The organism is Francisella sciaenopsi (assembly GCF_045862875.1).
GTDB classification, from domain to species: Bacteria; Pseudomonadota; Gammaproteobacteria; order Francisellales; family Francisellaceae; genus Francisella; species Francisella sciaenopsi.
The window spans coordinates 1-42577 of the sequence record NZ_BTHG01000008.1 but is presented as its reverse complement, the minus strand read 5'-3'; the positions used below and the strand labels follow the sequence as shown (position 1 = coordinate 42577).

Genomic DNA, 42577 nt, shown 5'->3' with positions numbered 1-42577 from the left:
TTATAAATAATTAATTATCAAAAACTAATAGCTGACAGTAAAAACTAATAGCTGGGATATACATAATGGAGCTGACTATAGATAGTTTTAAAATGCTATAATTTTGTTTATATATAGCTATTTGATTTTTAGATGCACAAAAAAATATTTTTATTATCTTTACCTCTTATATTATCTAATTTGGTTTTACCAATGGTTGGTATTGTTAATACTGCATTAATTGGTCATCTCAGTGATAGCAACTATCTTGCAGCTATAGGATTAGGAGTTTCAATAATAAATGTTATTTGCTTCATGTTTTCATTTTTTAGAATGAGTTTGACAGGGTTGATAGCCCAGTCACTAAATAATCTCGAAAAGATAATGGAAATAGTTATAAAGGCGGTATTAATCGCATTATTAATATCAATAATTGTTTTTAGTTTTAAAAGTGTAATTCTGATTGCTGTATTAAAGGTATTAAATATCTCATTGGATATAAAAATTTTATTAGCAAATTTTTATAATGCTGCTATTTATATTTTGTTATTTTCATTACTAAATTATATTTTTATTGGTTTCTTTATTGGTGTTGGAAATCCTAGAGTAGTACTTTATAGTTCTATTATCTATATGATTGTAGCAATAGTGTTGAGCACAATATTTGTTGTTATTCTCAATTATAATGTTGTTGGTGTAGCAATTTCTTTAGTTATAGCCTCTGCTAGTTGTAGCACTTATCTGAGTATAAAAATATTTAGATATTTCTATAAATCAAGTAGTTTTAATATTAAAAAGTTAGCAGATTATAAGCTCTTAAGTTTGGATAGCTATATGCCTTTTCTTCAACTTAATATAAATATTTTTGTACGTTCTTTATGTTTATTATTAGCATTTAATTCTTTTTATATATTTTCTTCGAATTACGGAAAAACTATTTTAGCTGCAAATACTATACTTGTAGAAATAGGTATGTTTTTTGCGATGTTTTTGGATGCTCTTGCTAATACAACTGAATCGTTAGTTGCTCAAGCTTATGTTGATAAAAATACAAGCTTATTAAGGGAGACTATCTACAAGACATTTGTTCAAAGTATGATACTAACTCTAGTTCTATCTTTAATTTATTTTACTTTTAGTGGTTATATCGTATCAATCTTTACCGATATTGTAGACGTTAAGATTCAGATAAATAAATATATTATTTTTTCGTTTCTTATGCCTTTATTCGCAAGTATTAGCTTTTGGGTAGATGGTGTGTTTGTAGGTCTCCTAAAGACTGTAGCAATGAGAAATGCGATGATTTTATCAGCAGGAGTGTATATTGCTTTTGTTTTTTTATTACACCCCTATGAAAATTATGGTTTATGGATTGCACTAATATTATTCTATATAGCTAGAATAGTGTTTTTGATGCTTCCATTAAATCAATATATTAAAAAAGGAATTTAAATGCCGCATATAATCTTAGAAGTACCTCACCAATTTGATACAGAATTAGCAAAGAAGGTGATAAATTTAGCACAACAATTTTTGGTAGAGAAGTTACCAACTAAGTTAGAAACCTTTAAAAGTAGAGTCTATAGATACAGTTTTAGTAGTGTAGCTGGAGATGATAGATTAGATGTAATCCATGTGCAGATAAAAGTTCTAAAAGGAAGAAAGCTTGAGCATCTAGAAGAAATCTCACAACAATTGAAAGCTAAAATTTGCGAATTATTGAATCCAGAAGTTAATCTAGACAGTTATAGTATAACTTTAGAATTGATGGAGCTATCTATTGCTTATGCTAATTAATATTTGATTATCATTATTATTTCACTAGTATATACTAAAATCTTCATCAAACTTAGATATTAGAAAATTAATGAAAAACTATAATAGATTACTATTTTCATCATTAGGAGCTGCTTTTGAGTTCTATGATTTTGCCATATACTCAGTGTTTGCTGTAGCAATTGGTAGTAAGTTTTTTGATAAAAGTAGTTCTATAAGTAATACTTTATTAGTTTTTTTAGTTTATATCGTTGGGTATCTTGTGCGTCCTATTGGCGCTTGGGGGTTTGGATATCTTGCTGATAAGAAGGGTAGAGCATTTGTCTTAAGGCTTAATATGTTTTTACTATTCTTTGCGACTTTAGCATTAGCTTTTTTACCTACCATAGAAAGTATTGGTGTTTTAGCTACTATTTTGTTTGTTGGTTTACGTTGTATACAATCATTAGCAGTAGGAGCTGAAATACCAGTATCAGTAGTATATATTGTTGAGAACTATCCTAAAAGACAAGGTTTCATGACAAGTATAGTGTTTTGTTGTTTGAGTATTGGGATTATGATGACATCACTAGTACTATTTGTCTTGAACCACTTTACTAGCCAAAGCTTTATAGAAAATTATGGTTGGCGGATTGGATTTTTCATAGGTGCTTGTTTTACATTTATATTATTTTTCCTCAGAAAAAATATTGTTGATGTTCCTAGAGTTGTTGAAGCGCTAGATAAACCTCGCTCCGAAAACTCTTTGTTTATTGTGAAAGTAATTGTTGGTATAGCCTTAGTTGCTTGTATTGCTATGTTAACTACCCAGCTATATATGTTTTTACCCGCGTATAAACAGATGTATATTATTTCAGATTTTGATGTTTCTAATATATTGTTAACAGGATCTATAGTTTCAGCTATTAGTTGCTTGGTTGGGGGATTTATTAGTGATTATGTTTCTAAAACAAAAATGATGTCTCTATTGATAATATTGAGTATAGCTTTAACACCAGTTTTTTATAAGAACATAATAGCTGGAGAGAGTATATACAGTTATTTCATATTGTTATCTATAATCTATGGTTTTTTTGCTCCAACATATAATGTAATTATTACAAACTTCTTTAGATTAGAGTATAGATGTCGTGGTTATGGTATTGCTTATAATCTAGGATATTTGATATTTTCCGCAGGTATTCCAGCCTTGACAATATCACTTATAGCTACAACTAATGACCTTCTGGTACCAGTATATTTAATTGTATTTGCTGGAGCGGTATCATTTTTTGGGATTGCAGCAGCTAGCTGGTTTATGAGAAAGGCTTAAAAATCATAGCTGAAGGGTCTGATTTGAATTGATTGTAAAGCTCTATTATATATCTATCAGTCATAGAAGATATGTAATCGCTTATTATTCTAGCTTTTCCGTGAGAGCTATGGGTATTATAGAATATAGCGCCGATATCATCAGGTAGTAGACTTTCATCAGGAGTTGAATTAATTAAAATATCAAAAATCTCTGAAATTATTTCTCGACCACGATATCTTAAGACATTGAGTTTAGGTGATTTTATTATTTTAAATAAAATATATTTTTTAAGTACTTCTACTTGTTTTCTAATTTCATTATTCAGATATACCTTTGAAATAATAGGAACTTCTATGTTTAAGTCTAGTTCAATATTTTGAATACAACTATTAACTAATTTTGAGGTTAGTTTTGTACGTAATAAGCTGTTGTTAGCAATATTTTTTGATATCTTGTATATAGCTGTGCTATCTGTACTGAAGTCAATATAATCTGAAAATATATCTTTGAGGATATTTTGAATTTCGCTCTTAGTAATTTCTAAATCACTGGGCATTGCATTGTAGATTTTATCTAGAAGCTTATTATCAATACTTGCCATAGATAGTGGATCTATAAATCCTCCTTTAAGAGCATCTTCGACATCATAAGTTGAGTAGGCAATATCATCAGCTACATCCATTATATAACATTCTATAGTTTTGAAGTTTTCTACAGTTGCTCTGCCATAAGGCTCGAGGAGTTTTTGTTTGATATCTTCAACTAGTCTTGACTCTTCATTATAGTAACCTTTCGTAAGCTTACCTAGATCACTAATTGGAGGAATGAGTTGATCATATTTTATAGTTGCTGCAAGAGTTCTATATGTTAGATTTAAACCAAAAGTTTGCTTTTGATCAATATCTTTTTTGGCTGTATGTGATATTAGTCGTAGCGTTTGAGCATTACTTTCAAAGCCGCCAAAATTACGCATTTTTTTATTTAAAGCAACCTCACCGTTATGACCAAAAGGAGGGTGGCCAATATCATGACAGAGTGCTGCTGTTTCAATTAGATCATAATCTAAATTTAGTCCATGTTCTGCGTTAAGTTTAACAGCTATAGATTTGGCTATTTGCGCTACCTCTAGAGAGTGAGTAAGCCTATTTCTAAAAAAGTCATTTTCAAAACTAGGGAAAATTTGAGTTTTTGCTTGAAGCCTTCTAAATGATGAAGAGTGGACAACACGAGCATAATCCCTTCTAAAAGGAGAAAAATTATCCTTTTTTGAGATATCATTATTTTGTCTTAGATAATCATTTTCATGATAAAGATTTATTGCCATATACACTCTAATATAATTTGTGATTATATTTTAAATATTAGAGTAAATGATTAGATATGCAATATTTTAGTAGTAAGAAAGATAAAGAGATTAGTGTTAATTATTCTTGAACATCAAATCTGCCGAGCATCATAACTTTATGCCAAGCTTTTGCAAAGTCATTTACAAATTTCTGCTCATTACCATTTTCAGCATAAACTTGAGCCACAGCTTTAAGTTCAGAGTTTGAACCAAAGATTAGATCAACAGAAGAAGCAGTCCACTTTTGAGCACCAGTTTTTCTATCTATACCAATGTATTCACCACTATTTGTGTCAGATTTTTCCCATTTTGTAGACATGTCAAGTAAGTTTACAAAGAAGTTGTTATTAAGTTGACCTGGAGTTTTAGTAAATACACCTTCTTGAGAATCATCATAGTTCACATTTAGTGCACGTAAACCACCAACTAATACCGTCATCTCAGGAATGTTCAGTTTAAGCATACTAGCTTTTTCAACTAGTGCTTGAGGTAATTGATTAGATGTTACGCTACCATCAGTATAGTTTATGAATCCATCAGACTTAGTTTTTAGGTAATTAAAAGACTCTATGTCAGTTTGGGCTTGCGTAGCATCTGTTCTACCTGGTACAAATGGTATCTCTATACTATAGCCAGCTTCTTTAGCTGCTTGCTCAACACCCACATTACCACCTAGGACTATTAAGTCAGCTAATGATACTTTAGTACCATCAGTTTTGCTATTGTTAAAGTTGGTTTGAATCTCTTTAAGCTTAGCAAGAACAACCTCAAGTTTAGCAGGTTCATTCATTTGCCAATCTTTTTCAGGAGCTAAAGCAATTCTTGCGCCATTTGCTCCACCCCTATAGTCAGTTTTACGATATGTAGAAGCTGAATCCCAAGCTGTTTTTATAAGCTGTTGATTAGTTAATCCTGAATTTATAATATCTTGCTTAAGTTGAGATATATCTTGAGCTGATACTTGCTTGTAGTTAGCTACAGGTACAGGATCTTGCCATATAAAGTTTTGCTTAGGAATCCACGGACCTATATATCTAGATTTTGGACCCATATCTCTATGAGTTAATTTAAACCATGCTTTAGCAAACTCTTCTTTAAATTCTTCAGGATTTTTATAGAATTCTTCAGCATATTTATTAAATATTGGATCTTCTTTCAGTGCTAAGTCTGTTGTAAACATTATAGGTTTATGTTTTACACCTGGCTTATGAGCATCAGGAACCATATTTTCTGGCTTAGCATTTGTAGGAGTCCATTGATGAGCACCAGCAGGGCTAAGAGTTTTTTTCCAATCTAAATTGTATAGATTATGTAAGAAGTCATGATTCCAATATGTAGGTGTGGAAGTCCAAGAGCCTTCAAGGCCACTGCCCATAGTATCATCACCATTACCTGTACCATAACTGTTATGCCAGCCAAGACCCTGTTGCTCGATAGGTGCTTTATCTGGAGCTGGTCCAATATCTTTTTTGATATCTTTCTCAGGAACTGCTCCGTGAGTCTTACCGAATGAATGTCCGCCTGCAATTAACGCAACAGTTTCTTTATCTGTCATACCCATGCCACCAAATGCTTGGCGAATGTCGCTAGCAGCACCTTTGATATTTGGTTTACCATCAGGACCTTCTGGGTTTACATATATTAATCCCATTTGCGTAGCAGCATAAGCTGGGGCAAGTTTGCCATTTTTTACATTGCTAGACATTAACTCTTCAGGAGACACTCCCCAATTTGTATCATCACCTTGCCAATCATCTTCTCTACCAAAAGCAAAACCAATTGGTTTCATTCCCATTGATTCCAAAGAGACTGTACCTGCTAAAACAATCAAATCTGACCAAGATACAGCATCACCATATTTCTGTTTGATTGGCCATAAAAGCTGTCTTGCTTTATCAAGGTTAACATTGTCAGGCCAACTATTTAATGGAGAGAATCTTTGTTGTCCGCGATTAGCACCACCACGACCATCTGCTATTCTATAAGTACCAGCATCATGCCAAGATAATCTAATAAAGAAAGGACCGTAATTACCAAAATCAGCCGGCCACCAATCTTGAGATTTAGTTAAAAGATCTTGCATATCTTTTTTTAGTTCTTCAGTATTTAATTTTTTGAAGGATTGGTGATAGTCATAGCTTTTACCCATTGGGCTATCAAGCTTATTTAGATTACGTAATGGTGATAAATCTACACTTTGAGGTGTAGCCATTTCGGTATTTTTGTCATCAGCTATAGCACTATTGGTTGCCAGTAGCATTCCAGACATTCCTAATGCTGTTACAATTTTCTTTAGCATGGTGATTTCCTCACTATAAAGTTAACTTATAATATAAGATTGCTCTTATACTTTCTAAACTGAACCAAATCTTATTTTTAAAATAAAATTAAGGTCTACAAGTGATTGTATGTAAATGAAAAAGTCTAGTCAAATAGTATATGGTTATAAGTTCTATAACAAATTCTTATAGATTGTATGAATATCAGTTTATATTTGAGATTCTTCGTATTTCTCTAAGTTTAAGATATTATTGTATATTTATCGTAAAATGTTAATAGTTTATGAAGTTTGAGAAGATTAGTCATATTTTTAATGATATTGAATTGTTTTTATTAGATATAAGCAAAAATTCTTTAGAATATGATTTTGATATTATTCCCAAAAAGCAAAAAATTGAGATACAAACCTATAAATTTGAAAATGATAGATTTAAAAGGCTACTTGCTAGAAGTTTCTTATATCACCATCTTAACGATAGTTATAATATTAATAATTTTGATCTAAAGTATGGAGTATACAAAAAGCCAATGCTTAAAGATAATAATAATATAGATTTTAGTATTTCATATTCTAATAATTATATATTAGTTGGAATTAGTGACAAATATCAACTTGGTGTTGATATTGAGCATATTGATAGTGGTATTAATCATTCTGATTTAAAAAATATTATAATGCATGATGAAGAAATCAAATATTATAGTTCTCTTGAAAGTCATGAAGAGCAGTTACATTTTTTCTTTGATGTTTTTAATATTAAAGAGTCGATAATTAAATGTTTAGGAACTGGTTTGTATTATGATGTTCAAAAGATAAATATATTAGATATTAATATATTTTTGGATTATGAAATTGGTAATTTAAGTACTAATCTAATTTTAAATAGATTAACACCAAGATATAAAATATCTGTTTGTAAGACAAACAATAGTTTTATATAAAAGTTCTATCTAATATTGTAAATTCTAAATATACATTATGTATTTTGCTATAAAAATTTAATAAATTTTTTAAATAATATTAAAATGCTGTAAAAATATATTTAAAAAAATTTTTTTATAAGATAAATTAGTTTAATTATATTTAATAAAGGGTATGTATATAATGTTGGAAATAACATCTTCTAATGAAGAAAGTAATATATTGATTATTTGTTTGAATGGTGAATTAAATTCAGCATCATGTAATAAATTTAATGAGACTATAAAAGAATTATCCGTAGATAAAAAAAACAATCTCATATTAGATTTTTCAAAACTATCTTATTTAAGCAGTGCTGGCTTAAGATCTTTAATAATAATTTTTAAAGATATATCTATTGATAACAAAAAAATGTTGATACTAAAACCATCTAGTTTAGTTAGAGAAGTTTTAAGAGTATCTGGGTTTATAAAACTTATTCCTGTTTGCGAAAATTTTGAAGAAGCAAAAGATCAATTAAAATGAAATTAAATATCTCAAGAGAATGTTTCAATTTAGAGGACATAAATAATTTTATTTATGACCTTGATGTAATTTTGCGAGAAGAAAAAATCGATGATATTGAATTGTTCAAAATTAAATTAATCTATGAAGAGTTAATGCTTAACTGTTGGTATCATGGAAATAATCTAAATCATGCATCTCTAGAGTTTGAAATATTCATTGAAAATTGTGCTTCCTGTATAAAATTATCCTTGAAAGATAATGCATCTTACTTTGACTATAATAAATACTCTAAAGAACAAAATGAGCATAGTATTGGAGGTCATGGAATTAGTCTAATAGAAAATTTTTGTGATAGATGGGATTATGAGAGAGTTGGTAAATATAATATAAATTTTTTAGAAATATTGTTATGAAAACTGATAATAAGCATATTCGTAGAAACTTATCATGGTATTTTCATAGACCAGCTTATTGGTTTATTAATATACTTATATTTATAATATTTTTAGTATTAGTAGCATCATTGTTCTCTTTTTTTACATATAAAGAAACTGTTAAAGTTAATAGAATGTATACATCTATAGATCAAGTATCAGATAGAATTGAACGTGAAATAGCATCATCCTCAGCTGAGATTAAAACTTTATATTTACTTGATTCGGACACTGTTATATCCAATCCTTATATTAGTGACCAGCTTATCTCTTTTACAAAAGATATATTGATAGCTCATGAGGATATTTTTGGTATTGCTTATGCAATTATTCCTGAGTACGGAGCTAGAGGAGTTTATCTTTATAAATACAATAATATAGTGAAATTGAAAGAACTTTCAGAAGTATATGATAAATATGGAACTAGTTATTATGATAGAGAATGGTTTAAAAAACCATTGATTGAGAAAAAAGCATTTATTGATCTTCCTACGAGTAATTTATTTAGTCAAGAAGTTGGTGAATTTACAGCAACCTATTCATTTCCTGTAACTAATAGTAATCATGAGATATATGCAGTAGCTGCATTAGATATTGATATAAAAGATATAGTTAATTTAATAAAGTCAGAAATAGATTTTAGTGATACCAGCGTTTTTGTACGTGTTGAAGATAATTATGATAGACCTGCATATGCTAAGTTTGATAGTAATTTAACTCCTAAACTTTCATATAATAATTTTTTAATACAGCCAATCAATGGTGAGTGGTATGTCGATGGATTACGAATATATCGCAAAGAAAGTCTTGTTTTTGGAAGTATTGATATTATAACTGAGATCGATTTAACTAAATTAATATTGATGGTTTTATCTGTTTTTATCATTCTTATTTTTTTACTGATAATTCTAAATATTCTTTTATCAAAAATTTTGCGTAAGAAAATTGATAAATTAATTTTGCCATTAGTTGACTTATCGAATCATCTAGAAAATATTGTGGATAATAAAAATCTTGATAAAAAAATTGAATTATCAAATATACAGAGTGTAGAAATTCAAAAATTATTTGAATCTGTAGAAAAGATGAGAACTGATATTCTTAGATATATTGAAATACAGAAAAAATTTAATATTAAAAAGTCAGAATTACATTTGGCTAAGCAAATTCAAGAAATGTTTATGTCTGATTCTATTGATATGTCTCAAATTAAAAATTTAGATATAGCAACACATTATAGTTCGGCAGAGGATTTAAGTGGAGATATCTATGATATAAGAAAGGACAAAGAAAACAATCTGTGGATATTAATAGGGGATTCAATGGGAAAAAACTCTGCAGCAAGTATCTTTAGCTTATTTTTATTAGCTAGATTTAGGTTTCTTATTTCATCAGAAACTTCTTGTGCAAATATAATTACAAAATTAAATAGTTATATGTGTAAACACAATAAGAATAGCATGTTTATTAGTTGTATATGTATGAAAATTGATTTTGGAAGTAACAAAATATATATATCAAATGCAGGGCATGATAAACCTATTATTGTATTAAATGATAATCAATTAGCATCTTTGGATGATGGTTATATAGTTTTAGGTATAGATCCAGATGCTATATATAGTGAAGACATTGTTGATATGGTAAATTGCAAAAGTTTACTTTTATATACTGATGGATTATCAGAAACCAAATCATCACAAGGTTTTTATGGTATTGATAAAATAAAAAATATTTTGATAACAAGCTCGGAGCTTGCAGCTTCAAACCAGTTAGACAAATTACTTGAAGATATAAATTTATTTAAAGATGAATCTTTAGCCCAAGATGATAAAACAGCTATATTAATTAAATTTTTTGGAGATAAATGTGATCAGAAATAATCAGTACTATTCTTTATTATCAGAAGAAGATAAAAATCTAATATTAAATAAATTCAATAATACATATACAGACTATCCTAGAGATAAAACTATTATAGATATATTTGATGATGCGGTAAAAAAATATCCAGATAATATAGCTATAGTTGTGGATGGGAAAAGTTTAACATATAAACAATTTGATCAAATAATTAATAAAATTGCAAATTCATTACCTCCAAAAAAACAAAACTCACTAGATATTATTGCTATTTATATGACTCGTAGAGTAGAAATACTAGCAAGTATGCTTGCAGCGTGGAAGGCTGGGTATACATATGTTTGTATAGATGAGAAGTATCCTCTTGAACGTGTGCAATATATGCTTGATGATGCACAAGCTGTTGCATTAATTTCAGAAAAAATATTAATTGATAAAATAAAATTTGATGGTGAATTTAATGATATTGATCATATAGATAGTTTCGAATCAACCTTTCATAGAGATATTTATGTAGATACTAAAGATATTGCACTATTGATATATACTTCTGGTTCAACTGGGAACCCAAAAGGAGTTATGTTATCTCATCAAAACATTATGAATTTCTCTTATTGGTATAAAGATAAGCGAGAACTTAAATCTGGGGATCAAATTGCCGAATATGCTAGCTTTAGTTTTGATGCTTGTATAATGGGAACATACCCAGTTTTAATAGTTGGTGGGACAGTTCATATATTATCAGAGCATGTAAGAATGTCTCTTGAAGAATTAGATAAATATTTCTATAAAAATAAGGTTAAAGGATGTTTCCTAACAACTCAGCTAGGAGAACAGTACCTAAGAGCTTATAATAATGAGCAACTTGATTTTATAGAAGTTGGTGGTGAAAAACTTAAAGAATGGACTGAAAGATCCTATAACTTTATAAATGGTTATGGCCCTACAGAATCAACAGTTTATGTGACAGATTTTCAAGTTGATAAAAATTATCAAAACATACCGGTTGGTAAACCACTTTCAAATGTCCAAATTTATATTGTTGATAATGAGCTAAAGTTATGTCCTGTGGGTGTTCCAGGAGAATTATGTATTGCAGGAGAAAGCTTAGCTTTAGGCTATTTCAATAAACAAGATCAAACCAAAGAAAAGTTTATAGATAATCCATTTAAATATGATGGAGATCAAAGAATTATTAAAGATATTTTATATAAGACTGGTGATTTAGCTATTTGGAGAGAAGATGGTAATATTGAAATTCAAGGAAGGATTGATTTTCAAGTTAAGATTCGTGGATTTAGAATTGAGCTAGGTGAAATTGAAGCTAGATTAGCGAGTATTGAAAATATTGATGATGTAGCTGTAGTCGCTTTGGATGATAATAAAAATAATAAATATTTATGTGGATATTATATATCAGATAAAAACATAGATAATGAGTTTATTATAAAACAGTTAAATCAGTATTTACCTGATTATATGATTCCAGAGATTTATATTAAAATGGAAAAATTTCCATTAACACCTAATGGAAAAGTTGATAGAAAGAGCTTACCTAGTCCTGATATGTCGGCATTTCAATCTGAATATATCGCACCAAGAGATGAAGCAGAGCAAATTATAGTTAATGAAGTTGAAAGTGTTCTTAAAATCAGCAAAGTAAGCGTATTAGATAATTTTTTTAAACTTGGTGGAAGCTCTATACTAGCCATATCTTTAGTATCAGCAATTTCAAAAAAAGGTTATCAAATAAGTGTAGCAGATATTTTAGCGAATCCAATAATTCAGGATTTTGCAAAATGTTTGCAAGAAAAAAGTCCTGATCATGAGATTGTACATGCTCCTAAACTTGATAAGTATCCAGTTACAAGTTCTCAGAAAGGTATATACGTAACAGATTTGCTAGGAAATCAAGGGACTACTTATAATATACCTTTATGTTTGAAAATTTTTGGAGATATTGATAAAGAGCAAATTGGTTTAGCTTTGGATAAATTAATACAGAGACATGAATCTCTGAGAACTAGTTTTGAATATACTGATGATGCTGTAGTACAGAATATAAATACTAAATCTAATGTATCTAAACAATATAAGAAAATCTCTGCTGAAGAACTTGATATAACAATTAGAGATTTTATTAAGCCTTTTAAACTTTCAGAAACACCATTATTTAGAGTTTGTTTATTAGAAATAAGTAGAGATTATCATGTATTACTATTTGATTTTCATCATATTATATTTGATGGTACTTCAGTAGAGCCTTTTGTTCGAGAGTTATTTGATATATACGATGGTATAGATCTTGGAGAGCTTAGTATGCAATATAAAGATTATGCATACTGGTATAAAAATTTCTATATTAAGTCGGATTCATATAAGAACACTAGAGACTATTGGATTAAACAAATTGATGGCGCGAACGAGATTGAGTTTCCTTTTGACTACTTAAAGTCATCTAATATGAGTAGTAATGCAAGTTATTTGAGTAAAACCATAGATGATAACTTTAAAAAAGAAATATTTTCTTACTGTCAGAAACTTGATATTACACCCTATATGTTGATGATAGGGGTATATAGTCTATTACTTTCAAGATATTCAAGGCAAAGTGATATAACAGTTGGTACGGCAACTACAGGAAGAACAAATTCCTGTATATCTGAACATATTGGTATGTTTGTACACACTTTACCTTTTAGAGTTAAGATTGATGAAGTTGGAACTATTACTGAATATTTTAATAACATAAAGAACCTATCACTTAATTTATTAAAAAATCAGAATTATAATTTTGAACAGTTAGTTCAAGATGCTGATATCAAGAGTAACTCGGGAGGATTACCTCTTATAAACTTCTTTTTTAATTATCTAGAAAAAAATTTAAAACATAATGGTAGTAGCTTTACGGTAGATGTTGATTTACCAAAAGTTAAAGAGTCTATGTTTGACCTTACTCTTACACTACAAAGTACAAACAATGATTCTCTTGAAGCTACTATACAGTATAAAAAAGAGCTCTTTGAATCTACCACTATAGAAAACTTTTTAAATTATTATTTAAATTTACTTAAGCTGATAGTTAATAGTGAAAAAAGCAAACAGTTAAAAGATCTAGAGTTAATTGGACTTCAGGAAAAAAAGATTATACTAAGTGAGTTTAATGATACACATATTAACTATCCTAAACATAAAACAGTTATTGATATGTTTGATAAAGTTGTGGAGAAATATCCCGCGAACATAGCTTTAACTTATAAGGGACAAGTTTTAACATATCAAGAGTTAGATGAGCAGGCTAATGCGATAGCAAATTATTTATTGAGTAATACCAGAGAAGATTTTGTTGCTATACTGAGTGATAATAATCACAGTAATATGATTATTGCTATTTTAGGAATATTAAAAAGTGGAAAGGCATATGTGCCAATATCTCCAGAGTTTCCCCTTGATAGAAAAATAAAAATTCTAGAAAGTAGTGCTGCTAAAACTTTACTATCTAATAGAGAGTATATATGTTCTGAACTTAAGCATAACTATAAAGGAAATATTGTATGTTTAGATGATCGTATTGATACTAGTCGTTCAGAAAAGCCTAGTATTAGGGTTTCCACTGAGCAGCCTGCTTATGTTATTTATACTTCGGGCTCTACCGGAGAACCGAAAGGTGTTGAAGTACAACATAAAGCTTTAAGTAATTTTTGTTATTGGTACATTGATGAGTATAACATCAGAAATGATAGTCAAATTTTTAAATATGCTGGAGTCGCATTTGATGTTTCCATATCTGAAATATTTCCAACTATAGCATCAGGAGCTAATTTACATTTTTCTGATAAATCACTAAGGCTATCGCCAGATGCTTTAGCCGAATATATAAACAAAAATAATATTTCACATATATTTATGCCTCCAGCAATTTATGAGCAGTTTGCAAATAAAGATGTTCCATGTTTACAATATTTGATAACAGCTGGAGATAAACTGAAACATTATCAGCCATCTTCATATCAGCTTGTAAATGCTTATGGTCCAACTGAAGCAACAGTTTACGCAACTACAATAAATTTAGATAAAGACTATCTGAATATTCCAATCGGGAAACCTATAAAAAATTATAGAATATATATATTGGACAAAAATTTTAATATTTGTCCTATAGGAGTACCTGGAGAACTATGTATAGCAGGCAATGGATTGGCAAAAGGATATTTAAATCAACCTGAGCTAACTGAAAAGGTATTTATGCATCATAATGATTTAAATGAGCGAATATATCGTACAGGAGATTTAGCTAGATGGAGAAATGATGGTAATATTGAGTTTCTCGGACGTATTGATCTCCAAGTCAAAATTCGTGGTTATCGTATGGAGTTAGGAGAAATTGAAACAAGATTAGCAAATATTAAAGAGATACAAGATGCGGTAGTTTTAGCTTTAGATGACAAAAATAACAATAAATATCTGTGTGGATATTATACGGCAGATACTGATTTAGATAATACTTTAATTCAGGATGAATTAGCTAAACAGTTACCTAATTATATGATTCCAGATCTTTATGTTAAGCTTGACAAGTTTCCATTAACACCAAATGGCAAAGTTGATAGAAAAAATTTGCCAGAACCAGACTTATCAGCTTTACAATCTGAATATGTGGCTCCAAGAAATGAAATCGAGGAAAAAATAGCTACAATATGGTCTAATATTATAGGAATTAATCAAATAGGGATTGATGATTCTTTCTTCTCTATCGGTGGAAATTCAATTAAGGCCATAGCTGTTATTTCTGCGTTACAATCCGAAGGTCTTAAATTATCAATATCTGATATATTTGATTACAAAACTATTCGTAATATTACTAAAAATGTTAATGTAGGTATATTTGATATTAATTTAAAATTTGATCAGATTATCTTAGCAAATGAAAGTAATTCTAGCGGGCAAAGTAAAGAGTTAGTAGCTTTAGAGATAAAAGCAAATAAAAGAGTTGAGCACTTATATGATAAGTTAGCTTCTGTTGATATATCTAAGGTTGATAACATTAATACAGTTCTTGTGACAGGCGCTACTGGTTTTCTCGGAGGTCATATACTGAATGAGCTAATAAAAATAAATAAAAAAATAATAGCTATCGTAAGAGGAAAAGATGATAGTGACGCCCTTAAGCGTACCAAAGAAAAACTTCATTACTACTTTGGCGACAAACTGAATAAAAAAATTGAAGATGGTACTATAAAAATATACTCTGGAGATTTATCTAAAGATAAATTGGGGCTAAGTGATGAGGTGTATTCTGATATATTAACTAGCATTCAGTCTATTATACATACAGCAGCTAATGTAAGTCATTATGGTGAGTATGAAAAGTTTTATAATGATAATGTTTTACCTGTAAAAAACTTATTAGATATATCAAAGGAAAATAAAAAAATATCATTCCACTATATATCGACTCGCTCTGTATGTGAACTTGGATCATATCAAGAGAAAAATATTGTTTTTAATGAAGCAGATATTCCTAAATTAGATGGCATAGATAGTGTTTATATTAAAACAAAATTAGAGGGTGAATATGAAACTGTCAAAGCAAGAAGTGAAGGAGTTAACGCAAATATATATCGTGTAGGTAACTTAGTATACAATTCAGAAACTCTAAAACATCAGCAAAATTTGAAAGATAATGGTTTCTTTCAGACAGTTACATCAATTTTAAATATTGGAGAAGTTTTTGATGGATATTCAGCGGAGATGTCATGCATCAATGATACTGCTAGAGCTATATGTACTATTTTTGATAAGAAGAATTTATACAATGGCATTTATCACACATATAGTAACAATATAACTAATCTAGATAATATTCTTATTGATAATCAACTTGAATTATCGATAGAAAAATCTTCTTTTGCTAATTTTGTTAATAGTATCCGTAATAAATATAATCTTGCAACTTTCTCGGCTTATATACAAGACTTTATGTTGCACTATGGTTGGTTAGGAGATGGAGATCATACAACGTTTACTATCCAACAGAATTACACTAGTGAAGTATTAGACAGGTTAGGATTTAAATGGACAGAAATCAATCCATTAAATATTGCTAATATGGTTAAGGATGCTTATAGTGCAAGAATGAGAGACTTTAAAAAATTCGAGATCTTTGATAAGTGTTCTGAAGAGACCGTTATGAAATTAGCTAAAAAAGCGAAGTTATGTAGTTTTGAGACTGGTAAGCATATTATAGAAACTGGTGAAAAAGCAGATAGTTTGTATTTACTACAAAGAGGTTTTGCTTCGCTTAATATTACTTCTCCAGGTGGCTGGCAAAGTAATATTGGTATAGTAGCAGACAATGATCATATAGGGATCGATAGTATTTGTAACTCTGAGTATTTTTTGACTGTAGAAGCAATTGTTAATGATTGTTCAATTTACAAGGTTTATAAGGATGATTTATTAAGTGTTAACAAGGAAGAGCTTTGTAAGATACTATATAATCTACTTAAAATAGAAACAAAAAGCTCTAATTCTATAGCTAATCTACTAACTTTAATGGGATAATACTTTTATTTGTTAGTATCATAAATATGATTTATGAAAATCTTTTGGCAATGCCTAAGGCGGAGCTTCATCTTCATATAGAGGGAACATTAGAGCCAGAGATGATGTTTCAATTAGCCCAAAGAAATAAAATAAATCTTAAATATGGCTCAATAGATGAAATAAAAAGAGCATATTATTTCAATAATCTTCAAGATTTTTTAGATTTATATTACCAAGGAATGTCTGTGATATTAACTGAGCAAGATTTTTATGATCTGACCTATGCTTATTTAGTCAAGGCAAATCAAGATATTGTGACACATTCTGAAATTTTTATAGATCCACAAGCACACTTAGAAAGAGGAATATCTTTATCTATAGTATTTGGTGGAGTTACAAAAGCTATTAAACAAGCAGAGAAAGATTTTTCTATAAAAACAAGTATAATAGTGTGTTTTTTACGTCATTTATCTGAAAATCATGCTTTACGTTCTTTTGAAAAAATAATGGATTTTCGTGAGAGCTTTATAGGCATAGGTTTAGATAGTAGTGAATTAGGAAATCCACCATCTAAATTTAAAAGAGTTTTTGAGCAAGCAAAAAAAGAAGGTTTATATTGTGTTGCTCATGCTGGTGAAGAAGGTCCTGTCGAGTATATTTGGGAAGCCATAGATATATTAGGAGTTGATAGAATAGATCATGGTAATGCTATTTTAAATGACGAGAAACTAATACAGAGAATCATAAGAGATAATATAGCTTTAACAATGTGTCCATTATCAAATAAATGCTTAAAAGTTACAAGTAGCTTATCTGATCATCCAGTAGCTAAACTTTTAGAAAAGGGTGTTAAAGTAACTATCAATTCGGATGATCCTGCATATTTTGGAGGTTATCTTAATGAAAACTATAAACAGATAGCTCAAGCTTTGAAGTTATCTGAAGCTCAAATAATTAAGCTTATAAATAATGGTTTAGAGGCAAAGTTTATCTAGTCTAAATGTTATATAAAAATATCTTGAAGCACATTTTAAAAAGGAAGATTTTTTATTAAATGAGAAAAGGAATTTTATTTATATAAATTTTATAATCCACCAGTGATATCGATAATAGTTCCTGTACAGTAGTTTGCACCATCTGATAATAACCAAATAACTCCACTAGCAATTTCTTCAGGATAGCCACCTCTTTTTAATGGAATTTTATGTTTGATTTTATCAACTCTAGCAGCATCACCAGATAGCTTATGGATATCTGTATATGTAGAGCCAGGTCTAATACAATTCACAAGAATTCCTTCATCAGCTAGCTCTTTTGATAAGCCTTTTGTAAGAGTATCAATCGCACCTTTGGTACAAGCGTAATCTATATACTCATTAGGGGAGCCAGAGCGAGATGCACCAGATGATATATTAATAATCTTACCACCACTGTAGCCATGTTTTTGTGACATGTTTTTTATCGCATGCTTTGCACATAGAATATTCCCAATAGCATTTACTTGGAATACTTTTTGTAGACGACCAACACTCATATCCTCTAGACGAGAAGTATGAAAAATTGTACTAGCATTATTTATAAGCGCATACATAGAGCCATGGTCAGACATAAATTCATCAAACATTTTTTTGATATCTTCTTCATTTGCTATATTAGCGCAATGAGTAGAAATATTAATATTATAGCTAGATAGTTGGGTTTTTAGTTTATCAATATTCTCATGATTTTTATTATAATGTAAACCAACATTATAACCAGCTTTTGCTGCAGCTAATGCTATGGCAGAACCGATCCCTCCATTAGCACCAGTGATGAGGATATTTTTCATAAATGTATTTTAGTGTTTTTTTGCACTTAGGTTCCAGCAGATAGCTAATAGTGCAGTAGCAATCACACAAGAACTTAATAAGAATATAAATACAGCATCCCAACCTAGCATAGTTGCGATAATACCAATCACTGCTTGAGCTCCAACTGTACCTAAGAAATAGCCAAATAATCCTGTAAATCCAGCTGCAGTACCACCAGCTTTTTTAGGTACTAAGTCCAAAGCTAATATTCCTATCAAAGCGACAGGTCCGTAGATAAGTACACCCATAGCAGATAATGAAAGTAGTAATACCCAAGCGGTGTCGCTGTACCAGTATACAAACAAAGCACCCATGAATAAAAGCATACATATCACACCCATAGGAGCTCTACGACTACCAAAATATTTATCTGTAATCCAACCAATTATTATAGTTCCAGGGATTGCAGGTAATTCAAACAATGCAAATCCCAAAAGTCCTGTTGTTGTTGACATGTGTTTAACATGAACAAGATAATATGTTGACCAGCTTAAAAGACCATATCTGGCACAATAAACAAAAGCATTTGCAAATGCAATTAGCCAAACCCATTTATTGTTTAAAACATATTTAAAGAAGATTTCTTTAGCTGAAAACTCTTGCTCATGATAAGCTTCTGAAGTTGTATAGCCTTTGTATACTTCTATAGCTGGTAAACCAACTGATTGAGGAGTATCTGCACCAAAAATTAGAACTAATATTGATACAAGTATACACATTGCACCAGCGACATAAAAAAGGCCATGCCAGTTATCATTGAATATTAGTAGCCCAATAGGTACAACAGCAATAGCTAAAAATCCTGCTCCGACATTATGAGCAGTATTCCAAATCCCCATTTTTGTACCGCGTTCATTAGCACAGAACCAGTGTGTCATGATACGTGCACATGCCGGCCAACCCATACCTTGCACCCAACCATTGACAAGCATAGCAATGAATAACACAAGTACACCTAATGATAATAAGCTAGGTAATATTAGGTTTATAAGTCCTGTGATAAATAATCCAATAGCTAAAAATATCTTTGCATTACTTCTATCTGAGATATTTCCCATCAAAAATTTACTTATACCATAGGCAATACCTAAACCAGCTCCAATTAGTCCAAGTTCATCCGGAGTTAAGGTTGTAATATATTGTTTTGAGACATCGAAACTACTACGACCGAAATAGTATGTAAAATAACCTATATAAGCCACTAAGAACATTCTTAGGCGCCAATGAGGATATGCTTTTTGAATTTGCTCTTTAGCTAATAAAGGCAAAGCTTTCGCAGGTTTAAGAAAATTCATTTTTAATTAGTAAATATTAAACACTAGTAACTTGGTAGTTTAGTTTAATTTTTGGTATTCGGCAATATAAATTAGGTGTTTAATCTTGATGTTTTATATGAAAATTAGAATTTTTTTGGAAAAGGGATATTAGGATAAGCAGGTGGTAAATCTAAACCTTTTGCTGCTTCCACGCCTCTTAGTATATCTGGTCTATCAGTGATGATACCATCAACTTTCCAATCAATTAAATTATTGATAACTTCATAGTTGAAGTCACTACCTTCATCTTCTGTCCAGCCCCAAGTCACGACTTTGACACCTAGTTTATGAGCCTCTTCAACATCTTTTTTAGTTAGATCTTTTTCATAAGGTTCCCAGAATGTACCACCTAATTTTTTGACCATCAATGGATAGTTGTAATTATAGTCTTTAGGATCAAGTGGGGCTGTCCATTTTTGATAATCTGTCATCTGCTTAGCTTGTTCAGCATTCATTGGCTCTGTTGTATGATCTGTCAAATATGCTGTTTTAACTTTTGGATTTAATTTTTGTAAATCTACTAGAGCTTGCCATTCAAAAGATTGTACTTCAACATTATCAGTCATATCTGTTTCAACTAAAACCTTATTTAAAGCTTCAGCCATTTCTTTAGCAGTCCAACTTGCATTCGGGTCATAAGGGTTGGTTTTTATCTCAATTTGTAGACGAACTCTACTGCCAACATTAGATTTGACATAGTTAATAACTTCTTCTAGTGTTGGCATGTGAACATTATCCATACCAATATGATTAGGATACATTTTAGCTGTTGCAGAGTCAGGTTTTATATATCCAACTGTGTATTTTTTAACTTGATCTAAAGTAAGATCTTTTATTGGAGTTTTTTCTGTTACCCAATTACCATTTTCATCTTTTGTAAGATCTGGGTTTAGTGTTAAATCGTGTGTTACAACTAAAACTTTATCTTTAGTCATATTTATATCCATATCAACAACATCAACACCAACACGCATAGCTTCTGTATACGCTGGTAATGTGTTTTCTGGAGCGATAGGTCTAATACCTCTATGAGCATAAATGTTTATAACATCAGCAGTAGCGATACTAACACTACATACAGTAAGAGCGGTTGCGGTAATTTTTTTGAACATTTTTTACTTACATGATTTGGTTAAAAGCAGAAATATAATTACTTTTTTATCATCAAATAGCAACATTTTTATTTCAGAAAACTAGTTTTCTAAAAATTATTATTTACAGTTATTAAGATTATCAAACACAATCTTTAATTGTCTCTAAAATATGCTTACTTAAATAGTTTATATTTTTATGGTATCTTTAAGGCTTAAAAATTAGAATCTAAAAAATTAGGAAATAAGTTTGTTAAATTATAAAGAGAATTTTATTGGCAGGAACATCAAATCAGATGTATTATCTGGTTTTGTAGTTGCAGTTGCTCTTATCCCTGAAGCTATAGGCTTTTCATTTATCGCGGGAGTATCTCCTACAGTTGGTTTATATACAGCATTTATATTAGGTTTGATAACAGCTCTTATAGGTGGTAAACCTGGTATGATCTCTGGAGCAACTGGAGCAGTAGCAGTTGTATTAGTAAGCTTAGGCATTCAAGTTAAGGCATCACTTTCTCCTGAGATGCTAAATTCACTTACTCAGTCAGGTGAGCTAAGTAGCTATATTTTACAGTACATATTATTGTGTGCGATTATGGCTGGTGTTATACAAGTTATAATAGGGATACTTCGCTTAGGTAAGTTAATTCGTCTAGTACCACAACCAGCGATGTATGGTTTTGTTAATGGTTTAGCTATAGTTATAGCTTTAGCACAAATACCATTATTCCGAGGTGAAGGAATTACAATGTATGTGTTAGTTGGCGTAACTATGTTGATCGTTTACTTCTTACCTAAATTTACTGATAAAGTACCTTCAGGTTTAGTTGCAATTATTGTTATAACTGCTGTAGTAGTATTCTTCAAACTACAAACAAAAAATGTCGGAGATTTGGCAGATATCTCTGGAGCATTTCCAAGCTTTGCATTACCTAATATTCATCTGACTATGCAGTCATTTCTTATAGTATTACCTTATGCTGTAATTGTTGCACTTGTTGGTTTGATTGAATCACTGCTGACATTATCAGTGCTTGATGAAATGGATAATAAGCGTGGTAATGGTAATCAAGAGTGTATAGCTCAAGGTACTGGTAATATTGTTTGTGGTTTCTTTGGAGGTATGGCTGGTTGTACTATGATAGGTCAGTCAATAATTAACTTTACAAATGGTGGGCGTGGGCGTTTATCATCATTGACTGCAGCATTGCTACTTATATCTTTTGTAGTTGCGCTATCTGGATATATATCTTATATTCCGGTCGCGGTATTGGCTGGTATTATGTTTATGGTGTGTATTAATACTTTTGAGTGGGAGAGTGTTAATCGTATTCGTTATATGCCAAATTCAGATAAGGTTGTTTTAGTAGCAGTTACAGTTATTACAGTATTTTCAGATTTAGCAATTGCCGTTATTTCTGGTGTGATTATCTCGGCTTTAGTTTTTGCTTGGAAAAGTTCACAAGTGCATAGCCGTACTCATAGAGAAGATGACAATACAAAAGTATATGAGTTTTTTGGGCCGTTATTTTTTGGTTCAACATCTTCGTTTAAGAGCTTATTTGATGTAAATTATGATCCAGAAAATGTTATATTAGATTTTGCTAACTCTAGAGTTATGGATATCTCCGGAGCTGAAGCAATAGATGATATTACTAAAAAATACTTAGATTTAGGTAAGAAAGTTACGCTTAAACATCTAAGTGAAGATTGTCGTAAAATACTCAAAAGTGCAGGTCCATACTGTGTTTTTGAAGAAATAGATCCAACTTATAAAGTCGCGAGGGATGTCTAATGGAAAAGATTAAAATAAATACTACTAATGCACCACAAGCTATTGGTTCATACGAGCAAGCTATAAGGGTAGGAAACTTTGTATATACTTCTGGTCAAATACCATTAAAAGCAGATGGTACTATGTCTGAAGAGTGTGTAAAAGAGCAAACTACTCAAGTCATGCAGAATCTAAAAGCAGTATTAGAAGCAGCAGGCTCAGGTCTAGATAAAGTAATCAAGGCAACTATCTTTATCAAAGATATGACTGAGTTTAAGCTTATTGATGAGGTTTATGGCTCTTTCTTTAATGGTAATTTCCCAGCTCGTTCATGTGTAGAGGTAGCTAGATTACCAAGAGATGTTAAGGTTGAAATAGAAGCAGTTGCTTTAGCAGAGTAATTCAGTAGCATATTTTTTATATGTCTTAAATTTCAAAAAAATAATCTAATCACAATTTTTTAGACACAATAAGTAAAATTTTTCAAAATTGACTATCAGAGTAATTTTTATAAAAACAATTTACTTAGGATATCTTTATAAGATATATTCAAATTATGACTTCTTAATTTTGAAATCAATATGAAAATATTTCGTCACTTATATGCACAGGTTTTACTTGGTATATTTATAGGAGTTTTACTTGGAATTATTACTCCTCATTTTGCTGTAGCTTTGAAGCCTTTTGCAGATGTTTTTGTTAAATTAATCAAGCTGATGATAGCTCCAATTATTTTCCTCACTTTGGTATCTGGTATTGCTGCAATGAAAGATTTAAAAGCCGTAGGTAAGATAGGTGGCGTAGCTCTATTGTATTTTTTCTCAATGACTATAGTTGCTCTCATAATTGGGATGGTTACGGCAAATCTACTAAAACCTGGTTTGGGATTGAATATTGATCCAAGCACTCTAGATGCTAGTGCTGCAAAAGCGTATATGGGAAATGTTGAGCATGTAACAAGTATGCAAGACTTTTTTATGAATATTATTCCTCATACATTTGTAGGAGCTTTTACAGATGGCGATATTTTGCAGGTACTTTTTGTATCAATATTATTTGCTGTTGGGCTAGTGATGTATGGAGAATTAGGTCAGCCAATACTAGATGGTATCCAGAGCTTATCAAAAGTATTTTTTAAGATAATTCATGTGATAATGCATTATTCACCGATAGCTGCTTGTGCTGCGATTGGTTATACAATAGGTATGTATGGTGCTGATACACTGCTTGGATTATTGGGGTTGTTACTATGCTTTTATATTACATGTTTAATATTCATCTTAGTATTTTTAGGATTAATTCTAAAGCTATATTGTGGCATAAATATATTTAAACTACTTGGATATATCAAGACAGAAATACTTATTGTATTAGGTACTTCATCATCAGAAACAGTTCTACCAAATTTGATGGAGAAACTTGAGAATTTAGGCTGTGATAAATCGGTTGTAGGTCTGGTGATACCAACTGGATATTCTTTTAATTTAGATGGTACAGCTATATATTTATCACTAGCTGCGATATTTATAGCACAAGCATTAGGTATAGAGCTTACTTTGAGTCAGCAAGTTTTCATGCTACTAATTATGGTTATTAGTTCAAAAGGAGCTGCTGGAGTTACAGGCAGTGGATTTATTATATTAGCGAGTACTTTGAGTGCCTTGGGTGTTGTGCCAGTTGCAGGTATTGTGATTATCTTGGGTATAGATAGATTTATGTCAGAAGGGCGTGCTATTACAAATATGATTGGTAATACTATTGGGACGATTATTATATCCAAATGGCAGAAGAAATTAGATATTGATAAATTAAATAGTGAGTTGAGAGATTAATAATAATTAGTTATGAAAAATATTAATAATGAGATACTGACTATATGTATAAATATTGATAAAAATATTCAAAACTTTAAGGATAACAGAGGTTTTATATCTCAAAACATACTTTCTCAGTTAAGAAACCTAGTTGAACATACTTGTTTAAGAATATGTAATCCAAAAGGTAATATTGATATTACATATGAAGGACTTAAGAAAAGTGTTAGTGATATAAAATCAAAACCAAAAAAAAGTTATAGATTTTTAGGTCATGTTCATAGCTTGTTGGAGATATCCGCTTCTCACTACACACTTGATGAAAATGCTTCAGAAAGGCTGATGCTCAAATATTATGAATTCCTTATAAAAATAAAATCATTTTTATTAGATGAGTATAATCTAAAAATACTTCAGAATATAAATAGATTTCCTATAAATTTAGACAATACAACTTTAGAATTTTATGAAAAAATTGCGGAAAAAATTGAATTTTCGCTTATTAAGAAAACAAATAAAGATAGATTCTATATTCAAAAAATTAAACCTTTTTTTGTAAACAGCAAGGTTTATTATGAAGTTACATTCACAAAATCTCATGATAAGGTAAGTAAGTTCGATAGAATTATTGCTTTTACTAAATTAGATATTACTCAGAATTATGCTGTTGAACTATTTTTAAAGGAAGAATATATTGAGATTTTGGGTAAACAGTTGCCTATAGTTATTATAGATAGTTGGAGAGTTTCAATTAGACCTTGCGAACTTAATAATTTTGCAAGAATATTTGGTATAAATATTAAGTTAGGTATTGCTCATAAAGAATATCAAAAATTAATGGCTTTTTTAACTGAAACCTGTTTGAGTTTTAATGATTATGTCACTATAGACCAGGAATATTATGATTTTGTTAAAAATAGAGTTCTTGAGAGTATAGAAGGAAGATTTTTTGATGTGCTAGATATATGTAGAGAGATATTACTAAAAAATAAACCTGGATCAAATATTATAAGCTATCTTCTCTATACAATGAGCAATAAAGTTATAAAATTACAAACTCATAAAGAAGTAAATTTTAAATTATCTAATTTATACTTAAAGTGGGAGAGTATTCCCTTTGATCAGATGCCATTTACTAGTTCATTATTTAATCACAACCCGAAAATATATAATTTGTTTGTATGTATTAATCACGAAAAACGAGAGCATGAGTTTCTAGGTAGACTAGTTCAAAATAATGTCGAAATAAAAGGAAAGTTATTTACCTCATTAGAAGAATTAGAGAAATTTGATGAAATTGAGGTTTTGATAAAAAAATACAATGATTTAATTTATAAAAAAACTCAATCAAGTCGTTTAATTGAAGTATATAAAGATAAATTTATTTGTATGAAGGGTTATTTAGAAAATACTATACAGATAGTTGAAAAATTAAAGAAACTATCTAATGAAGGCTTTACAAATTATTCTAATTTTGTAAATGCTTTTATTAAAAAAGCAACATATACAATAGATTGTGAAGACAAAAAGAATTTTTTGACTCAAATGTTTGAAAATTCAAAAGTTGCTATGATCTATGGAGCTGCTGGAACAGGGAAATCCACATTAATAAATCATATTTCACATGTTTTTAAAGAATATAAAAAAATTTATTTAGCTCAAACAAATCCTGCAAAAGATAATTTAGAGAGAAAAGTGGATGTGCCAAACACTCAATTTATGACAATTACTAAATTTTTATCTAATAAAAATTTGAATATTGAATGTGCTGTCTTATTTATTGATGAAAGTAGTACAGTTAGTAATTATGATATGCTTAGAGTTCTAAATAAGGCTGAGGGTAAATATACACTTCTTGTGCTTGTCGGAGATATATTTCAAATTGAGTCTATTAGGTTTGGAAATTGGTTTGAGATATCAAAAGATTTTTTACCTAAACAAACTATATTTGAACTTACTAAACCTTATAGAAGTAAAAATAATAGTTTAATTACATTATGGGATAAGGTTAGAAATAATAAGGATGATATTTCAGAACATATACAAAAGAATGGATATTCTATAAACTTAGATCAATCCATTTTTGAAAACTATGAAAATGATGAAATAATACTATGTTTGAATTACGATGGACTTTACGGGATAAACAATATAAATAGGTTTTTGCAAGCTAACAATCCCAATGAATCAGTAAATAGAGATGGATTAATATATAAAGTTGAAGATCCTATTTTATTTAATGAAACAAAAAGATTTGGAGATGCTATTTATAATAATTTAAAAGGTAAAATTTCTGCTATAACTATTTTAGATAATAAAATAAGATTTCATATTGAGGTAGATAAGGTATTAAACGAGTTAGACACTACATTTTATGATTTTGAGTTAGTTAGCAGTGATAGTAATAAATCAATTATTAGCTTTAATGTTAATGATTTGGCTACAACAGATGAAGATGATGAATTGTCAGAGTCAGTAATGCCATTCCAAGTTGCTTATGCTGTATCTATTCATAAGGCTCAAGGTTTAGAGTATAGTTCTGTAAAAATTGTTATAACTGATGAAGTAGAAGAACAAATTACCCATAATATTTTTTATACAGCTATAACAAGAGCAAAAAATAATTTGAAAATATATTGGTCACCTGAAACTGAGAATAAAATTTTGAGTAACTTAACTTTAAGAAACAATAGGAAAGATATTCATTTATTGAAATTAGAAATAGATAAAGAAAACTAAAATATACTTATTGGTAAATATCAAATAAAAATTAGAATCTAACAACCCTATCAAATTTATCCAAAAGCTTAGCATTATGAGTAATAAATATTACAGTCTTATTTTGCATAAGTTCAACTAAGTTTTCAAAAGCTAATCTTTCAGTTTCTTTATCAAGACCTTCAGTTGGCTCATCTAGGATAAGTATAGGCTTATCTTGTAAGAATGCACGCGCTAGAGCTAGGCGTTTTTGTTGACCGCCTGATAATTGCCTACCAAGCTCACCAGTCCAAGTATCAAGACCTTTTGGTAGTGACTCAACATGTTTTCTTAATTCAACTTTTTCTAAGGCTTCTAGTAGCTCTTCTTCAGTAGCATTATCCTTAGCAATCTTTAGATTCTCTCTAATAGTTGTATTAAAAATATGTGGAGACTGATTAATCACAGTCATTAGGTTTCTAAGTTGATCTTCGTTAAACTCCTTGATATTTCTACCGCCAATAGTGATTTTGCCACTATTAACATCCCAGAATCTAGCAAGTAGGTTAATAATAGTAGATTTGCCTTTTCCCGTTGGTGCAAATAGTGCGATTTTTTCATTTTGTTTGATTTCTAAACAAAAATCTTTAAGCACTGATTGCTCTGCATTATAGCCAAAATCAACATCATTGAAGTGGATACTATAGTTATCTAAACTAATGTCAGAGTTTGTTGGATACTCAACATCTGCTTTAGCATCTGTAATATTTAATATCCTTTTTGAAGCAGAAATTGTCTTACCTAAATACTGATATGCTAGTGGTAATGGCATAATTGACTCAAACATCGCCATTATCGCCAAGAATATCAAAGCAATAAATGCACCACTTATATAGCCATTTTGAGTTAGTTTGACTGCAAAAACTGTTACCATAACTACAGTTAAGCCTAACGCTAAAGTCATTAAAGCACTACCAAAACCGCTTATGAAGCTGATTTTTTCTTCTTGGCTTAGTAGCTCAGAATTTTGCTTTTTAATATTTTCAAGATGCTTACCTTCTAAGTCAAAGATTTTAAGCTCTGCTAGAGAGTTAACATGTTCAGTGATATTTGTTTTTAATTCAGCACTAGTGTGATTAAGATCTTGAGTTTTTTTCATGGCTAATAGACTACTAACCAATGGTATTACAAAGCCTATTAACAGCAGTGCTATAAATGTCAGTAGTGCAAGGCTTAAGCTAAAGAAACTAAATAATATAGCTATAGTTATACTTGCTAAGACAAATACAACAGTTGGAGAGATTATACGGATATATAGATTATCTAATGCCCCAATATCATTGACTAGACGTGTAAGTAAGTCGCCACTTTTATACTTGTATAAGTGAGAAGGTGCCAGTGGTTCAAGCTTTTGATAGAACCATACACGAATATCTGTGATTATTCTAAAAGTTGCCTCGTGTGTTAGTATTCTTTCACCATATCTACTTAGTATCCTACCAAGTGAGAAAGAGCGTACACCAGCAGAAGGGTAAAAATAGTTAAATGAAGTTGCAATAGCATAGCTAGTAGTAGCCAAATAACCAGTATATGAGATAAACCAGCCAGATAGAGACATCAGGCCTATACCCATAAGTATCGCTGACCATGCAAGTAGGGTACCCAAGAGCATCCATTGAGTTTGATTTTTAAACAGCTTTATAAATGGTATTAAATTTCTCATGCTGTTACCTCATTTCTATAGAAGTTATAGAACTCACTATTTTGATCGCTAACTAGCTTTTCAAATGTTCCTGTTTCAACTATTTTTCCATCTGCTAAGACTACAATTCTGTCAACACACTCTAGGAAACTTAGTTTATGAGTTAGCATAATCACAGTTTTATCATTCCAATTTGATTTTAATGAGTTAATGATTTTTTCTTCACTATCTTTATCTAGACTTGCTGTAGGCTCATCAAGAATTAGGATATCATGAGGTTTTAGATATGCACGAGCTAAAGCTAATCTTTGTGCTTGACCTCCAGATACTCCTATATTCTGTTCGCCAACTTCTGTATCTAAACCATTCGCAAGAGAGCTTATAAATTCATTTAGATCAGTATTTTGTAAAGCTTGATTTATTTGCTCATCTGTAGCATTACTATTAGCTAATAACAGATTATCTTTGATAGAACCTTTGAATAATGATGAGTTTTGTCCTAGCCATGAGATATTTCTAAGCCAAGATTTTTCTTCAAGATTTTTTAGTTCAATAGTGTTATTAACTAAGATATTACCTTGATATTTTATAAAACCAAGTAGTGTATTTATTAGTGTTGTTTTACCTGCACCACTAGCTCCAACTATAGCTATTTTTTCTTTGTGATTAATCTCTAAAGAAACATTATCAAGAGCTATTTTATCATCATACTTTACTATCAGATCTTTGATGTTTATAGAGTTTACTTTATCGTTAAATATTTCATGTCTTTCTTGATGAGATGGTTGCATCTCAAATATTTTAGCTATTTCTAGAGCAGCACCAACTGCTTCTGCTTTGGCATGATAATGAGTACTAAGCTCTCTAAGAGGCATAAAAAACTCAGGAGCCAAAAGCAGGATAAATAATCCACCTTGCAAAGTGATATTGTTTAATGACCACCAAATATCATTACCTGCACCAGCATTGATAAAACCCATACCAAGATATATCGCAACAAGAGCGATAGAAGCAGCAGCAAAAAGCTCTAGTACAGCCGAAGATAAAAAGGCAATTTTAAGAACTTTCATTGTGCGGATTCTATAATTATCAGATGCTTCGTAAATAGTCTCGCTATGAGATTTGCTTTTATTAAAAAGTTTTAGAGTCGTAAGTCCTTTTAGAGTATCTAAGAAAGTCATACTCATTCTTGCAAGTGTTTTGAAATGTTTTTGACTCTCAGATTCTGCACCTAAACCTACCAAGATCATAAATAATGGTATAAGAGGGGCACATATTAGTAGTAGAATCCCACATACTATACTTTGCGGAAATATGAACACTAGAATAGCCAGTGGCATTAGTCCAGATAAAGTTATTTGAGGTAAAAACTTTGTCAAAAAACCTGTTAATCCTTCGACTTGCTCCATCGCACTAGTTATTATGTTGGCATTAGAGGTTTTATTAAGCTCAATAGGGCCTAGATTATTAACATGAGCTAAAATATCTTCACGAATTTGTTTTTTTACTAATATTGCGGCTTTGTAGCTTATTATTTCTCGGATCCAGCTTAGGCCAGCTCTAACTAGTACAATCACAATAATCAAAACAAAATAAGTGCTTAGTTGACCTAAGGTTGAGCTTTGTAGATATGCTTCATAAGAAATATGAGCAAGTAAATATAGTTGACCTATTAGTAGTAGGCCACTTAGGAAAGCTATTAGTACAGTTAGTTTAATCCATTTTTTAGCAGGGGATGCGATATCTTTAAGCCAATTCCTTGCTAGTTTTTTATCTTCTTTAGATGCATCTGAAAGCATTAGAAATTCATTAGTTTTTATTTTGTTTTAAATTATAACACAATAGAATTATAAACTTGTTTATGATATCAAACTAGCGCTGAAATATAGTAAAAAAAGGAGTTTTGTGTTAATTTCTATAATAGTTTATTCGCTTTATAGTGAGGTTAATACGATGAAAAAAAGATATCTAAGTTTGTCGGTATTAAGTTTTATGATATTACCAATGTTCTGTGGAGCTATTCCTGAAGCTACTTCTATGGATACTCCAGCTCAAAATATAACTAGTGATAGTAGTACAACTCAGCATCAACCACAATCGGTTAAGACTTTAGCTGATGTTGAATCTGAAAATAATCAAGCAACTATTGATAACTCTAGTAAAACTCAAACTATGAAAGAAGAAATTAGCAATATTGATGATGCGGCTAATGGTTTGACTAGTTAGCTAATTTTATGAAATTGGATATAGATAATTACTAGGAGATTCTCTTATGAAAAAAATTAAAATAGCAATTATAGTGACAGCTTTAGGATTATCTTCTTTATCAGTATATGCTGATGATTTTGATTATTCGCAAGGAGATTCTTATCAAGCAGGTAAAGAATTTGGACAATCTGTTATTCAAGCAAAACAGAATATTATTGAGAAGACTAATAATGCTTCACAATCTATGAATCAAACATATAATGATGTTAAGAATAAATTTTCTGAAACAGCTAATCAGATAGTAGATCAAGCAAATAAGAGCCAAGAAGTTATAAAAGCAAAAGCAAATGATGCTTCAGATGCTTTGAATGATATGGCTAATAGCGCCCAAACAAAAGTTCAAAATTTTAAAAAAGGATTTGATGATGGCACTGATGAGGCAAGTAGCGGAGCAACAATGGTTTTTTAGATAGTTAAGTAGATACATATGAAAATTTTAAAAAAAATTCTTGGAAAAATAAATATACCGTTAATAGTTTTCTTGGCTCTTGTAGGTGGCTTATTGCTTGTTGCAAATATAAAAAGTGAGCCAGTAAAGGAAGTCAAAGAAAAAGTAAATAACGCCGTTGATAACGTTTCTAAATCACTTAATAGTGCAGCTAAGACTAATAGTAGCCCAATCGATTCATAAGGCTATCTGAAGATAAATATAGTAGGATTAATCTTTATTTTCGTAACTACTTTATATAGTAAATGAATATTCCAATATATCATGGAAATGCTTGAGGCAACTGCCAGTCCGTATACACCCCAATACAATGTAAAAATACTTCCTAATACGATATTTAGAACTAAAGCAATATAAAATGCAATACAAGTATTTTTCTCAAATCCGGCCATATTAAGAATTGTCGCCACACAACCAGAAAGTACATTAACAATTTGCCCAATCATTAGAATACAGAAAATAAAGTATGATGTTGTGTACTGTTCTCCATACATCAAAGTTATTGGATAACCACAAATAATAAGTCCTAAAATAGCGATAATAGATAGAACGAATATTATTCTCGTATATGATGTTATCTTCTGTTGAAATATCTCTCTAGAGTTATTTTTGTAGTCATCAGCTATCTGTGACAAAACATTAGAGTTTACCGCATTTAAAACAAAGCTTACTAGAGCACTGAGCTGTAGTGCAACACCGAATAGTGCTACATTACTAGGACCTGATAGTCCTTTTAAAATGATAATATCAACCTGTGATAAAAGTAATAATCCCCACTGCATTAAGGCAAAAGATAAGTTACTACCAACAGGTTTAGCACTTTCGAAACTATATTTTGATGTTTGGATAAGCCATATAGATGTGACATATATGGTCATAAAAATCATCATAGTACCAATAAGCATTGCAGTGTCATTGATATATAAGACTATAAAAGCTACAGTTAAAAATAGCATAATAAGTCTTAAACCAAGTTGTATTAGGTTAGCAAAAACGACTACTCTTCTTGCAACAAAGAATGATTGAAATATATTTGCCATAAAAAATGGTACGGCAAACAACAGTGCAAAATTTTCTATTGAATTATCACTATGTTCAGAACGGTTATAAAAAATTATAAGAGCAATTACTATAACTACTATGGCGAAACCTCGTTTGAAGTACCAGTTATGAACTCTAAATGTTTCTTTATGGCGCTCAAAATTACTTTCTAAGTCAGATTTACCCCAAGTCCTAGCTAATATACCTCCAGCCCCCATAGTTGCAACTACTGCTATGATAGTAGCAACAGTAACACCAAAGATATAAAAACCATAATCTTTCATATTTAAGTGGCGAGCTAAAAGGATCGCTGTAATAAATGCACATGCTTGTCCTAAAGCTTGAACTACCATTGTTTGTAAAGATTTAGATAGTATATGGTTAGAAAGTATTTTTTTTATCAAGATTAGCTAATAGTTTATTTATCAATTAAATTTAAGGAGATTTTAACAGTAAAGAACAAATAATATAAGGATAATTTTGACTAGATTACTTAGTTTGTGTATTGAAAGTTTCTAGCGCAAGAGCAAGAGAGCCTTTGACACCTGTGTTATCACCAAAAGAAGCAGGTACTATAAAGTTATCCATGTTTTTTAATGCAGGATAGTCAAAGTAGTTATTTAAGTATTGTTTCACATTTTTACGAATCATATCAAACAAGATTGTTTTGTGCATTACACCACCTCCAAGAATAATCTTTTCTGGAGAAAATGCGCATATATAGTTTACTAATGCTTTTGCTAGATACTCCGCTTCAAATACCCATGCGATATGATCATCGTTAAGCGCTCCAGCATGAGCAACTTGCCATCTTTTATTTATAGCTGTACCAGAAGCTAAACCCTCTATACATGTGCCATGAAAAGGACAGCAGCCCTCGAATTTATCTTCAGGATTCTTCGGGATAAAAAGATGGCCAATTTCAGGATGCATAGCTCCTTGAACTAATCTATTATTACATATAACACCGCCACCAACACCAGTACCAACTGTTAGATATAGAAGATTTTCTAGATCTTGAGCACAACCCCAAAGTTGTTCGCAAACTGCCGCGGCATTTACATCAGTATTAAAACCAATCGGTCCTTTATATACTGACTTTATAGCTCCAACTATATCAAAGTTCTGCCATGCTATCTTAGGGGTGTTTGTAATGTATCCATAGGTTTTAGATTTAGTATTAATATCGATAGGTCCAAAACATGCCAAACCTAGAGCTTTGATTTCATAATTGTTCTGATAATTTCTTATTATCCCAAGAACCTCAGACATTGTTTCTTCTGGAGTGGTAGTGTCTGTACGATGACGTTCTATTACATTTCCATCAAAATCACCAATAGTTGTAAAAAACTTGGTTCCACCAGCTTCTATACCTAGTAAATGCATATCAATCGACTTAATTATAATGTATCTAATATTTTAAATATTATCACTGATAAGCTTAGTTTAGAATTATTTGATTGAATGTTTACTAAGTTTTTGAGAAATTTATTTTTGGTTTTCTAATTTATCAGTAAATATTTTCAGATCTTTTTTTTCAAAGTCATATTTTAATTCATTATTAGCTTGAGCTAGACAGTTTGATAGATATCCTTTTATAAAATTAATGCTATTATCATTCTCAAGTTGTCTAGAAATATGAAGAAGACTTTTTTGGATGCGTTTTGCTACCTGAAGATTATTGCTTCCATAAATTCTTATATATTCAAATCCACTTTTTATAAAGCGATCTATCTTAATACCCTCCACATAAATATTCTTATAAATAACTTTGGTAGTAGAGTCTGTATAATCAATTAGATACTTAAAACAGCGATTAAGCGAATCAATAACACTAATAGCAGTTCCAGGATCATTTGTTCCAGGACTTAAAGCTTTGGCAGCGATTTCACTGAGAGTTTCCACACCAAATATTGGATCTTCAATAAAGTTTTTTTCATTAGAGATAATAAAATTATCAGTAATTTTGCTAAGCATCTCTTTAGATAAATATTTGGGAGATTTGATATAAGCTATAATCTCAGAGTTAGCCAAGTGTTCTCCTTTGTATTTTACAATGTATAGTTTTGCATTTAATTTTTCACAATAGTTGTTTAGAAGTTCTAGATGAATTTCATTAAGAAATCCATAATCATCAGAGTAAATTGGTAGTGCCTCTTCTGGTATTCTATCTTTATCAAGCTTATTACAGTACATGTACGGATTTTTTGTATATTGTTTAACTGTAGAAAAAGCTTGTTTCTCTGTTTTTTGCAAGATAGTTTTTATTTGACCAAGTTTTGCAATATTGTCAATCCATACAATAAACGTAAGAATAATCCATATAAATACGAGTATGGTAATAATAAATATTAAAAAGATTCCTGTTTGATTAAAAATTCCAGATTTAAGACCAATAGTAGCAACAACCCCATATATAAAAGCACCGATAAAGGTTGATGTAGCTTTATGAGAGGTGCTGTCTCTTAGAAGTATAGATAGTACTCTAGGTGTTCCGGATTGACTAGCTGATGTATAAGCTGTAACTATAGCACCTACAGCAAAAACCATTGCTGCAATTATACTATTTGTAATTATAGATAATAGAGTAGTAACAGTATCTTTATTAATAGTTGTAGAATGGAAATTTATACCTATTTTCTGAAATAGATAACAAAAATATATTGCTAAAGTTGCTACAACACAATAAGCTGCGGGTTTAAACCAAAGTTTACTTTTCAATACATAAATCTGACGCTTTATAATTTTTAAAATCTTTGAAATTAAGAACACCTATTAAAAATATTTTTGAAGTTCTTTATAATCATTTTTATCATAATAGAATCTAACTAGTTTCAATTGAGTCTTACGAACTTTTTTAAAAATGTATAAGGCGATTATAAGGTAGTTAAAAAAATAAAAATAGAGTATTACTGAAAGTAGTATGCATACCAAAGTTAGTGCTAAAAAAATATTGAGACCAATAAATATAATAATATTTCCACTGAATGAGTATAAGTAATTTAAAATTATAAAGAAAAAGCAGCAGCCTATTAAAAGTAATACAAGTGTAAGGGTTATTAGTATTAATAATTTTAAAATAGTACGTTTTAAGCTCGGCATTAGTAACCATCTGTTACTATAGTATTTAATCATTTCAGTAAAAAAAAGAAAGTCAATTTCTTCTTGAGAGAAATATTTTAACAGTTTTCCTCTTACTAGAACCTTTCTAAGATCAATATTATCAAATAAAGTTTTATACTTATATACTTTTATTTGTTTTAGAGAGCTAGAATTATTACCATCTAAGCAAAAAGCTATTGTATCAAATAGTTCATCATATTTACTTTTGCTAAAACTATGTTTATCAAATATTTTATAAAAGTATGACGACTTTATAAAAATTGGAACGATAGGAGAGATAATGGTTGCAATAATGCTTATAACAACAGTAATAGAATTATTATCCATGTTATTTAATAACAGAAACACCACCCATATAATTTATAAGAGCTTCAGGAACCATAATAGAGCCATCTTCTTGCTGATAGTTCTCTATAACTGCCAATAATGTTCTACCAACAGCTAAACCAGAACCATTTAAAGTATGAACTAATTTTGGCTTTTTCATTGATGGATCCTTATATCTAGCTTTCATGCGACGTGCTTGGAAGTCTCCGCACCAGCTACATGATGATATTTCTCTATAAGTATTTTGAGAAGGTATCCATACTTCTAGATCATAGGTTTTTTTCGCACTAAAACCCATATCTCCCGTACATAATTTGACTACTCTGTATGGTAGGTTTAGTTTTTGTAGTACTTTTTCTGCATGAGACGTTAATAGCTCTAAAGATTCTTCACCTTTATCAGCTGTAGTGATATGTACTAGCTCAACTTTTTCAAACTGATGTTGACGAATTAATCCTTTAGTATCACGTCCATAAGAGCCAGCTTCACTTCTAAAACATGGTGTGTGTGCTGTGTAGTATCTAGGCAGAGATTCTGTATCCAAGATTTCATCTCTTACTAGATTTGTGATAGGTACTTCTGCTGTTGGTATTAGGCTATATTCAAAGTCACCTTCTAATTTAAACAAATCTTCAGAGAATTTAGGTAATTGGCCTGTTCCATATAAACTATCATTATTTACCATATATGGCACATATAATTCTTCATAGCCATGTTTTTCTGTATGCATATCTAACATAAATTGTGTCAATGCGCGATGAAGCTTAGCAATTTTACTTTTTAGAACTACAAAGCGACTACCAGTGATTTTTGCTGCAGCTTTGAAGTCAATCATATTAAGTATTTCACCAATATCTGCATGATCTTTAGCTTGAGCTTCAGGGTGAAATTCACGAGGAGTTCCCCATTTTTTTATCTCGACATTTTCATTTTCATCCTTACCAACTGGTACATCATCAGCTGGGAGATTTGGCATAGAAAGAAGAGTATTATTTATACAATCTTGCAGATCTTTAAGCTCTTTTTCGATTACTTTTAGTTCATCATTGATATCATTAACTTTGGCAAAAATATCACTAGCATCTTCACCTTTAGACTTTCTTTTACCTATTTCTTTGGAGATGGTATTACGTTGAGATTGAAGCTCTTGAGTTCTCTCTTGAAGGTCTTTTCTTTTTGCTTCTTGAGCTTTGAATTTTGCTATATCAAACTGATAACCTCTAGTTGCGAGTTTCTCAGCTACCTCTTCTAAATTATCTTTAATATATTTAGCATCAAGCATTTTGTCTGAAATCCTTATTTTTCAAATTTAAATATAGTTTTGCCTGTCATCTCTTGAGGCTGAGCAATATTCATTACATTAAGTATAGTTGGAGCAATATCAGATAACTTACCATGCTCTAGAGCTACTTGAGCTTTTTTATGCCCAACATATACAAATGGTACCAGATTGGTAGTATGAGCAGTATGAGGCTTTTGTGTTTTAGGGTTGACCATCATATCTGCATTACCATGATCTGCGGTAATAAACATATTACCATCATGTTCAAGTATTGCATCTTTCAATCTTGCTAAACATTTATCAAGATATTCAATTGCTTGCATTGCTGCTTCATAGTTGCCAGTATGACCAACCATGTCTGAGTTTGCATAGTTACAAACTATACAATCATATTTACCATTATTGATAGCATCAACTAGTTTATCAGTAACTTCCGGAGCTGACATCTCTGGCTGTAGATCATAAGTAGCAACTTTTGGAGAAGGGATTAATATCCTATCTTCACCTTCAAATTGATCCTCTTTACCACCATTAAAAAAGAAAGTTACATGAGGGTATTTTTCAGTTTCAGCTATTCTTAGTTGAGTCTTATGATTTTTCATTAGCACTTCACCAAGAGTATTCACTGGTTGTTCTGGTGGAAATGCTACATTACATTTAAGTTTTGAATCATATTCTGTGAGAGTTGTGAAGTTTATGTTTAAATGTCTGTCTTTCGGGAAATGATCAAAGCTTTGATCCGTGAAAGCATGAGATATTTCTCTAGCTCTATCAGCTCTAAAATTCATAAAAATAACACTATCATTATCTTCAACTTTTATCAGTTTTCCATCTTTTTGAATACAAGTTGGAATGACAAATTCATCAGATTGATCACGAGCATAAGAATCTTCTAGAGCTTCTAATGCTGAATTACAAACAAACTCAGCATCAGCATTTACTATAGCATTATATGCTTTTTCAACTCTATCCCAACGATTATCTCTATCCATTGCATAGTATCTGCCACTAACACTAGCAATATAGCCAAGATTCAGTTTTTGGAGTAGATCATCGGTTTTTTTGATTGAGCTTTCAGCTGAACGTGGAGGAGTATCTCTACCATCTAAGAAAGCGTGTAAATATACTCTTTTGACACCTTTTTGTTTAGCAATTTTTATCATTTCAAAAATATGCTCTTCATGAGAGTGAACTCCACCAGGAGAGAGTAGACCCATTAAGTGAAGATTTGAGTCTTTTTGAATAACATTGTCAATAGCATCACAGATGGCTTTGTTATTACCAAAAGTTTTTTCTTCGATTGCTTTATCAATTTTTGTAAGCTCTTGATAGACTACTCTACCACAACCGATATTTACATGTCCGACCTCAGAGTTCCCCATTTGGCCTTTAGGTAAACCAACCTCTAAGCTAGATGCGTTAATTAATGTTTTAGGAAAGTCTTGCCAGATGCTATCCCAAGTAGGAGTGTTTGCGTTTTTGATAGCATTAAAGTAATCACTTTCGCTATAGCCCCAACCATCTAAGATTACTAAAAGAGTAGTTTTTTTCATATTTATCCTCAAAAACTTTTAACTTTTGAAATTATTTTTAAATACGAGAGTCATTATAACTTTATATTTATACTTTGTCTGCTTTGATACAAAAAAATGAAATGTTTTTATCTTTTATGTATTTTTCTAATATTATTTATGTGAACTTAATTTTCTTATATAATTTAAAAGAATCTTGTCTATTTTTTATTAACTAGGATCATTTTTTATATATGAAAACAAGTAAACTACCAGTCTTAAATAAGACAAATGCACTGAATGCTTTGATTAATGCTTTTGCTGAAGAGCTAAGAGGAAAAGGATTTGAGGGTGATATACATTCTGACTATGCTTCAAGAATATCGTCATCAATGGATAATAGTGTATATTTTGTTGTTCCTGAGCTTGTTGTTTTTCCATGTAATAAAAATGATGTAAATAGAATCTTTGCATTAGCAAGCAAAAAAGAATATCAAGAGCTTAAATTCTCACCTCGTGGCGGTGGCACAGGTACATCTGGACATTCATTGTGTGCTGGTGTAATTGTTGATACTAGTCGATATATGAATAATATTCTAGAGGTGGATTTTGATAATGAATATGTCAAAGTAGAGCCAGGTGTTGTACTTGATCAGTTAAATGATACATTGGCTGACTCGGAATATTTCTTTGCACCGAACTTATCACCAAGTAATAGAGCAACTTTAGGTGGTATGGTAAATACTGATGCATGTGGTAAAGGTTCTAGAATATATGGGCGCACAAGTGCTCATGTCTTAGAACTAGAGTGTACTTTAGTAAATGGGCAGAAATTATCTACTAAAAAAATTAAGTTAAGTGATCTTAATGAAAATAAGTTAAATGATATTGAGAAAAATATATACTCAACAGTTGTTGAACAAATTATAGATAAGTATGAGCTAATCGAGGAGAAATTTCCTAAATTAAGCCGTTATCTGACAGGATATAATTTAGCTAAAACTTATAATAAAAAAGATAATACGGTCAATCTAAGTTATTTAATATCTGGTTCAGAAGGAACATTAGCATTTGTTACTGAGCTGAAACTTAAACTAACTAAAAAACCTAAATTTAAAGCACTGTTTGCAATTTCATATAGTAGTTTTGATGACGCATTGAGAGCTGCTAGAGATTTGTTATCATCTAACCCATCTGCTATAGAGACTATAGATAATAATATTATTGAAATTGCAAAGGGCGATGAGGTTTATCACAAAATAAAGTATATGCTCGAAAAGAGTGGTAACTCTACAAATGTAGCAGCTGTAAATTTAGTTGAATTTATTGCTGATAGTCAACATGAGTTAGATAATATGACTTCGCGTCTAGAAAGAAAGCTGTTAGAAAAACAAGCAGTATTTCACTTCACAGAAAGTCAAACAGATATGGACAGTCTTTGGGAGCTGAGAAAAAAAGGTGTAGGTCTACTCGGTGCTATGAAAGGAGATCGTAAACCAATACCTTTTATTGAAGATACGACAGTGGCTCCTGAAAAATTAGCAGACTATATCAAAGAGTTAACAGTATTACTAAATTCTTATGGTGTTAAATACGGAATGTTTGGTCATGTTGATGTAGGCTGTCTGCATGTAAGACCAGCGCTAGATATGTCTTCAGCTGAAGATTCTCAAAAGGTCAAGCAAATTACCCAAAAAGTTAGTGATCTTGTTAAGAAGTATGGTGGAGTTTTATGTGGTGAGCATGGTCATGGCTATAGAAGTGAGTATATCAAGGAGTATTTTGGTCAAGAGCTGTATGATTCATTAGGACATATCAAAAAAGTATTTGATCCACATAATCAACTTAATCCTGGTAAGATTACTGTTCCAACAGGTAGTAAAGATAAGCTTGTAAAAGTAGATGGACCATTCAGAGGCTATTCAGATGAGCAAGTGCCTAAAGAGATACGCGAACAATTCTCTGGAGCATATAATTGCAATGGTAATTCACAATGCCTAAACTATAATTTAGATACTGTAATATGTCCATCAGCTAAAGCTAGTAGAAATTGGTTATATTCACCAAAAGGAAGATCAGCTGTATTACGTGAGTGGCTTAATCAGCTCTCAGCAGCAGGGTATTCAACAAAAGATAAGGTTTATAATACTGGTTTTGATAAGTTAGAAGAATATCCAGATGATTTCTCGCATCAAGTATATGACTCATTAGACAAGTGTTTAGGGTGTAAGGCTTGTGTATCTGGATGTCCAATAAAAGTTGATATTCCTACGATGAAATCACAATTTTTATATCATTATCATTCTAAATATAAACGTCCTGGCTTAGATTATTTTGTTAAATTTAGTGAATCATTGCTGAGTATCAATTTATATATGCCAAAAATATATAATGATATTTTTAATATTCAATTTGTCAGAGCTGGATTGACCAACTTGGTTGGTTTTGCGGATACGCCAATTATTAGTTCATTAAATCTAAGATCAGAGCTTAAAAAAAGAGGCTCTCCAGAGTTTAATCTCGAAGAAATGAGAAGTCTGTCTACAGAGCAAAAGAAAAAAACTGTTTGTATCGTCCAAGATATATTTACATCTTTATATGATACCCATATAGTTTTGACGTTATATGACTTTTTAACGGCTTTAGGTTTTAGGGTATATTTTGCTCCATTTAAAGTAAATGGTAAGCCATCACATGTCAAAGGTTTCCTTAAGTACTTTAAAAAGCAAGCTATGAAAGCTACTAAGCTATACAACCAAATAGCAGAAACAAAAGTTGAAATGATTGGTGTTGATCCTGCAATGACTCTTGTGTATAGAGATGAGTACAAAAAGATCTGTGGTGATAAGGTAAGATTCAAAGTTAAACTAATACAAGAGTGGTTAACAACAAAACTTGATACTTTGCCGACTATGCGCAAAATGCTAGATAAAGAGTTTAACTTATTTAATCATTGTACAGAAAAATCCTTATCTGCTGTTTCGATAGAGCAATGGCAAAAAATATTTAAGCATTTTGGTGTGGAGACTAAAATTGCTAAAGTTGGTTGTTGTGGTATGTCTGGCAGCTTTGGTCATGAAACTAAGCATATAGATACATCAAAGCACATTTATAATTTAAGCTGGAAAGACAAAATTAAAGAAAGTGGAATTAGGTCTGTAATCGCAACAGGATTTTCATGTAGATGTCAAGTAAAGCGTATGGAAGGTCATACAATCAAACACCCTATAGAAATTTTGGAATTAAATAGAAAAAAACAGCAGAAAGTGTTGACACAAAAAATCTAGTCAGTATAATAAACAGCATCTTTTGGGTAGTTAGCTCAGTCGGTAGAGCAGTTGGCTTTTAACCAATTGGTCACAGGTTCGAATCCTGTACTACCCACCA

At 30.6% G+C, this 42577-nt stretch carries 29 protein-coding genes and 1 tRNA gene; 18 read left to right on the top strand and 12 right to left on the bottom strand.

Translation table 11 applies throughout. The annotated features are described in order from the left end of the window. The first annotated feature begins 132 nt into the window (after positions 1-132). The 3 genes from ACKTR7_RS09460 (at position 133) to ACKTR7_RS09450 (ending at position 3067) form a co-directional block, all read left to right on the top strand. Positions 133-1431: an MATE family efflux transporter gene (locus tag ACKTR7_RS09460; protein WP_407878065.1), complete on the top strand. Its 1299-nt coding sequence runs from the start codon at positions 133-135 to the stop codon at positions 1429-1431. Next, complete coding sequence (locus ACKTR7_RS09455; RefSeq protein WP_407878064.1) at positions 1432-1776, top strand: tautomerase family protein; 345 nt, start codon at positions 1432-1434, stop codon at positions 1774-1776. 70 nt (positions 1777-1846) lie between these two features. Beyond that, positions 1847-3067 (top strand): MFS transporter, encoded by a 1221-nt coding sequence (locus tag ACKTR7_RS09450; protein ID WP_407878063.1) that lies wholly within the window; start codon positions 1847-1849, stop codon positions 3065-3067. Here ACKTR7_RS09450 and dgt read toward each other — a convergent pair. Together dgt and katG are read right to left on the bottom strand one after the other, a co-directional pair. Beyond that, positions 3051-4373: a dGTP triphosphohydrolase gene (gene dgt, locus ACKTR7_RS09445; RefSeq protein ID WP_407878062.1), complete on the bottom strand. Its 1323-nt coding sequence runs from the start codon at positions 4371-4373 to the stop codon at positions 3051-3053. The two genes, ACKTR7_RS09450 and dgt, sit on opposite strands and share 17 nt — an antisense overlap. A 100-nt stretch (positions 4374-4473) precedes the next feature. After that, complete coding sequence (gene katG / locus ACKTR7_RS09440) at positions 4474-6693, bottom strand: catalase/peroxidase HPI (protein WP_407878061.1); 2220 nt, start codon at positions 6691-6693, stop codon at positions 4474-4476. A gap of 263 nt (positions 6694-6956) precedes the next feature. Here katG and ACKTR7_RS09435 point away from each other — a divergent pair, with 263 nt between their 5' ends. The 6 genes from ACKTR7_RS09435 to ACKTR7_RS09410 all read left to right on the top strand — a co-directional run bounded on the left by ACKTR7_RS09435 (position 6957) and on the right by ACKTR7_RS09410 (position 17941). Continuing rightward, positions 6957-7616 carry a 4'-phosphopantetheinyl transferase family protein gene (locus tag ACKTR7_RS09435; protein WP_407878060.1) on the top strand — a complete coding sequence of 220 codons (660 nt, stop codon included), beginning with the start codon at positions 6957-6959 and terminating at the stop codon, positions 7614-7616. Positions 7617-7779: 163 nt separating this feature from the next. Continuing rightward, positions 7780-8121 carry an STAS domain-containing protein gene (locus ACKTR7_RS09430; RefSeq protein ID WP_407878059.1) on the top strand — a complete coding sequence of 114 codons (342 nt, stop codon included), beginning with the start codon at positions 7780-7782 and terminating at the stop codon, positions 8119-8121. After that, positions 8118-8516, top strand: coding sequence for an ATP-binding protein (locus tag ACKTR7_RS09425; protein WP_407878058.1), 399 nt, complete (start codon positions 8118-8120; stop codon positions 8514-8516). Before ACKTR7_RS09430 ends, ACKTR7_RS09425 begins: the two co-directional genes overlap by 4 nt. After that, the gene (locus tag ACKTR7_RS09420) at positions 8513-10420 is read left to right on the top strand and encodes a SpoIIE family protein phosphatase (RefSeq protein ID WP_407878057.1); all 1908 of its coding nucleotides are present in this window, start codon (positions 8513-8515) and stop codon (positions 10418-10420) included. The genes ACKTR7_RS09425 and ACKTR7_RS09420 overlap by 4 nt, the downstream gene beginning before the upstream one ends. Further along, the gene (locus ACKTR7_RS09415) at positions 10407-16964 is read left to right on the top strand and encodes an amino acid adenylation domain-containing protein (protein WP_407878056.1); all 6558 of its coding nucleotides are present in this window, start codon (positions 10407-10409) and stop codon (positions 16962-16964) included. The genes ACKTR7_RS09420 and ACKTR7_RS09415 overlap by 14 nt, the downstream gene beginning before the upstream one ends. Positions 16965-16990: 26 nt before the next feature. Then, positions 16991-17941 (top strand): adenosine deaminase, encoded by a 951-nt coding sequence (locus ACKTR7_RS09410; protein WP_407878055.1) that lies wholly within the window; start codon positions 16991-16993, stop codon positions 17939-17941. Positions 17942-18030: 89 nt separating this feature from the next. Here ACKTR7_RS09410 and ACKTR7_RS09405 read toward each other — a convergent pair whose 3' ends face one another. The 3 genes from ACKTR7_RS09405 to ACKTR7_RS09395 form a co-directional block, all read right to left on the bottom strand. Then, the gene (locus ACKTR7_RS09405; protein WP_407878054.1) at positions 18031-18774 is read right to left on the bottom strand and encodes an SDR family oxidoreductase; all 744 of its coding nucleotides are present in this window, start codon (positions 18772-18774) and stop codon (positions 18031-18033) included. A gap of 9 nt (positions 18775-18783) precedes the next feature. Beyond that, the gene (locus tag ACKTR7_RS09400) at positions 18784-20091 is read right to left on the bottom strand and encodes an MFS transporter (RefSeq protein WP_407878053.1); all 1308 of its coding nucleotides are present in this window, start codon (positions 20089-20091) and stop codon (positions 18784-18786) included. 104 nt (positions 20092-20195) lie between these two features. Beyond that, a complete protein-coding gene (locus ACKTR7_RS09395) occupies positions 20196-21224 on the bottom strand; it encodes a glycerophosphodiester phosphodiesterase (protein WP_407878052.1) in 1029 nt (342 codons plus the stop codon). Positions 21225-21453: 229 nt separating this feature from the next. Here ACKTR7_RS09395 and ACKTR7_RS09390 point away from each other — a divergent pair, with 229 nt between their 5' ends. From ACKTR7_RS09390 to ACKTR7_RS09375, 4 genes are all read left to right on the top strand, one after another. Beyond that, on the top strand, positions 21454-22998 hold the full coding sequence (locus ACKTR7_RS09390; RefSeq protein WP_407878051.1) for a SulP family inorganic anion transporter: 1545 nt from the start codon (positions 21454-21456) through the stop codon (positions 22996-22998). Further along, a complete protein-coding gene (locus tag ACKTR7_RS09385) occupies positions 22998-23378 on the top strand; it encodes a RidA family protein (protein ID WP_407878050.1) in 381 nt (126 codons plus the stop codon). Before ACKTR7_RS09390 ends, ACKTR7_RS09385 begins: the two co-directional genes overlap by 1 nt. Positions 23379-23558: 180 nt before the next feature. Next, the gene (gene dctA, locus ACKTR7_RS09380) at positions 23559-24809 is read left to right on the top strand and encodes a C4-dicarboxylate transporter DctA (protein ID WP_407878049.1); all 1251 of its coding nucleotides are present in this window, start codon (positions 23559-23561) and stop codon (positions 24807-24809) included. 12 nt (positions 24810-24821) lie between these two features. After that, positions 24822-27530: an AAA family ATPase gene (locus ACKTR7_RS09375; protein WP_407878048.1), complete on the top strand. Its 2709-nt coding sequence runs from the start codon at positions 24822-24824 to the stop codon at positions 27528-27530. 31 nt (positions 27531-27561) lie between these two features. Here the strand turns inward: ACKTR7_RS09375 and cydC are convergent, their stop codons facing one another. Then, complete coding sequence (gene cydC, locus ACKTR7_RS09370) at positions 27562-29211, bottom strand: heme ABC transporter ATP-binding protein/permease CydC (protein ID WP_407878047.1); 1650 nt, start codon at positions 29209-29211, stop codon at positions 27562-27564. Further along, positions 29208-30989, bottom strand: a complete 1782-nt coding sequence (cydD, locus tag ACKTR7_RS09365) for a heme ABC transporter permease/ATP-binding protein CydD (protein WP_407878046.1) — start codon at positions 30987-30989, stop codon at positions 29208-29210. Before cydD ends, cydC begins: the two co-directional genes overlap by 4 nt. 154 nt (positions 30990-31143) lie before the next feature. On the opposite strand from cydD, the gene ACKTR7_RS09360 reads away from it, so the two are divergent. From ACKTR7_RS09360 to ACKTR7_RS09350, 3 genes are read left to right on the top strand one after another with little or no spacing between them, the layout of a single operon-like run. Next, the gene (locus ACKTR7_RS09360) at positions 31144-31416 is read left to right on the top strand and encodes a hypothetical protein (protein WP_407878045.1); all 273 of its coding nucleotides are present in this window, start codon (positions 31144-31146) and stop codon (positions 31414-31416) included. Between the two features lie 46 nt (positions 31417-31462). Then, entirely contained in the window at positions 31463-31867 is a 405-nt protein-coding gene (locus ACKTR7_RS09355; protein WP_407878044.1) for a hypothetical protein, read from the top strand. A gap of 18 nt (positions 31868-31885) precedes the next feature. Further along, entirely contained in the window at positions 31886-32089 is a 204-nt protein-coding gene (locus tag ACKTR7_RS09350) for a hypothetical protein (RefSeq protein ID WP_042522963.1), read from the top strand. Between the two features lie 2 nt (positions 32090-32091). On the opposite strand, the gene ACKTR7_RS09345 is transcribed toward ACKTR7_RS09350, so the two are convergent. The 5 genes from ACKTR7_RS09345 to gpmI form a co-directional block, all read right to left on the bottom strand. After that, the gene (locus ACKTR7_RS09345) at positions 32092-33351 is read right to left on the bottom strand and encodes a lipopolysaccharide biosynthesis protein (RefSeq protein WP_407878043.1); all 1260 of its coding nucleotides are present in this window, start codon (positions 33349-33351) and stop codon (positions 32092-32094) included. An 85-nt stretch (positions 33352-33436) separates the two neighbouring features. Then, on the bottom strand, positions 33437-34333 hold the full coding sequence (locus tag ACKTR7_RS09340; protein ID WP_407878042.1) for an ROK family protein: 897 nt from the start codon (positions 34331-34333) through the stop codon (positions 33437-33439). Between the two features lie 102 nt (positions 34334-34435). Continuing rightward, positions 34436-35668, bottom strand: a complete 1233-nt coding sequence (locus tag ACKTR7_RS09335) for a DUF2254 domain-containing protein (protein ID WP_407878041.1) — start codon at positions 35666-35668, stop codon at positions 34436-34438. A 730-nt stretch (positions 35669-36398) separates the two neighbouring features. Next, positions 36399-37679 carry a serine--tRNA ligase gene (gene serS, locus ACKTR7_RS09330; protein WP_407878040.1) on the bottom strand — a complete coding sequence of 427 codons (1281 nt, stop codon included), beginning with the start codon at positions 37677-37679 and terminating at the stop codon, positions 36399-36401. 14 nt (positions 37680-37693) lie between these two features. Then, positions 37694-39232, bottom strand: coding sequence for a 2,3-bisphosphoglycerate-independent phosphoglycerate mutase (gene gpmI, locus ACKTR7_RS09325; protein WP_407878039.1), 1539 nt, complete (start codon positions 39230-39232; stop codon positions 37694-37696). Between the two features lie 212 nt (positions 39233-39444). Between gpmI and ACKTR7_RS09320 the strand changes: the two genes are divergently transcribed. Both ACKTR7_RS09320 and ACKTR7_RS09315 read left to right on the top strand, forming a co-directional pair. Beyond that, positions 39445-42477, top strand: coding sequence for an FAD-binding and (Fe-S)-binding domain-containing protein (locus ACKTR7_RS09320; RefSeq protein WP_407878038.1), 3033 nt, complete (start codon positions 39445-39447; stop codon positions 42475-42477). Between the two features lie 24 nt (positions 42478-42501). After that, positions 42502-42577: transfer RNA gene (locus ACKTR7_RS09315), tRNA-Lys, on the top strand.

Bases quoted from the DNA above. Each gene is read 5' to 3' on its own strand.
- ACKTR7_RS09460 (WP_407878065.1), top strand. From the start codon at position 133: ATGCACAAAAAAATATTTTTATTATCTTTACCTCTTATATTATCTAAT.
- ACKTR7_RS09455 (WP_407878064.1), top strand. From the start codon at position 1,432: ATGCCGCATATAATCTTAGAAGTACCTCACCAATTTGATACAGAATTA.
- ACKTR7_RS09450 (WP_407878063.1), top strand. From the start codon at position 1,847: ATGAAAAACTATAATAGATTACTATTTTCATCATTAGGAGCTGCTTTT.
- dgt (WP_407878062.1), bottom strand. From the start codon at position 4,373: ATGGCAATAAATCTTTATCATGAAAATGATTATCTAAGACAAAATAAT.
- katG (WP_407878061.1), bottom strand. From the start codon at position 6,693: ATGCTAAAGAAAATTGTAACAGCATTAGGAATGTCTGGAATGCTACTG.
- ACKTR7_RS09435 (WP_407878060.1), top strand. From the start codon at position 6,957: ATGAAGTTTGAGAAGATTAGTCATATTTTTAATGATATTGAATTGTTT.
- ACKTR7_RS09430 (WP_407878059.1), top strand. From the start codon at position 7,780: ATGTTGGAAATAACATCTTCTAATGAAGAAAGTAATATATTGATTATT.
- ACKTR7_RS09425 (WP_407878058.1), top strand. From the start codon at position 8,118: ATGAAATTAAATATCTCAAGAGAATGTTTCAATTTAGAGGACATAAAT.
- ACKTR7_RS09420 (WP_407878057.1), top strand. From the start codon at position 8,513: ATGAAAACTGATAATAAGCATATTCGTAGAAACTTATCATGGTATTTT.
- ACKTR7_RS09410 (WP_407878055.1), top strand. From the start codon at position 16,991: ATGATTTATGAAAATCTTTTGGCAATGCCTAAGGCGGAGCTTCATCTT.
- ACKTR7_RS09405 (WP_407878054.1), bottom strand. From the start codon at position 18,774: ATGAAAAATATCCTCATCACTGGTGCTAATGGAGGGATCGGTTCTGCC.
- ACKTR7_RS09400 (WP_407878053.1), bottom strand. From the start codon at position 20,091: ATGAATTTTCTTAAACCTGCGAAAGCTTTGCCTTTATTAGCTAAAGAG.
- ACKTR7_RS09395 (WP_407878052.1), bottom strand. From the start codon at position 21,224: ATGTTCAAAAAAATTACCGCAACCGCTCTTACTGTATGTAGTGTTAGT.
- ACKTR7_RS09385 (WP_407878050.1), top strand. From the start codon at position 22,998: ATGGAAAAGATTAAAATAAATACTACTAATGCACCACAAGCTATTGGT.
- dctA (WP_407878049.1), top strand. From the start codon at position 23,559: ATGAAAATATTTCGTCACTTATATGCACAGGTTTTACTTGGTATATTT.
- ACKTR7_RS09375 (WP_407878048.1), top strand. From the start codon at position 24,822: ATGAAAAATATTAATAATGAGATACTGACTATATGTATAAATATTGAT.
- cydC (WP_407878047.1), bottom strand. From the start codon at position 29,211: ATGAGAAATTTAATACCATTTATAAAGCTGTTTAAAAATCAAACTCAA.
- cydD (WP_407878046.1), bottom strand. From the start codon at position 30,989: ATGCTTTCAGATGCATCTAAAGAAGATAAAAAACTAGCAAGGAATTGG.
- ACKTR7_RS09360 (WP_407878045.1), top strand. From the start codon at position 31,144: ATGAAAAAAAGATATCTAAGTTTGTCGGTATTAAGTTTTATGATATTA.
- ACKTR7_RS09355 (WP_407878044.1), top strand. From the start codon at position 31,463: ATGAAAAAAATTAAAATAGCAATTATAGTGACAGCTTTAGGATTATCT.
- ACKTR7_RS09350 (WP_042522963.1), top strand. From the start codon at position 31,886: ATGAAAATTTTAAAAAAAATTCTTGGAAAAATAAATATACCGTTAATA.
- ACKTR7_RS09340 (WP_407878042.1), bottom strand. From the start codon at position 34,333: ATGCATTTACTAGGTATAGAAGCTGGTGGAACCAAGTTTTTTACAACT.
- serS (WP_407878040.1), bottom strand. From the start codon at position 37,679: ATGCTTGATGCTAAATATATTAAAGATAATTTAGAAGAGGTAGCTGAG.
- gpmI (WP_407878039.1), bottom strand. From the start codon at position 39,232: ATGAAAAAAACTACTCTTTTAGTAATCTTAGATGGTTGGGGCTATAGC.
- ACKTR7_RS09320 (WP_407878038.1), top strand. From the start codon at position 39,445: ATGAAAACAAGTAAACTACCAGTCTTAAATAAGACAAATGCACTGAAT.